This window comes from Vibrio sp. 1731 (genome assembly GCF_033339955.1).
Classification (GTDB): domain Bacteria; phylum Pseudomonadota; class Gammaproteobacteria; order Enterobacterales; family Vibrionaceae; genus Vibrio; species Vibrio alginolyticus.
Genome location: NZ_JAWOVO010000002.1, coordinates 229,584 through 287,254, shown reverse-complemented (window position 1 = coordinate 287,254; position 57,671 = coordinate 229,584). Strand labels below are relative to the sequence as shown.

Genomic DNA, 57,671 nt, shown 5'->3' with positions numbered 1-57,671 from the left:
ACCGCAGGGTTTGATGCGACGCCGCCTGAATACAGTAAGTGGAGTCAGCAACAACGTGACGAGAAAGCGCGTCAGTTGTTAAAAGAAGCGGGTTACAGCCAAGACAAGCCGCTCGATTTTAAATTGCTGTACAACACCAGTGAGGCAAACAAATCGATCGCGGTTGCGATAGCGTCGATGCTACAAAAAAATCTCGGTGCAAACGTGGAGTTAGAAAACCAAGAGTGGAAGTCGTACTTAGTGGCGCGTAAACAAGGCAATTTCGATGTGATGCGCGCTTCCTGGTGTGGTGATTACAATGAAGCGTCTACTTTCCTGAGCTTACTTCGCTCAGGTTCCTCGGGTAACTTTGCACGTTACAGCAGTGAAGCGTACGACAACGCGATGAACAGTGCATTGGCTGCAACCAATGAGAAAGCACGCCAAGGTTTCTATGATCAAGCCGAGCAATTGTTGGCGGCGGATATGCCAATCGCACCGATTTACTACTACATGCAAGCGCGTTTGGTTCGTCCTACGGTTGGCGGTTTTGCCAAGAACAACGTAGAAGGTCGTATCTACTCGAAAGACCTCTACATCAAGAAGTAGCGCTCAAAACAAGCGATAAATATGAAGCCCCGAAGATGTATCTTACGGGGCTTCTTTTTATTGTTAGCGAGTGGAGAGCTTATTCACGAGCATAGCGACTCGTTTGCCAAGATACTCCGCCGTTGCAACATCAGAAGCATGCAACTGACCACCTTCACCACCTTGTGCAACAATACCACCTTGTACACCATAACGATTCAGGTTTTGCTCCCCAGAATTGCTGATCTTATCCAACCCGACCCACATCATGCCGTGTTGGTTAGCGAGCGTTTGTAGATATTGTAATGTGCAAGATTGGTCGCCATTCATTGCCCCACCACTGGTAAAGCCAGCCGCGATTTTGCTCGCCCATTTTTGGTAATACCAAGATTCACTGCTTGCATCTGCAAATGCTTTAAACTGCGCTGCTACACCGCCCATATAGGTCGGTGAGCCAAAGATAATCGCATCACACTCAGCAAGTTCATCCATTAGTTTAGGGTTCACAAAACGTCCCTCAATAATCTCACTGCCTTCAATTCGGTGAGAGAGGATTTCACATTCATCTTGCTGCTTAATGCCTTGTTGTTCAAGGCCTGCGGCAATCGCGCGAGCAAGCTGACCAGTAACGTCGGTTTTAGAGAAATAAATAATCGCAATTTTGGACACAATGGTTCCTTTTTTCATTGTTGATTTTTAATCGTGCGACTAAGGCTAAAACCTCAAGCTAAGTTGAGGTCAACACTAAAACTTAAAAAGAAGTGCATTAAAAAAGCCGATGTAGATACATCGGCTTTTTAGTGGGTTATTTCTTTCTGCGAGTATAAATCCGAGATTTTACTTTACTTGGCTCTGGCTTGTTTTTCGCCAGCTTTAGCACTGCTTTTTGCAAAATCTGGTTGTTTGGGTAAGTGATCAAGTTACCGTTGTCGTGCTTAATTAACACGTGAAACATGCTGATCTCTTGAATCTCACCGCAGATGTCTTCATCTTTGTCTACGACTTTAATTCGGTCACCCACTCGGTACGGGAAGACAAAAAAGATCAAAAAGCTGGCTGTGATGTTGCTCAGAATTGACCACTGCGCAATAAACGCCACACCTAATACGGCAAAAATGGACGATAGGAACAAAGACACATCGCCATAGCCAATACCTGTGATAATGGCAAAAATAGAGGCGGTCAAAAATAGCAGCGCGACATTGAAACAGCGCTGAATAAAACTCAAACGAGCCTTTTTTACACCTTTCGTTGTTGCCAAATTTAGGATGGCTCTATTTACAATCCTCTTCAGGATGCGATACGCGATCAGGACAAAAATGCCCATCAATAGTTTGTAACCGAGGGAGCCCGTAGTGAAATACTGGCTCACTTGCTCTAATTGGATCCAATCATTCATTTCTTCATCTCGACGATATCTAGAAAGCGGCTTTTATAGCTGATTTTTTGCTGTAAGTAATCACAATTTTTCTTTACACCATTTGTCTCTGTGTTGAGGTTCCACAGAGTACTATATAAGTTAATCAAAGACTTAGTGAGTATTACGAACTCTTTGGCTTCATTACTTATATTCAATCAAAGCTGACGTGATTTTGAAGAGAGCAATCTTTGAGCTGTATCCCATATCCGACATTCTATGACGCTAGTTCCCTATAAACGAGCTGAATATGACTTTTGTCCTGATAACCTAAGGTGTATTAATTGAAATAGCTTTTAGGGCGTTGAAAAATGGAAGAAGATGAAAAGGCGATTATGATTTTATTCGTGATTGTTGGCCTTGTACTCGTTTGGGTCGCGCTTGAAGAACTTAATTATCTCGGGCTCCCAATAAAATAAGCCCCGTTAAACACAAGTTAAACGGGGCCTTTGTCTTTTATCAATGTGAATTCAGGCTAGCTAACCGCACGCACTTTGCCTTGTTTCAAATCGTTCAGCACTTGCGCTTTAGGGCCATCTGCAATGATGCTGCCTTTCTCCATCACAATTACGCGATCAACGATGTCGAGCATAGACGTTTTGTGCGTAATCAGAATCAGCGTTTCACTAGGTTTCAACTGTGCTAATTGATGTTTAATGTGCATCTCTGAGCGATTATCCATCGCACTGGTTGGCTCATCCATGAGTAGAACAGGAGGACGACCCAAAAATGCACGAGCGATCGTGACTGCTTGACGTTGACCACCCGAAAGCATTGCACCACCTTCACCAACTTGGCGTTCTAAGCCCGCTGGGTCAGATTGCGTAAACGCAGTAACACCGGCACGATTCGCTGCGTCTAGTACGTCACGGTCATCGGTTAATGGGCGACCTAGCGTAATGTTGTCGCGGATAGACCCAAAGAACAGATTGGAATCTTGCGGCACACAACCAATATTACGGCGAATGTCGACATGATGCAGCTGTGCGATGTCGGTATCATCAATGCGAACATGACCTTCCGTCGGCTGATACAAGCCCATGATTAGACGCTCTAACGTGGTTTTACCCGAACCGATACGGCCTATGATCGCTACTTTTTCGCCTGGGTTAATAGTCAAGCTCAAATCTCGAATCGACGCCACCGGTGAATCTGGGTAGTGGAAGGTCACGCGTTCAAGTTCAATTTTGCCTTGTACTATTGGGCGGTGAATGTAACGTTTACCTTCTTCTTGTTCATCCGGCATTTCCATGACTTGATTGATAATTGTCATAGAAGACTTCGCTTGGTTGTAGCGCGTAGAGAGTAAGGATAACTGAACCAAAGGACCAATCGCGCGGCCGCTAAGCATGGTTGCGGCAATCAAACCGCCCATGGTTAAGTCGCCTTCTGCAATTAAGTAAACGCCTAGGATGATCATCCCTACGTTACTACTTTGCTGCACAAAACCTGCCGCGTTTTGAATGCTATCCGTAATTCGGCGGCTTTTTATATTCCAGTTCGCCATGTGCGCAACTGCCTCTTCCCAGCGGTATTGGAATTGGCTTTGCGCACTGAGCATTTTTACGGTTTCTAACCCAGCCAAGCTCTCTATCAAATTGGCATATTTTTGCGATGCTAGGCGTGAACCCTCCTCAATGGAGCGGCGCAGCGGCCCTTGTATCAGTAGCGAGTGAATAATCAAAATGACCACGCCCACCATCGGTACATACACAAGATCGCCAGCCATTAGCCATATAATCACTAAGAATAAAATGGCAAAAGGCAAATCAATGAGAGCACTGACGGTCGCTGAAGTAAAAAACTCTCGAATAGATTCGAATTCTTGTAAATGGCGAGCGAAGGCACCGACCGAAGGCGGCTTCGATTCCATTCTAATCCCCATCACTTTGCTGAACAGTTTGGATGAAATCAGAATGTCAGACTTCTTGCCCGCCACATCAATGAAGTAATTTCTCAGCGACTTGAGAATGAAGTCGAACAGGAACACGACAAAGATGCCACTTGCTAGTACCCATAGGGTTTCAAACGCAAGATTCGGAACCACTTTGTCGTACACCAAGCGAGTGAATAGCGGAGCGGCAACCGCAAAGAGGTTGATGAGAAGTGATGCGATTAAAACATCGCGGTAGATGCGTTTTGACTGCCACAAGGTTGACCAGAACCAGTGGCCTTCGTTGGTTTTGAGCACTTCGGGAGAGCGCTCATCGAAACGGAATTGCTTTTTAACTAAAAAGTACCGACCAGTGTATTGCTCAAGTAGGTCTTCTAATGGAATAGAGATCGGCACCATTCCACTTTCTAGGGTGGTGACTTCGGCCTCGCGTTTCTCCATATTGATGCTGTTGAGAACGCAAGAGTCACCGCCTTTAAGAACTAAGATTGCCGGCAGAATTAGGCTGGAGATGCTCTCCAGCTCTGCGCGGTTTTCCTTGGCAACCAATCCGGCCCTTTCCGCTGCTCTTGGTAGCAAAAATGGGGTCAGTTTACCGTCAGATAGCGGTAGTCCGTTGACTAGCGCTTCTGGCGAGTTAGCTAACCCATAGTAACGGCTAACGTAGATGAGCGAATTCAGTAAAGGGTCTTTCATCGTTGATAAACCTTTTTATTCCTTGTCGACGATGAATCCTTGGAATACCTCAACAAAATGTTCAGTGAGGAAATCCAACTGGATTTGAGTTTCGATACGCGATGCGATAGTCGTAATACCAAGGTTGTGGGCAGTACGAGAGATCGACGTTAGCGTGAATTTCTGTTTTTCGTCGTGCAAGTTGTGTGTGAATAGGTAATCGAGCTTCACATAGTTCGGACGGAACTCTTGGATGTATTCCAAAGATTGGAAGTTACGTCCGTAGTTATCTACGCCGAACTCAGCACCTGATTGGCGAATGGCATTACATAACAGTGCTGTGTGGTGAGGCTGATCGATAAAGCATTCCTCTGGAATTTCAAAGTGTAGCTTAGAGGCCACTTTGGCATGTTTTTCCAGCATGCTAGTTGTCCAGCGAATAAACGATGGTTGAGACAAGCTGCTTTGCGCGATGTTAATCGCGACTGGGTCATTAAGTTCACCACTTTCTAGCATCTTAATCATTGATTCAATGACATACTGGTCAAAGATGTTGGTGGCGTCTAACTGTTCTAGTGCGAATAGGTATTGATTCGCACGATACGTTTCACCATCTTTTTCGATGCTTGAAAATACTTCGTTGTGGAATACTTTACCCCATGTGTTTTTCGCAGCTTGGAAACGGAATTTAACCCAATCACTATGAATGGCTTCTTCAACCAACGCTTTCCATTGCTGTTTACCCATCAAACTAGAAGGTGTATCACTGCCAATGAAGCCGTATGGCTTGTCTGGTTGCGCTTTGGCTTTCGATAGTGCGTTGTCCACCATCGAGAGGATTTCAGAACGCGTTTTCTGATCTTTGCTGTGTGCAACCCCTAGTGACGCTTTAGGTTTTGCTAAGCCTGTTGGGTCAGTATTTAGGCCGTTCACACAATTGACGATGCTGTCCGATAAAATGCGTAACTCGCTCTCATCCATATGAGGGAAAAGCAAGCCGAACTCATCACTAGACAAGCGAGCAATAGTGGCACCCGGTACATCAATGGTGTTTTTCAAACGTTGAGACAGTTCTTTAACGTGGGCATCTGCGCGTTGGTAATCTTTGGTCTCGTAAATGTCGCCAATGTATTCAGCATGGAGTAGCGCGATACCCCCTTGCGTTTGCTCTGCAAGCCATTGGTCGATTTGGTTGATGTAGAATGAGCGGTTACCCAATTTAGATATAGGATCGAGGTAAGCCTGAGCACGCAGACGTTGAGCCTCTTTGGCTTGCTCTTTGAATGATAGCTCGATTTGAGCAGACATCATATTAATGCCATCTACCACCGCGATAAGATCTTTGGTTCTTGGACGAGCAAGCGGTTCACCAAATTGGTTATTCGCGATTTCATGCATTTTATTCACGATGGCCGTTAACGGCTTTAGCGAGCGACGTAGGATGTATGAAATTGCCACTAAACCAGCCAGAAAAATGACACTGAATACAGACAGCAACCCAATAAAACCTTGCCAGAGCTGCTCGTAAGCTGCGCCTGGGTGGCTAATGATTTCTACTTCGGCGAGCTGCATCCAACCACTGGTCACAACACGCTTATCGTGAATCGCTTTAAATAGATTCATGTCGATAAACCATTGTGGCACCGTACTTGGTTTAACTGGGTAGGTACGCACGATCTGGTAGTCAGAATCTAATGCTGTAAGACGAACAACGGAGTAGGTGCTGCCGTCAAACAGAGCATTAATCACGGACTCAACCGCTACTTTATCTTTGTCCTTTAGGTAAGGAGCCAGTGCCAAACCTACGGTGTTAATAGTGTTGTTGACCTCTGAACGTTGCTGTTGCTCCAAGCTGTCTCGAGTCGTGTTGAATTGGATTACGAATACTGATGCCAACAAGAGTATAAAGACCGTAACCATCCCCACCACAAGCTTCTTATATAGGGTCATGTTTCTCACTCGTCATAGTTAATTTTAGGTTTATTTAACTGCAACTTACGTTCGCGCGAGCGTAAGTCATTCCAAAGGCTCAACCGTGATGCTTTCCCTGCCAGCTCTCCAGTGCTAGCAGATGACTTCATCAACCACAGGTTTGTACCATTAAAACTGTATATCGGTAGCAAGTCGCTACGCTTAGAGGCTCGGACAATGTCAGGATTGATATTATCGAGAATGAGCGGCTCAGAACTTGGGGTAGGGTAGTAAGCTAATACCATGTGAAACTGATTCAGTTCGATGGCTTTTACGTATATTAACCGCATCTTTGAATCTGGTATTCCTAGCTCGAGTAAAGAGAAGTACTTAGCAATAGTGAAATCTTCACAGTCTCCTGCGTTACTCCCTAAAAATTCGAGTGGCGTAGCCCAATAATCTGTCTTTCCCCACAGTTTTATGTCGTCAACGAAATACAGCTGATTAAAAAAGTCGTTAACGCCAGCGAGCTGTTCATGAGTCTCTAATTGTTTAAATAAGTCGAGGTTCTTTCGCCATGTATTTACGCGCAATCCCGCACGTTCGCCGTACACCGCTGTGACCGTATTGACCCATCGTTGTTCTTTACTGTTCAGCGCACCAAGTTGGAACGACAAACAACTTAAGCTGATTAATAATGTAACTTTACGCTGCAAATTGGATCGCATATTCGACTCGTATCACAAGTATACTCTTCTAGAGAGTTCGTCAGTGAGAAATAAGTGCTTTTTATTTAATTACTTATCGCTCAATACTCCCTATCGCGAGTATCTTAATGTGGTTTACTCCTTCAAGGCGTTCGTTTTGGCACTTAAAATCGGTTTAAGTAGATATTCCAAAACGGTTCGCTTCCCTGTGATGATATCGACCGATGCTGTCATTCCTGGAATGATTGGTAAATCTGCATCTTGACCAAAGTTTGTTTTTTCGGTGCGTACACGAACAATGTAGAAGCTGTTGCCTTCTTCATCTTGAGTGGTATCCGCGCTGATATGTTCCAACTCTCCCTCTAAACCGCCGTACTTTGTGAAGTCGTAAGCTGTAAATTTCACGATAGCATGAAGATCTGGGCGTAAAAATGCGATGTCTTTTGGCGCAATTTTCGCCTCTACCAATAGTGTGTCTTCTGTTGGTACGATCTCGACGATATCCATACCAGGTTGGATAACACCACCGACAGTATTGATGTTCAGTGTTTTGATTTTGCCTGTTACTGGCGAATTCACAACCGTTCGGTTTACTCTATCTTCCAAGCCCACCGCTGATTCAACCAAGGCAGATAACTGGTCTTGGGCGCTGTTGAGTTTCTCTTGCTGTTCAGAGCGGAATTTGAGTGCAACATCAATACGGTTGAGCATGGATTCTCGAATCGCTGATTGCAATACGGGAATCTTGAGCTCACTGGACGTCATTTCACGACGGGTATCGTTGACTTGGCGCTGTAATTTGAGCAGTTCAATACGAGGAACAACGCCCTCGTCTGCCAAAGGTTTGGTGATATCGAGTTCTTTTTTCGCGTATTGGTAGCTTTGACGCAAGTTCCTTACTCGTGCTTGGATCTCTACCAAGTCCTGCTGCTTTTGCTGCACTTGTTGGTCAATAACAGAAAGTTGGTTGCGTAAATTATCTAGATCTTCGCGATATTCTGCTTTTTGACGCTGTGTGAGTTGAGGTCGAGTCTCTTCCAAGGTTGGTGGGAAGGTCAGTTTACCGTAATCAAGTAGTACACTTTGACGCCAGTTTTCCGTTTCAAAATCACGATTAACGGCAACACTGTTAATAGAAGCGGATAGTTGCAGCACAGATGCGGTAAGGTTGGCAACTTGTTGCTCACGTTCACGAAAATCTGAGCGAAAGCGGGTGTCGTCGATAAGCAGTAACTGTTGGCCTTTTTCAACCAACTGACCTTCTTTGACCAAGATTTCTTTGACTAAGCCACCTTCTAAGTTTTGGACTACTTGTATCTGTGAGGAGGGAATCACTTTACCTTGACCAACCGTGACTTTGTCGATTTCAGCCCAAGATGCCCAACCTATTGCTGCAATGAAAAATAGCACCATAACCCAGAGCATAAAACGCGCGCTGTTGGGGGTATTGAGGAGCAATGCTGCAGTTTTGTCATCAACAAAATCCAACTCTTCATCGTTGAGTTTGTTGTAGTTATCTCGGCTCATCACAGTCCCTGCTTATATAATTACGGATTATCTTTTTGATCTTATTATTATTAACCGATCATGTCAGCATGCTCGGCTAATAAAATATGAGAAGAGGGTTATTCTCTCTTCAAATGAGCTTTCTTACACTTTCTAAATCAAACAAAAGCATAATTAGCGCCGGAGTATAGCTATTACGCCTTGAACTTGGCTTTATCCAACTGATGTTTTTTTAGTTTGTCGTACAAGGTTTTGCGTGATACCTGTAATTCTAGTTGAACCTCTTTGAGTCTGCCGCGATGTCTTTGCAATGCATCGAATAACAAGCAATATTCAAAGTATTCTGTGCGCTGAGTCATACTCTGAATTTCAAGACTTTTCTCACTGTTCCAATCTTCCATTCTAAAAGTATCTGGCTTGAGGGCACGAAGTTCAGCAAATTGGCGTAGCTGCTTAACGTTTTCTGGCCATTCGAGACTGGTGAGGTGTTTGACCTCTTCTAGGCTGATATGTGGCGGCTGTAACTGATATCGACTCGCTGTGTGGCGCACAAAATGCTTGTATAAAGGCCCTATATCTTCCTTTCTTTCATCGAGCGTCGGTAAGTGAATTAGAGTCGCCAGGGATTTTAGAGGTGGCTCGGCTTGGGTGGTCGCGCCAAAAACACGTTCAAGTTTTGGGTGCTTGAACAAGTATTCCCATTGCTCAAATGATACATGCTCTGCGCTATGTAAGTACAAACAGCAGTGGCGTTTTCCTTCACTTAAGCGGTGTATGGCTTTGTCGAGCGCTTCTAATGAAAGCTCATAGAGGTCTTCACCAGAAGCGGCGATTAGCTCACTATCCGGTGTTGCATGTATGTCGTGGGCAAATTGTGCGGCGAGCCGGCGACCTGTACCATCTTGACCTACAAAAATGAGCGGCTGGCTTGTAGGCGCACTGATCAAGGCGCGACGAATACTAACCATGGCCTTACTGTGACCAATCATTTTCGGACCAACATGAGTTTGCATGTCGAGCTCTTTCTTAAGCCAGATGTTTTCTTGCAACAAGTTCAGTTTATCGCTGGCATTGTTGAGCGATTTCATGAGCTGTTCCGTTGAAAACGGTTTTTCTAGAAAGTCGTACGCGCCGCTTTTCATCGCATCTACTGCGGTTTTCACATCTCCATGTCCAGTAAGTACGATGAATTGAAAGTGATCGTTTTTGCTTCGCAAAGTTCGCATAAACTCCAAGCCATCCATCACGGGCATATGGATATCGGTAATGATAATCGCAGGCGTATTTGAGTCGATTACGCGTAAGGCTTCTACTGCGTTTGGTAAGCAGGTGACGTCTATCCCTTCAATCAGCAGGGCTTGAGACACGGCATCACGAATGTGTGGTTCGTCATCAACAAAGAAAACTGGGTTATTCATGGTCGTTTTCCACTTCTGGGGTACGTTTATTCTGATTGACTATTGGTAGCGTCACGATAAAGGTCATCCCTCCTGCTTGTTGTTCTGTGTTCTGATGTTTATAGGCACAGAGGGAGCCGTGATAGCTCTCTATAATCCGCTTGGAGATTGTTAAACCTAATCCAAGACCCTCCGGCTTAGTCGTAAAAAATGGGTCGAACACTTTTGCTAGGGCTTCGTCTGACATCCCTGGTCCGTTATCGGAAACAAGAATGTCGCAACTGTCATCATGACACTGAACAGCAATGGATATTTGCGGATCGATACAGTGGTTTTCCATCGCTTGTGCGGCGTTGTGGAAGAGGTTTATCAGCACTTGTTCTAATTCAACGCTGTGAATGGCCAGCTTCACATCATAGTCGATGGCCGGAACTTTTAGTGTTACTCCTTGCTTAATAAGCTTGTTGCTCAAAATGCTGGTGGCAGTATGTACCGCGTCGTGCAGTACTGAGATTTCATTGTGTGAATCGTGCGTGGCTTTCCGAGTAAAGACTTTTAAGCGGGCAATGACTTCCGAAATGGTGTCATTGAGTGTCAGCATTTTGCCCAAATTGTCAGCGACCATTGGGTATTTTTCCATTGCCAACAAACGCTGCGAGTTTTCGGTATAGGTTCTTAGTGCGGAAAGTGGCTGATTTATCTCATGATTAATACTGGCTGATAGCTCGCCCAACAGTGCCAATTTCGCGGCTTGCGTCAGTTCTTGTTGTGTTTGTTTAAGCTCTTGTTGGCTTTGCTCATATTGGCGGATGGTCTGTTGTAGTTTTTGGTTGGCTTCACTCAGAACTAGTGTCCGTTGCACTACTTTTTCTTCTAGGCTCACATTGAGATGGGCAAGGCGTGCTTTGTTAACTAGGGTTTGGAACCACGCTAACGCAATTAGAGCAATGAGCGCATATAAGATCAGGAAGACGATATCGGCCTGTAAAACGGCGGCAAGAACGCTGTTGTGGTTAATTAAGGCAACGACGCGAAACCCTTTATCCAATAAGTGTGTTGCGTATGCGAGGTAATTCGGTGATAGAAGCAATTGATTGTCATCAAACTCCGTGACACCACTGTGTGCCGTTAACTCACCAAAATATTCGGGTAAGGTATCGCCATATTGACGCGTTTCGGTAAGTTCATTTATTGCACTCGATGACAGTGGGAAAAGTGCACGATAGCGCCAGTCTGGTAAATTGCTCATAAACACGACATTGTGTTTATCTGTAATGAGTACGTCAGTCGTGGTTTGCGAAAGGCGCTGTTCTAATTGCTCCAAATTCACTTTTACTGTGATCACGCCAACGACTTCCTCATTTACCCACAGCGGAGATGAGAAGAAGTACCCACGTTTATTCGAGCGTACGCCTAATCCAACGTATTGAGCGGGCTCACCGCGTCGCGCATTTTTAAAATAGGGGCGATAGCTAAAGCTAGAGCCAACAAACGTATCTTCTTGCTGAAAGTTACTTGAGGCTATGACTAACCCGGTACGGTCATGAACGTAAATCGTATCGGCCAAACTTTGCTTCAACCAATCTGATAACAGTAGGTTGAGCTCTTGAGAGGGCGTTCCGCGCTCGACTGCTTTGAGTAGTCTTGGGTCGTGACTTAATAGGTTTGGTATCTGTTCAAACTTTGCCAGTTCGTAGTCCACTTCTTGTGATACTTGCGCGGCTTGTCTCTCTAGCTTTTGTTGCCATTGATCATGTTGGTATTGAGTTGCGTAATGATGAGTAAGCGCAAGCCCTGAAATGCCAACGGCACACAGTAGCAGTAAAAAATGACGTAGGGCTTTGGGGTTGAGTAAGTTCACGATCGGCTCACTGGTTTTTTGTGTCATGGTATCAAATGACGCACTGTGATGCTGTGAGCGGCAACGATAACAAGCACAATGATGTCCTTGTATTTCCTCAGTATCGGGAGCACAATCGACAAAAACGAGTGAAGGAGTAAAGATGGAACTTGCTGATATTCGTCGTGAGTACACCAAAGGTGGGCTGCGTCGTAAAGATTTGAAAGCTGATCCTATTGATCAATTTAATCTGTGGCTAGAGCAAGCAGTTGAAGCGGGTTTAACGGACCCGACTGCGATGACAGTTGCAACGGTTGATGAAAATGGCATGCCGTTTCAACGCATTGTTCTATTGAAAAACGTCGACAAAGATGGTTTTGTGTTTTACACCAACCTAGGCAGTCGCAAGGCCCAGCAGCTAGAGCATAACAGCAATATTAGTTTGCACTTCCCTTGGCATCCGTTAGAGCGCCAAGTTCATATTACTGGTGTGGCTGAAAAGCTTACCGCCGTAGAGAATATGAAATACTTTACTTCTCGTCCTAAAGAGAGCCAGTTGGCCGCAATCGCGAGCAAACAAAGTAGCCGTATTTCTGCCAGAGGTGTGTTGGAAGGTAAGTTTTTAGAGCTAAAACAGAAGTTTGCTAAGGGTGAAATACCAGTACCAACCTTTTGGGGTGGCTTTCGCGTAAAACCAAAGAGCATCGAATTTTGGCAAGGTGGCGAACATCGCCTTCACGATCGTTTTCTTTTCTCCCAGCATGATGGAAGTTGGGACATTGATCGTTTAGCGCCATAGGCTTATGGTCCCTCATGAATAAACAAACACCGCCGAATTGGGGCGGTGTTTTTGTAGGTAGAAGCGATGCGAATTATCGCTCTCCATTCAACACAACCGATAATTGATGCTTAAGCAGCGTTTTGGGTACAACAGAGCCGTAGCCTGCTTCCATTGCTTTATCTATTAGCTCGTTCTTGCTGTTCGCTGCAAACTTATTACGTAAGCGTGCGACGTGACCTTCAACGGTTTTTGTTGATATGCCCATGACCTGAGAGATAAATTGAGGCTTTTTGCCATAGAGCAAGAGGAAAAGCGTTTCTTGCTCGCGGCATGTGAGCTTCTCTGGTTTTGGTTGTAAGTCAGAAAAACGAAAGATGGATTGTTGATTTGGGTTGGTACTGATTGCACGACAAACCCAATACCCGACTTCAATCACGGCGGTGTCGGTGAGTTCCCTTCCGTAGAAAATGGTGCCTACGATGTCGCCTTTGTCATCTCGCCACGGTGTTTTAGTAAATATATGTGCTCGCCAGCGGCCATCTGGATAAGGGTGGATATCCAGAATTTTGAGTGACTCGCCAGTTTCGAGAACGTGTTTATCTTGGCGTTGAAATTCTTGCGCGCATTCAGTGGTTGGGCTGGCCATATCAAAATCAGTTTTACCCAAGCACTCCTCGGGCGATGTGTGCCCTAACAGTTCTGCGTATTCCTGGTTTACGTATAGGAATACCGAATCTTTATCTTTGCATCCCCAACAACCTGGTAGCTGTTTAAGGAGGGATTGTTCTATGGTATCGACTGAAATATTCACAAAAGGACTCACTACATACTGCTTATACCAATACAGAGACGTCCGTGTTATATGGCTCGTATTGATGTTGCCAAGTAGGCAGTTACGTTGCTAGAACACGTTCGTTGATTGGCGCTCAATCCAATTAAATTCATGGTGTTCGATGTTTTCGTCAGGTAGTCATAGACAACGACGGAATGGAACGAAGAGTTTAATTGGGAAAATGGTCTGTTTCATTACAGATATGTGCGCTCACGGATGTCCGCCTAATGTTCGGCTTACAACTCGTATCGTCCTTGATCATGCTTCCTACAACTCAGTTGTAATGTGGTTGACGTTCATATCACTTGTGAGTGAAAGAGCAGCACCTAAGCATATGAGAGGGACAGTGAGACAAAAGCTATGATATCAGCTTATGCCATTGTTTTCATTGTTGAGAAGCGAAAAAAAAGCCAGCCTGAAGACGGGCTGGCAACACAAGATATAATCTTGTCGACGTGTAGAAGAGGTTCTAAATTACCTAGCGAGGGTCTGCTAAGTAAGTTAGAGGTATCAATGAGATACCGAGAGCTTTAGATCGTATGCATCTTAAAGCTCGATAACTAATGTATTGAATCAGAAGCATATTAGTAAGGGGGGAAATCCCTCTATGTTGAGTTTAAGCGTGGGTTTCGATCCGTTTCAGGGACGACCTATCTAATATGGAGCACGATGTTTTACAAAATAACGGATTGTTCGGTAATAAGGATCTTTACATTGATTGATTATGCATACGTAAGGTGTTGCCTATCTATCCGTTTTTGTTAATAAAATTGGTTGCTCACTGACCGTAAATTAACCTCGCATGATCATCGTTCCGGAACTATGATCATGTAAATGAACTTGATCATGCTGATTTGATCTTGTCGATTGAGTTGGGTAAAAGTTGCAACCCAACAAAGAAGGTATATGATGCGAAGACGTAAGCTGACGGTGTAAAGACGACTGTTTAAAATGAGTGACTCCGATAACCAAAAAATCCTTTCATATCAAGAGATTATGCTGCCAAAGCCGGCGGAGCTGATCACACTTCCGTCTTATATGGATTGCCACGATCATTCTTATACGCAGATCGTGATTGGTTTAAAAGGGCAAGCCGAATTTGAAGTGCGCGGGCGAGGTAATCTTGTCGGCCCTGGTCAAGGTTGTGTGGTCACCGCATGCTCTGATCATGCTTTCGGTGGCGTCATCAATCAATCGGATATTTTGGTGCTGAATATGCCCAAACCGACAAATGATGATCCTGAAATGCTTCAAAAAATCAATAACCTGGAGAGAGACCATGTCTACTTCCAGTTAGATAGTCAAATTCAGAAGCTGATACAGATGTTGGTTCAGGAAATGCGAAACCATCCGGATGACCTGCTGTTAAGTCGTGCGTGTAACGACACTGTGATTGCGTTAATGCAGCGCCATATCTCGGCATTTGAGACCAGTCGAAAAGAGTCGCGCTTTGATTTGGAGGCGATTGATCGTTACATTGAGCAGCACCTGAATCATAAGATTAGTGTGGCTCAGTTAGCGGGGCGAGTGTTTCTTGGGGAAAGTCAGTTCCATTGCTTGTTTAAAGAGCAGATGGGGATTACACCTCATCAATATGTTCTCGGAAAGCGAATCGACATGGCTCGTGAATTAATCGAGCAAGGTCACCTTTCTTTAGGGCAAATTGCCGAGTTTACTGGCTTCTCAAGCCAGAGTACTTTTACTCATACTTTTACTCGCTTACAGGGAATATCACCTTCCCGTTATAAAAAACAAGTTGGATAACAACGCGTTTTTTAGGTCAAATAATCATCAAATTAGAATAAAGCCATGCACTATGCATGGTTTTTTATGTTTTATTCACGTGATCTATCTCTCGTTTTTTTAAATTCTCTGTTCTTTACAGTAGCTGATATGCCACTTGATCCTACATTTTCTCTTAGAACGAGCTCTTCACAAAAATCTTATTGATATTCTTGATATTTTGTTGTGAATGCAATGAAAAAATTAAAATTTACAACACAAAATATTACCTATTTGAATGTGACTATGTGGATGTTTTGTTATAAAAGCGAGTTTTTGGCAAAAATGTCGTAGTTTTTGACAAGTATTCTTATCGGCCTCAAAATACACTGCCAGCCATTGATAATCCTCGAAGCGGTTTTCGAGGAGTGAGATTGAGGAACACACATGTTTACAGCTACGAACGTGTTGACACCGGAATTTATCGGGCAGCCGCTTGATAAGTTGTGGTCACTGATCTCGCCATTATATATGGTGGACGAGTCTCAATGGCTAGAGCAACTATTGCCACTAGCGACGCCGACAGAGGATGAAAAATCGGCGATCACTACCCAAACGACCCACCTTATCGAAGCCATTCGTGCCGATAAGAAGTCAATCCAGATGATTGATGCTTTATTGCTGGAATACAGCTTAGATACTCAAGAAGGTATCTTGCTGATGTGTCTTGCAGAAGCATTAATGCGCATCCCAGATGCCGCGACAGCAGATTCTTTGATTAAAGATAAGTTGAGTGTCGCAGACTGGAAATCTCACCTGAAAAACTCTGACTCTGTGTTTGTTAACGCATCAACATGGGGCCTTATGCTAACAGGTAAAGTGGTTGGTCTTGGTGAGCAAGGCACCCAGAGCCCAGGTCAGGCTGTAAACCGTCTGGTAAATAAATTCTCTGAGCCCGTGATTCGTAAAGCCATGTATCAGGCAATGAAGATCATGGGTCACCAGTTTGTTCGTGGTCGTACGATCGAAGAAGCGCAGAAGAACGGTCGCCCAATGCGCGACAAAGGTTTCACCTACTCGTTTGATATGTTGGGTGAGGCGGCGTTAACTACAGCGGACGCGAACAAGTACTTCAAAGATTACCTAATGGCGATCGAAGCGGTGGGTCGCGAGACTTACGGTAACGACACCAGTCCAGCGCCTTCGATTTCCATCAAGCTTTCTGCATTACACCCGCGCTACGAAGTCGCAAATGAAGAGCGTGTAATGACAGAGTTGTATGACTCACTAATGCAACTACTAAAACGTGCTATTGAAGTCGACGTTGCAATCACAATCGATGCAGAAGAAGCGGATCGCCTTGAGCTTTCTCTGAAGCTATTTGAGAAAGTGTACCGTAGCGATCTTGTGAAAGGTTGGGGCAAGTTTGGTTTGGTTATTCAAGCCTACTCAAAACGTGCGTTACCAGTCTTGGTGTGGCTAAATGCACTCGCAAAAGAGCAAGGTGACGTTATTCCTCTGCGTTTGGTTAAAGGCGCGTACTGGGACAGCGAAATCAAGTGGTCTCAACAAGCGGGTTATGCAAATTACCCAGTATACACTCGCAAAGAAGCGACGGACGTTGCATACCTAGCTTGTGCTCGTTTCCTACTTAGCGAAGGTGTTCGCGGTAATATCTACCCACAATTTGCAAGCCACAATGCTCACACAGTTACGGCAATTGCTGTCATGGCGGAGCACAAAGAATACGAGTTCCAGCGCCTACATGGTATGGGTGATTCACTGTATAACCATGTTATGAAAATGTACGGTCAGCCAGTACGTATTTATGCTCCTGTCGGTAGCCATGCTGATCTTCTTCCGTACTTGGTTCGTCGTCTGCTTGAAAATGGTGCGAACAGCTCGTTTGTACACCGTCTAGTTGATGCGCGTTGTCCGATTTATGAGTTGACCCACCACCCTGTGGATGTGTTGACGGGTTTTGACACGCTACACAACGACAAAATTCCATTGCCTGCCGATATTTTCCCTGAGCGTAAGAACTCATATGGCGTCAACATTGACATCGACAGTGAAGCGAAGCCATTTGAAGCTCAGGTCGAAAGCTTCATGGACAACCAGTGGGTTGCAGGCCCGGTGATCAATGGTGAGCGCTTTGCCGAAAGCATGATCAAGGAAAATGCGGCTGAGATCATCACCGCACCATACGATCGCCGAATTGAAGTCGGCAAAGTGGCATTTGCAACTCTTGATCACGTTTCCGCTGCAATTGATGCGGCGCAAAGTGCTTTCTCTGATTGGAAAGCCGTTCCTGTTGAGCAAAAAGCGGCTTGTTTAGAAAAGCTTGCTGACTTAATGGAAGAAAATCTGGCTGAGCTGGTGGCGATTTGTCACAAAGAAGCGGGCAAGACGATTCACGATAGTATTGATGAAGTTCGTGAAGCGGTGGATTTCTGTCGTTATTACGCGAAACAAGCGCAAAACCTACAGCCATTTGAGCTAGAAGGTTTTGACGGTGTGAAACGCATTTCTAGCCGTGAAGGTCTTGGTGTGTTTGTGTGTATCAGCCCTTGGAACTTCCCGTTGGCTATCTTCCTTGGTCAGGTAACGGCAGCACTGATTGCAGGTAACACTGTGGTTGCAAAACCTGCTGAGCAAACAAGCTTAATTGCCGCTCGCGCTATTGAACTAATGCTTGATGCTGGCTTCCCTGCTGGTGTGATTCAGTTACTTACTGGTCGCGGCGCTGAGATCGGTCATGCACTGACTTCTCATGATGCCATTGCTGGTGTGGCATTCACTGGTTCAACGGCAACGGCGCAACGCATTAACGTCACGCTTGCGGAGCGCAGCGCGAAACCGGTTCCGTTTATTGCGGAAACAGGTGGTCAAAACGCAATGATCGTGGACAGTACTGCATTGCCAGAGCAGGTGGTGCGTGATGTGATTCGTTCGGCGTTTGCATCTGCAGGTCAGCGTTGTTCTGCCCTTCGTGTTCTATTTGTACAAGAAGATGTAGCAGACCGTATGATCAACCTGATTCAAGGTGCGATGAATGAGCTGCATGTTGGTTTACCTTACCTACACAAAACGGATGTTGGTCCGGTTATCGACAGCAATGCAAAACAAAAACTCCTCGCTCACCTTGAGCAAATGAGCAAAACACAGACTAAAGTCGCTCAGCTCCAGCTGGATGAATCGTGCCAGCATGGTGACTTTGTCTCACCAAGTGCGTTTGAAATCTCGGGCATCGATGTGCTGAAAGAAGAACAATTTGGTCCAATCTTGCACATTGTTCGCTTTAAAGCGTCTGAATTACCGAACGTGGTTGCGCAGATCAACAAAACGGGTTTTGGCTTGACGATGGGTATCCATAGCCGTAACGAAACCACGTATCGTTGGATTGAGAAACATGCTCGAGTAGGTAACTGCTACATCAACCGAGACCAAGTTGGCGCTGTGGTTGGTGTACAGCCGTTTGGTGGTCAAGGCTTGTCGGGTACTGGCCCGAAAGCTGGTGGTCCACACTACCTATTCCGCTTTACTCAACATCTTCTTGCTCAAGCAGAAAACGCATAAGGAGTCGCATTATGGTTCATCAGATCACCTATTTTAAAGATGCATTCTCTGCGTGGGAGCAGTGGAATCTGACTGATTTTGATTACAAATGCGAGCATGTTCTGGCATTTAAATCTGCACTAGAAGGGCAGCAGTCTACCGTTGCCAAAGTGGTTTCTTACCACTTGCAACAAGCATCAACTCTTCTTGCAGAAACTCACCAGTTAGTTGGCCCTACAGGGGAAACTAACGAACTGTATGCCGCAGGACGCGGTGTGGCTTTGGTGATTTGTGAAAACAACATCGAGCCTGCTGATAATGCGTTATACAGTGCTTTTGCGATGATCACCTGTGCCTTAATTGCAGGCAACAGTGTGGTCGTTTGCAGTGACAATGCAGAGCTAAACCAACTGGTTAAGCAAGCTGTAGCGTTGGCAAACTTCCCATCTAACTTAGTCCAGGTTGTTGCGTACGATGCGTCTGCCCCGTTGCTTGAGAGCGATGTACGTAGTGTGGGTTATGTTGGGCGTTCACAGGTTGAGCATGCGCTCAATCTTCAACTAGCTAAGCGTGACGGTGCAATCGTCGGCTTAGTTTCTGAAACGGATTTAGAGTCACCGAAATTGGCTCATGATCCTCATCTCTCGTTGCGCTTCATTACTGAGCGCACTCGAACGATAAATATTACCGCGGTGGGTGGTAACGCAACTCTACTCGAGTTGGGGAACGAAACTCACTAACCTGACTTGTAATGCCAATCTGGAGTAACTGGACTGAGAGCCGGTCCAGATTGGTTTTTTATACTCTGATGTATTGCTGAGACGGTAAAATATCAGGGCAGGCAAGGAAGGAAATAATTATAACGAGGACTATCTAATGATAGAAAATAGCTTTGCTATCACGTCCACTTTTGTGGCGTATTTACTGATTATGGTTGCTATTGGCGTTTACGCGTATAAGAGGACTTCCAATTCATCTGACTACTTCCTAGGTGGCCGTAGCCTAGGTCCGTGGCCTGCTGCATTATCTGCAGGTGCTTCAGACATGAGTGGTTGGTTGCTGCTAGGCTTGCCTGGCTATGCGTACGCTGCGGGTATCGAGGCCTTCTGGTTAGCCGGCGGTCTACTTCTTGGAACATGGGCAAACTGGCTCATCAGTGCAAAACGCCTCCGTACCTACAGTATCCAAACTGACGCGCTAACGTTGCCAGAGTTCCTGTCACGTCGCTTCAACGATAAGTCGAAACTGATTCAGACAATCTCTGCGTTTTTCATTCTTCTATTTTTCCTTTTCTACACCAGCTCAGGTTTGGTCGCAGGGGGCAAACTGTTTGAGACGGTATTCGGTCTAGATTATACCTACGCTGTTATCATCGGTACGGTGTGTGTCGTTTCTTACACACTATTCGGTGGTTTCCTAGCGGTATCTTGGACTGACTTAGTGCAAGGTCTGCTAATGGCGGCTGCGCTAATGATTGTTCCTATAGCGGTAATGGACGGTGGTTTAGGTCAGCTAAGTTCTGATCTACATGACATCAACCCAGAACTTGCAACGCTATGGAATGACGCGAAAGGCGAACCATTGTCTGCGATTGCCATTATCTCTCTAGCGGCGTGGGGCCTTGGTTACTTTGGTCAGCCACACATCCTAGCGCGTTTTAAAGCGTCTCGTTCAAACAAAGATCTAACGACTGCACGTCGTATCGCAGTGATTTGGACGGCACTATCTATGGTTGGTGCAATGCTTGTTGGTCTTGTTGGTCTGGTTTGGGTTACGGGTCATCCGGGTACTCAACTAGAGGACGGTGAGAAGATCTTCATGCTATTGGTTAACGCAGTATTCCACCCTGTCGTTGCGGGTATGTTGTTAGCAGCAATCCTAGCGGCGGTAATGAGTACCGCTGACTCACAGCTCCTTGTTTCATCTTCAGCGCTTGCAGAAGATTTCTACAAGCAAGTATTCAAGCCAGAAGCGTCTTCTGAAGAAATCGTAATGATTGGTCGTATCGGTGTTATCGTTATTTCGCTTGTTGCGCTATTCCTAGCGATGACGCCTGATAGCTCAGTACTCGGTCTTGTATCTTACGCTTGGGCTGGTTTTGGTGCGGCATTTGGTCCTGCGGTTGTACTTAGCCTTTACTGGAGCGGTATGAACCGTAACGGCGCGTTAGCAGGTATTCTTGTTGGTGGTATCACTATCGTAGTTTGGAAGCAGCTAACTGGCGGTTGGTTTGATGTGTACGAAATCGTACCGGGCATCATCTTCTCTACGCTTGCCATCATTGTGGTAAGTAAAGCAACGGGTGGTGCTGCGCAAGACGTGTTAGACCAACACCAGTCGTTCGAGAAAAAACTGGTTGAACTAGACTAGTAACTTCCCGTATATGAACACAAAGCCCGCTATTTTAGCGGGCTTTGTTTTATCTGAAACTTAATTAACGTTAATGGTGGTAGCTTGAGATCAGAGCTTAGCATTGCTCGGTTAGATTGGAGTGTTAGTCGCGACGAATTTTGGCGTAAATAACGGTGTTACTCAGCTCTCCCGATGTGGTAAGACGTTCGTTTCTGAGCTCTCCTTCGAACTCATAACCACAGCGCTCGGCTACAGCCCGGCTCTTTTGGTTGGTGCTATCAGCATGAATTGCGATTCTCTTGGCGCCCAAGTCATCAAACGCATAGCGCTCAACTTCGAGCACAGCCTCGGCAACATAACCATTGCCAACGGCAGCATTATCTAACCAATAACCTATCTCAAAGGATGGTACGTCGGGATCTCGAATCATCAAGCCGACCGCACCCAGTAAGCGATCGCTTTCCTTTTCAATGATGTAGTAACGCAGCTCTTCTTCGAAGTTTTCAAAGTTTGCGATGGCTTTCTCTGTCCCTTCTATCATCGCTTCTAATGTCAGCACATGAGGCACCCACGGCAGATAGACTTCGAGAGTCTTTTGGCTGCGAACGACAGCTTGATGCGCCTCTTCGGCTCGTTCTAAACAAGCAGGGATGAGTTTGAGACGTTTCGTTTCCATGCCGACTCTCCTATGGGTGAAAAATGAACGGAAAATCATTTAAACAGATGTACTTAGAATGATCTAGTCAACGCCGTCATATTATTCACTTGGTTTGCCAGAGAGAAACTGAGAGAATCGAACCGTTATCAAACCAACTAGGTTCATTATGAAACTTTTAGTAAGAAACTTGGCTCGTCACATGACCGAGCAAGATATCCGCAAATTATTCTCAGCGTACGGCAAAGTAGAACTGTGTTCGCTAGTGCTTGATCAAGACACGGGTTTGTCGAAAGGCTTCGGTTTTGTCATCATGCCGGACGAAGCAGAAGCCATTTCTGCTCTTGAAGCACTGAATTTGACGAACGTAGAAAAAAGCAAAATTCGCGTGAAAGTCGCACAAGACTAATACAGAGAAAAGCCAGCGTTATTGCTGGCTTTTTTGTCTTTCTATTTAGAGACCAAATTGGCAACATTCTAGAATGTCTTCTCTTTTCGTTTTAGCGAGATTGATCATCAATTCTCTCTTCAAGTTGTTTCATTAAATCCTTTAACTGTAGAGAATCGAAATTGTTTGAATTCGGCACTTGGTAAGCGTCGTTGACTGTGTAGAGCATCAAGCTTTTGCTAGAGAAGAACTCTTTCTGTATTTGGACTTTGACAATGTCATCAAGAGGTAGACGGAAGTAAACCGTTGAGCCCTGGCGGTACTTCAAGGTGTTGGTGCTTGCATCGATATCTAGCGTTTTAGGATTGAACGCGCGGCGCGTGAAGTACGTTGAGAGCAGTTTCAATCCTATTATTGTGAGTGCTACGAGTCCAAACTCGACGATCTTGTCTGCTAGGTAGGAAAAATAGAACAGCGACAACAATACAGTTCCTAGCAAGAAAGGGTTGTTCTTGGGCAGATTTTGTGAAGTTTCATGGATGATCATCCGACATATCCCTCGACTTTATTCAGAAGCGACGAACGTGAGTTGGTAGACACAAACCTTTCGTTCTTTGCCTTGCATGCGCAATGTTTTGTCACCGATGTAAGGGATATTTAGTTTTTGGATCACCGATTTAGAACGCTGATTGTCCACCAAATGCATCACGGTTATTCCGTTTAACTCAAAGTGCATTCGAGCAAATTCGAGTAAGGCTTTGGAGGCCTCGAATGCATAGCCTTTCCCCCAATGTGGCACGCCAACCCAGTAGCCTAATGTACCGTAGCCCTCTTCGATACGCGGTAAACTCACTGCACCAAGTAACTCCCCAGTGTTTCGCAAGGTAATAGCGTACGCCACGCCTTGATGCTGCTGATACATCGGATCGTGCCTATCTATCCATGCTTGCGCCATCGGTCGCTCATAAGGATGAGGGATGTTTGCTGTCATGTCGGCAATTCGCTTATCTCCAGCGAGTAAAGCCACTTGTTGGCAGTCATCGATATTGAATGGCCGGAGGACGAGTCTTTCGGTAGTGAGAATCGGTTGTATCGTCATGCATTTCTTCCTTGATGAGACGGCTATAGCTGCTAGCAACTGGTTTGCGGGGTAAATCGAGATAACAAGGCGTCTCGAAAGCTCGATCTAGCCAGGCGTGTAGTTGTCATGCGCCTTACTAAATAATAAGCCCGAACAATTGCTTATGTGTAATGTGTCGTATTATTACACACATAAGCACGTTTGCTCATATTGATGGTACAAAAGTTGAGGTCTGACCAATGTCTCAGTTTTTTGATACTTTCGTTCAATTTTTTGAAGATAGGGCACAAAAAATTAAAGGAGCTTTTTAATTGTGGAATTATTTTGAACAAAATATGTCAATTGTCAGTAGGACGAAAAAGTAGGGAGAAGAGAAATGCCGGATATATATTGCGCAGCTTGTAGAAAATCAACGCAACATAAAGTGATTATGAAGCGTTGCGAGCCTCAGTCTGTTGACTCGTTAACAGGCAAAATGGTGAGTTTTACACAGCTGATGGCGAAATTTGTATCAGGTGAACATTATTACGAGATGGAGCCTCAATACTACTGCCGTTGTTGTAATCATCGTGCAATTGGAGAGGTTGTTCCACATCCTACACGGCATACATCGGCCGCACTCTAATTCTGAGTGATAGCCATGATTAATGGCTAAATAGGGCAGTGTTGCCCGAACGACATATCTATACAGGCGTGTCATGCGCTTTCAAATTTGCGACTCCGCGGGAGCCGCTAGGTTGCTTTTTCTCTTCATATCACGGTTACTAAGTGAGCGGCAATAATCATAGCTCTTTCCCTCCTTCGTTGTTTTCTGGTTATTCTCTGCTGAATTTCACATGCTGTGCATTTGATGGTTTGCAATTGTTTGAGCAACGATTAATGTGATGCTTTCTAAGTGGTTACAAGGAAGCGGGTTAATGAGTTATCAATTGGACCGGATTGATTTACATATTTTGAGAGTGCTTCATTCGAGAGGCAGAATTCCGGTTGTAGAACTAGCAAAGCTGATTAACTTAACGACTTCTCCATGTTCTGACCGTGTAAAGCGGCTAGAAAAAGAAGGGTATATCAATGGTTACCATGCAGAGTTGAATGCGGAAAAGTTGGGGCTGGATGTGCAAGTATTCATCCATATTCGTTTAGACCAAACCAGTTTTTCTATTTTTGAAAAGTTTGCGAAAGCGGTGGAATTGATGCCTGAAATTGAAGAGTGCTACTCGCTCTCTGGAGATTTCGATACCATGATAAAAGTTCGTGTTAAGAGCATGAAAGCGTATCAGGAGTTTATGTCGAGTAAGTTAGGCACGCTTCCGGGCGTGATTCAAACTCGTAGTGAAGTGGTCATAGAAGAACATAAAACGGGATTTGGTGTTAATCCCGAGCTCCTTGGTTAGGCGAGGCATGTGTTGAGCCTCCTTATTTAGCGTGGCTTGGTATATTACTTTTTCTCGATTAAAAAAGGAGCCGAAGCTCCTTTTTTAATAAATCGGTGAGCGATTATGCCCCGATAAAGGTACTGATAACGCCAATTAAACCACCAAAAACACCGCCCCAAACGACTAGCCAGCCAAGGTGTTCTTTGATCATCTTTTGCACCATTTCTTTAACTAATGCCGGTGTTAATTCGCTTAAACGTTGATCGATGATACCTTCAATGTTCTGCTTTATCTCATCCATCATTGCAGGAGATTCGAATTGCTCTTTCAGTGCTTCTTTGATGTTATCGCTCTTGCTCAACTCAATGATGGATTCTTGCATCTTTTCGACGAAAGGTTGGCGCATGGGTTGTAGCGCTTCCGAGCCGCCAAACATCGCTAGCATGCCACCAAACTGAGAGCCTTCAATTACTTCCACTAGGGAATCAAATGCTGGATTTAAATCTACTTTCTCAATTACTGGTTGAAGATCGATGTTCACACCGCCCGCCATTTCTTTATTCAAGAATCGGTCAATGTTCGCTTCAGTAAAAAACTGTTCCATCATCAGGTTTTTGATAGCCAGTTTAAACTCTTCAAATCGCGCGGGGATCACGCCAGAACCGTATAATCCAGGCACTTTCTCAAACAGCATATGGATGGCAAGCCAGTTGGTGATGGCGCCTGAGAACGCAAACAGCCCTGCATACCAAAGATAGTCGTTTTGTAATTGATGACCTCCAGCCATCAAAGCGATAGCGAGGACATTCGTTAGCAAACTTTTGTTCATAGTGACCAGTTATATATGAATATCGGAAAGAATAAGTGGGCCTGATTCTATACCTAAGTCACATTAAGATGCTAGGTTTTGCCGTGATGAGTAGTCTTGTAGCAAAGGGAAAAAAATGAATGCTCGGAAAAACAAAACCCGACAATCATTGTCGGGCCACTGCTTTTTCTTAGAAAAACTAAGATTCTATTTTTAATTTTAGATGCGGTAGATCTTACAACAAAGTTGGCATTTCCATCTTTCTGAGTAGCCAAATAGCTTGTCAGCCCAACTTGGTTTGAGTTGTACGATCTGCATTGAACCACATTTACACATAAGCTAATTACCTTATTGTTAATATAATAACTAAGCCATCTATTGAGTATAGCTGTTTCTCAAAAAGTGAAATGACAAATGAAGACGGCTCAATACTCTGTATTGTGTTCATTGCAATGGATACGCAACGAGGCGGTATATTAGCAGAAAAAGTGTGAGCTTTATCATGGAGAGTGTTTCATATATGAGAAACCACAATGGCTATATGAGCATCTAGCCATGGATTTAAATAAAAAACGGCGCTTAAAGCGCCGTTTTTATTGAGCTTATCACTCGTTAAGAAGCGTGTTGATTGTCTAGTTCTTCAGCGATAAATCCGCCAGTTTGATGCGCCCAAAGCTGGGCGTAAATGCCGTTATTCGCAATGAGTTCTTGATGAGAACCTTGTTCAACGATGCTGCCTTTATCTAGCACGATGAGGCGATCCATTTGTGCGATGGTCGATAATCGGTGAGCGATAGCAATAACCGTTTTCCCTTGCATTAATTCATTCAAGCTTTCCTGAATCGCTGCTTCGACTTCTGAATCCAGAGCCGATGTGGCTTCATCCAGTACCAGCAATGGTGCGTCTTTGAGTAGCACACGAGATATTGCGATACGCTGACGTTGGCCGCCAGACAGTTTTACACCACGTTCACCAACTTGCGCATCGTATCCGGCATTACCAAATGGGTCGGTCAGAGTTTCGATAAACTCATGGGCATGCGCTTGCTTAGTGGCTTTCAGCAAATCTTCTTCTGTCGCATCTGGATTGCCATACAAAATATTGTCTCGAATTGAACGGTGTAGCAGAGAAGTATCTTGGGTCACCATACCGATCTTTGAACGCAAAGAGTCTTGTGTGACTTCTGAGATGTTCTGTCCATCGATCTTAATGCTGCCGTCTTCGACATTGTGGAAACGAAGTAACAAGTTCACCAAAGTCGATTTTCCGGCGCCGGAGCGCCCAACCAAGCCTACTTTCTCTCCTGGTTTGATGTTGAGATCGAGATGGCTAATTACGCCTTTGTTCTCACCGTAATGGAAGCTGACGTTATCAAAGTGAATGCCACCTTCAGTGACTACTAAGTCTTTTGCACCTGGTTTATCTTTAATATCAATAGGCTTAGAGAGCGTTTTCATTCCATCGACAACGGTTCCCATGTTTTCAAAGAGGGCGCCAACTTCCCACATTATCCACATCGACATACCGTTTACGCGCAATGCAAGACTAACAGCAATCGCAATCGCGCCAACGCTAATGGCACTATCCAACCACAGGTAAATCGATAAAGCAGCAACGGAAAACACCAAAATATAGTTTGAGATCTCTACAGCGACGTCGAAGCCGGTCACTAGGCGCATTTGACGATAGACCGTATTCAAAAATCCTTTCATGCCTTGCTCGGCATATTGGGTTTCGCGCTGGCTATGAGAAAACAGTTTGACGGTTTGAATATTGGTATAACTGTCGACGATGCGCCCTGTCATTGTCGAACGTGCATCGGCCTGCGCTGAAGCGACGTCTTTGAGCTTAGGGACAAAATAGATTTGGATAGCGATGTAAGCGAGTAACCAGACGATCATTGGGATCATCAAACGCCAGTCTGCCGTCGCTAACATAATGATCATGCTGGTGAAGTAAACCGTAACGTAAACAAATACATCCATAGCTTTCATTACGGTTTCGCGCACAGCTAATGAGGTTTGCATGACTTTCGTTGCGACTCGACCTGCAAAATCATCTTGATAGAAGTTCAAGCTTTGATTGAGCAAATACCGGTGTGCAAGCCAGCGGATAGACATTGGGTAGTTGCCCAATAACGTTTGATGAACGAGCAACGAGTACAAGATCACCAATATAGGCATGACAACCAGCAATAAGGCTCCGTAGAAAATCAAATCCGATTTGTTGTCTTGTAAGAACGTTTCTGGATTGCTGGTAGACAACCAATCAACCAATTGTCCCATCGCGCCAAACAACATTACCTCAACAACAGCCACAATTGTGGCCATCAAAGACATGATGACCAAAGGCTTTTCATAACCACGAGTGTAATAACGCAGAAAAGCGAACATCCCTGAAGGAGGCTGATCCGGTGTAGATTTGGGGAACGGCTCTGTAAAGCCTTCAAATCGTTTAAACATAACTCATCCTAAAGTTAAAACAGTGCCATTTGGGGTGGCTAAATCCATCGATTCACGCTGCTTTGGACGAAACCGCGTGTATGAGAGTTTTTTGCCTGCTCCTCGATAAAGCAGACCGATTGACGAGAGGGGCGAAAAAATAGTCTAACCGATTGTGTCTTAAATGTAACTAGTTGGTTATGAGTGTGATTGTCTATGGTTCTGATTCTTATGATGAATTCTTATCATGTTCATCGTGGTGCCATAAAAGCTTAAACCTGCAAAGTGACAATAAAATTTAAGGAAAAATGAACTTAATGCAGCAAAAATTACTTTTGTGCAATTAAATTAATTGTCAAAACAGCAAAACTGAAGTTAACAATAAATTTACAATCTCCTCATTCTAGTGATAAGGAATGTATTGGATGCTATTACACGAATCAGTGACCCAATTTGCTAATGGGAAAGAAGAAAGCACGCAAAGTGCTCAGCGCCAAACCGCAAACTGCGTAGTGATGGTGCCACCGAAAGAGTTTCGTTTTAATGAAGAAACCGCACAAGATAATGAGTTCCAACATAAAGTGTCACTCAGCCAAGAAGAAGTCTCACGTCGAGTAATGGCCGAGTTCGCGAGTATGGTTGCAACGCTGCGTCAAGAGGGCGTTCAAGTTGTTGAGTTTGATTATCCAACTTCAGATGTTGCGACGCCAGACGCGGTATTTCCAAACAATTGGTTTAGCACTACGCCAGATGGCACGTTGTACACCTTTCCAATGGCCTGTGAAAACCGTCAAAAAGAAGTACGTCCCGATGCGCTTGTGGCAGCACTAGCGCAAGCTGGGCGAGAAGTTCATCGACGCAGCAGTCTAACTGAATATCTTGATGAGCAAGCGTATTTAGAAAGCACGGGTGTGATGGTGTTTGACCACCTAAATAAAACGGTCTACGCCGCACTCTCACAACGTTGTGATCGTCTGGTTTTAGAAGATTACGCCGATCGTATTGGCTATGAACGAGTGATTTCTTTCCAAACTCGTTTGCCATCTGGTGCGCCGATTTATCACACCAATGTGATGATGGCGGTTGGCGAACAGTTTTGCGTGATTTGTGACGAAGTGATCCCAGAATTTGAGCGTCGTTTTGTAATGAAGTCACTCGCCAAAGACAAGCAAGTCATCTCAATTTCGCTTGAGCAGATGAACCAGTTCTGCGGTAACATTCTGCAACTGGAAACGATCAACGGCGATAAGGTGATTGCGATGTCGCAATCGGCGTACGATGCATTTTCACCAGCACAAAGAAACCAATTGGCAACGCACGGTAAATTGCTGCCATTCGACGTTTCTACCATAGAATCTATTGGTGGTGGTTCGGTTCGTTGCATGTTGGGTGAAGTGTTCTTACCGAATCGTAAAGCTGTGCTTTAATAAACTGCACATTTCTTTTCAGCCGCAGTGAAAGGCTGATGAAGCGTTCTCTTCAAGGGTTTTTAGCCGTTAGCTCTGTGGCAGTACAGACTAACGGCTTTTTTGCGCTTTTTAGTTTTCTGACGATTTGCGTAGGCGACGCTTGGTTTAAGCGCCTAAAATAGGATGGTTCACCTAGCAGATTGTGATAAAGTCCGCGCCTGCGTTTTACCGCATCTTCATTGTTTTTATTGCTTCTTCAACCAAAAGTACAAGGTTTCGCTAATGCCATTTTCTACTCTCTCATTGAGTTCTGAGCTGATTCACGCACTGCCAAAAGACTTCAAGAAACCGACCGATATTCAAGCGTTGGCCATTCCTGAGCTGTTGGCTGGTCAAGATCTATTGGCTTTGGCAAATACAGGCAGCGGCAAAACCCTTGCTTATGGTTTGCCTTTGTTGGAAAAGCTGGGTGTCAATCCAGAGCAAAAGGCGCTGATTCTTGTGCCAACGCGTGAGCTGGCAATGCAAGTGAGTGAAGCAGTTAACCAAGTTGGTCAAGTTATTGGCATTAAAACAGTGTGCTTGTGTGGCGGCGTTGATAAAGAGCAACAACAGCAGGCGCTAGCGACAAATCCTCATATCCTTGTCGCGACGACAGGTCGTTTGGTTGACCTAGCAAACAATGGCCTGGATTTGAGCAATGTTCATTATCTAGTATTGGATGAAGCGGATCGTTTGTTGGATATGGGCTTTTGGCCTGACGTACAAAAGATTTCGATGCAAACCTTCAATCAGCGTCAAACCGCGATGTTCTCGGCAACGTTTTCAGATGAGTTGAAGGGTAAAGCGAAGCTGCTTATGCAGGCACCAAAGCAAGTTGCAGCGCATCAAGAAAACAGCACCAACCAAGATATTGCTGAAACGCTGTACCTCGTCAACAAAGGCAGTAAAACCAAGGCATTGATTGAACTGATTCAAAAAAACGCGTGGGCTCAGGCATTAGTCTTTATTGGTGCGAAAGAGAACGCCGATGGCTTAGCGAAGAAGCTGAATAAAGCGGGCATCTCAACCAATGCGCTGCATGGCAATAAGAGTCAAGATGAGCGAGAAGAAGCACTGGCGCAGTTTAAATCTGGGCAAATTCAGGTGTTGATTGCCACCGAACTACTAGCGCGTGGCATTCACATTGAGCAATTACCTGTAGTGATCAACTTTGAACTGCCAATGCATGCAGAAACTTACGTTCACCGAGTAGGACGTACCGCTCGCGCAGGCCAACAAGGTGTGGCGGTGTCATTGGTTTGTCATGGTGAAATGGACGCACTAAACGCGATTCGTCACCTGACTCAACGTGCATTGCTAGTGCAAGATCTGGTTGGTTTTCCAGTAACGGATAAGCCATCAACTGGCGAGAGCAAACGCGCGCCACGCGATAAAAAAGCCAACCGCCGAACTCATGCTAAGAAGAGCATTAAGCAGTTCCAAGGTAAGTCGAAACGCCCAGCCCCGAGTGCGAAGTAAACCAAAAAAACACGCTCTGGCGGCATAGTTGGTTCAGAGCGTGGCTTAAAATTTTACTTTGGGGTGTTAACTCACAGTTGGGCCAACCAAGCGCATTTCCCAATCTTCAACTTCGCCGGTTTCTAGGCGGCGCTCGACCAGCTTGCCCCAAGACTCGACTAACGGCAGCTCAGACAGCTGAGTGAGTTCTTTTCTATCTAAACAGCCAGTGAAAACCGCGCCCATGATGCGAGCCAGTGGCCATTCTGGATAAGGTCTTTCGCACAGAATAATCTCGTCGCCTGCACCGATATCGCCTTCTTCCAACACTCGGAAATACCAGCCTGTTCGAAGCGTATCTTGCAGTCTTTTCGCCATATCGTGTTGGTCAAAGCGTACGTTAAGTTTCCAACAAGGCATGCGACCTTGCGACACTTCCAGTAGTGTTGAGCCGATGCGAATTTTATCTTTCAAGCAAATCGTGGATTCGGTTACGCCTTCGGAGCTGATGTTTTCGCCAAAGCCGCCGGCGGATTGGAAAATGGTTCTCTCGCCTAATTCTTGTTGCCAGATTGGGTAGTGCTCGCTTGGGTAAATATGAAGCGCTTTTTGAATGCCACCATGAAAGCGCGGATCACCTTGCTCATCACTGATAAAACCGAGCTCTGTTGCATGCTGGCGCTCAGGCAGCACTTGTTTGTTGATTGCGCTTTGCGCACCATGAGCATAAGGGACGGTTTTCCCTGCTAGCACAGCTTTTACGACGCCGATTTTCTTCATGTAACCTCCTTATTATTTGAATGAGAGATAAAGTGTTTACCTTCATTCGCGATGCGGAGCATGATAGCCTAGTAAACTTGTGTCGGTGTAGGGGTGAAAAGACAACTAACAATGCTAACTCGCCAAATTGATTCGAAGTCAGGCGTCGTCACCTCCAATGAGATGATGGCCGCGAATTCCCATTCTCCTGTTTTAGTGAAAACCATCGACATGCCAAAAGGTTACATTGATGCGCTGCATCAACACACTTGGCATCAAATCATCTTTCCTATCAAAGGGTTATTGCAAACACAAACGGAGCATTATCAGCATTTGGTTCCGCACACCTCTGCGTTATTTGTTCCTGCGGGTGTTCAACACGAGTCGATTGCTCTAAGCAATACGATATTTGTTGGTATTTACCTCAACCCTGAGTTTGGTGCGACGTACGAGCCACAAGTGAGAACCATTGCTTTAACGTCGTTTTTAAATGAGCTTTTACAAGAGATCCGCAGACAGTGTGAAGGTGAGACAAGCCACGAAGAAGTGTTGCATTTACTGGCGGTGCTGCATGATCAAATTTTGAAACGCAACGTGCAGACATTTCAGTTATTGCTGCCACAAGACAGACGACTAAAACTGATTTTCGAGCGACTGACTGACGAGCCAGCGTTGAGCTGTTCGCTAAAAGAGTGGGGGGAGAAAATTGGGGCGTCTGAGCGTACTTTATCACGGCTGTTCGCCAAGGAATTCAACACTTCATTTCTACTTTGGCGGCAACAAATTCGGCTAATTTACTCGCTTTCTTTGTTAGATGAATCGTTGCCAATCCAAGCCATTGCAGACCTAGTGGGTTATCAAAACGACTCATCCTACATCAAAGCATTTAAAGCCTATTTTGATATGACGCCACAACAGTTTAGAGTGAACGGCGCATCGCGCAGGTAGAAATACAGAGCTTCGACTTCACTTAATGCTTTTGAGTAGAAGTCGCGAAACTTCCTTTTTGAATTTCAATTACATGGTATGAATAACAATGGCACCAACGATAAATACTCGAGTGAATCAATTCTGTTTTGGTCAACCCAAAACGTCGCTGTCGTTGGAAAAAGAGCCCCTCAAACCGCTTGCTCAGGGCAAGGTTCGGGTGCGACTGGAAGCCACCAATATTAACCCAAGTGACTTGCTTTCCATTCATGGTGTTGGGCAATACCGCCGCGTTCACGTACCACCTCGCGTGCCGGGATTTGAAGCGGTTGGGCGTGTGGTGGAAGTCAGTGCAGTTGGTCAAACTGACCTTCAAGTTGGGCAAAAGGTGTTGGTGGCGATGAGTGGTACTTGGCAATACTACATAGATGCCTCGCCTGAGAATCTTTTTCCGCTACCTGAGAGTTTGGAGAACGGCTATGCCTGTCAGTTGTACATCAACGCGTTAACCGCGTGGGTGATCACCACTAAAGTAGCTAAGTTGAACAAAGACGATGTGGTGATCATCAATGCAGCAGGGTCAGCGATCGGTAAGATATTTGCCCAGCTCGCCCATTCACTGGGTTTTGCACTGATTGCTGTGACCTCAAAGCGAGACGAGTATCCGTGCGATACCATTCCAGTGTTGGACGCGAAGAAAGACTTACAAGCGCAGCTGCAAACGCGCCAACTGCCACAACCAACGGTCGCTCTGGACGCGATAGGTGGTGAGGCTGGCACGGATCTCATTCGTACCTTGAAAGAAAACGGCCAATACATCAACTACGGAACATTGTCGTTAACGCCTTATACGCCTGAGTTTTTTGAATCGATGAAGGCCAACAACATCGACTTTAGTACATTCTTTTTGCGGTATTGGGAAGAATCGGTAGGTAAAGGCGGGAGAAAGACGGTGTTCGCTGAAATGTTAGAACACTTTATTAGCAGCGACATAAAGTTAAACGTTGCATATGATCTGTCGTTAGAGGACTTTCAAACAGCGATTGAAATGGTTGAGCGACGCTCGTCAGCAGTGTCAGGAAAAATCATTTTGACGCTGTGAATTACAGTGGGCCTGTTGAGAAAAGGGAGGATAAAATCCTCCCTTTTTTATGGGTTTATTTGTAATGATAGGGCTATTTTAGATGGAAGATTTGCTCTGTTTCGAGCGATGTCATCGCACGTACTTGACGCCAAATGTAATAAAAAATACCGAACATCATCAACATACTTGGGATGGCAATCATTGGGTAACTGTACAGCGTCATTTTTCCTAACTCTTCGTTAAAGGCAGCAGTACCAGAAGGGCTAGTCACAATCCAAGTCGCAAGGAAGTAGTTCATTGCAGATGAGAACGCAAAAGTACTGGCAAACAGGTAGTTAGAAGACATAAGGCAACGTTCGAACGCATCGGTTTTACCATTTTCTTTTAAACGTTGGTTAATCAACGCGAGGTTCAACACAGTGTCATTCAGTACTAACTTCTGCATCAGCGGGTAGCGGGTAAACGTTGAACCCAAAACCGCTAAACCGATCAGGCCAGGAATCAGGGCTTCTTTTAGTGCTAACCAGCGTGTATCAAGCTCTAACAAGCCGATGCCACCAGTTAGTAGAACACTGATAAAGCCCAGAGCAGAAATAAAGTTAAATTTCTTGTTACGGACAAGGTCCATACCGCCATAAATGATAGGAAATAGCAAAGCGACAACCAGCGCCATTGCTGTCCCTAGATGCTCATCGCCACTAAACTTCATCAAAATGAAGGAAGGGATAAATACGTTGAAAAGGATTTCAAATAAGGGATTCGGCTTTTTCGCCGTCGTGTTACTCATAATGTTTTACTGACTCTACTCTATGTCGGCTGTTATTGTACTTTGACAAGAAGTGTTCATCTAGTCGCGCTTGATGTAAAGCGTTAAAGCGTCGAGTTGTGTAACGACTTATGAAATAGACCGGAGCATAGCCAGTTAGTTTACATGATTGACTACTTTTTGTGTTTTAATGACTCTCCTTCTGTGCGATGATCTGATTACGCGCTCTGAATAATCGAGTCGCCACTGTGTTGTGGTTGAGCCTCAAGGCTTGGGCAATTTCATCATGATTCAACCCAGCCACTAAGCTCAAGAGCAACGGCTCTCGGTATTTGGGTTCGAGAATCATCATTTGTTTTTGAAGCCAATCTTGGGCCATGTCGTAGTCACTGCCAGGGTAGGTTTTTGTCTGTATTGCACACTCATCAATGTCGACAAAATCGTACTGTTTTCTATCAAAGCGCCGAGCATTCTCACGACGCAAAATAGTAATGAGCCAAGACTTCGCGGCGTTGGGGTCATTTAATTTATCAAAGAATCGCCACGCTTTCAGAAAGGTTTCTTGCGCTAAATCTTGAGCAAGGTGGTGATCTTTGCATAACCAATACGCGAGACGGTAGATCTCTTGGTATCGATCTTTCGTCAGTGCTTCGTAACGTTTATGTTTTTCCATAGCATTAAGATAAAAAGTTTGGAGAGCACGTTGTGTCTGCCAGATGAACGACAACCCTTTTTATCGCTTTTACAGTGATAAAAAGGGTTGTTCGATTAGGAAGACAAATTCGAAGAGTTAACCTTCCAAATATCGAAGGGTGACTCTGATTTCTTTCTTACACGCTTAAAATGGTTGGTTGGAAAAGCGTGAGTACTGGATGGCATCTGCGACTTCCTGAGCTTTAGACTCTGAAGTCATAAGGTGAAGTAGCTTAAGAGCAGCTTGATAGCTAACTAGGCTACCGTTCGAAGTGATAACGCCATCATCAATGACAAAATTCTGGTCGACTTGTACTTTGACTGCTGGGTAATCTCTTTGAAAGCCGTTTTCACCTCCGGCCCAAGTTGTTGCTTTTTTGCCGTTTAAAAGGCCAGCTTCGGCTAACAAATACGCGCCAGAGCAATTACTTGCCATCCAATCTGCCGCCTTTGAGGCAGTTTTAATAAAGTGAATGAGATCTTTATTTTCGATTAGTGCATCCATGTCATAGCTGGATGTTAAAACCAATACGTCGAGTTCCGGCAGATCACCAATCCAAGCATCCACACCAATTTTTAATCCTTCTTCAGTGGTGATGGTTTTCTGATCTGAGACGGAAATGGTGAGCACGTCATAATCACTAAACCAAGTGAGACGACTTGCGACGCCAAAAACCTCTAAAGGCGCAGTAACATCAGAGGTCAGTACGCCATCGTAAACCAGAATACCAATTCGTTTATCTGCCGCATGTGCTGTTTGAAGCATCCCAAAGAATAGGACTAGTGTCGCTATCAATAGTTGTAGTGCATTCTTCAATCCGTTTTTACCCATGGTTTTTTCCTCGTTAACAGAGCATCAAGTTGTTGAGGTTCATTATATTTAGGCTAATTAGTGATTGAAGAGCCACTTGGTCTTTACTAAAGTGAATAAAATTCATGAATAGAGTTCATTGGTTATATGGATAAGATACGGTCCCTACGATTTTTTATTGCCACTTTAGATGGCGGTAGTTTTGCTGCGGCTGCCAAAGTGTATGGCACTGACCCTTCGACCGTGAGTAAAGCCATACATCGTCTTGAAAGCGATTTGGGTATACAGCTTTTTCAACGTTCTACGCGACAGAGCCGCCTGACAGAAGCTGGTCGTAGGTACGCAAATACTGCTAGGTTTGTACTGGAGGAGCTGGCGGCATGTGAGGATTCATTAAAAAGTCACAATGATGCGCTTTCAGGGCAGCTTAAGATTAATGTGCCAGTCTCGTACGGTCGCCTCTATATTCGTCCTTTATTAAAAGAGTTTTGTCGCCGCTACCCTAACATCACTATCGATATTCATTACGATGACGCCTACGTTGATATTATTGAGCAAGGTATTGATGTGTCGATTCGCTCTGGCGTCGTTCACGATAGTCAATTGATTGTGCGTCAGCTGAGCCCTATCGAGTTTATCATTTGTGCCAGTCAGGATTACTTAGCGCGCCATGGTGTTCCGAGTGGCCCGGATGTATTCAATGACCATTCTTGGGTTCGTTTTCGTTTTAAACAAACGGGGAAACTGTTGCCGATTCGGATGCCAGAACCAGACGGTGCGAGTGAATATGACCCCGAAAGAAACTATATTGTAAATGACGGTGAATCCATGGCAGAGCTTTGCGCAGAAGGCTTAGGATTAACTCAGATCCCTCATTTTATCGCGAGAGACTGGCTTAAATCGGGGCGTTTAGTGCCGATATTTCCGAGCATGCGCCAAGCAGGAAATGGCGTGTATCTTCTCTATGCCAACCGGGAATATGTGCCTGCACGAGTTAGGGTGTTCATCGATTTTATCACTCAAGCAATACAGGATATGGATGAAACGCCATTCCATACTTGGGCTGAAACGTTGCCGATTTATCGACCGAACCAAGGCGATTGAAAACTTCATGTGAGTCTTTGGTTAAAACCCCCTAAGCTATGTGGCGCTTTTATTGGTTTTTGTTAGTTTATTGGGCGTTATTATCGAAAAGCGCAGTTTGCTCTTCGTCACTCATAAAGGAAAGACAATGCCAACTAAGATCTTAGTGCCTGCTTTGGCCCTACTTCTCAGCGCATGTGGCGGCGATGGGGAGTCGTCAGCCCCAGCAGAAAGCGGCTCACAAAACACAGGTTCCACATCGTCACAAGGCACATTTGTCGAGCAGATGCTTGCAGCGGTCAACAGCGCCCGCTCTACTACACAACAGTGTGGCGCAACCACCATGCCACCTGTTGGGGCCCTGACTTGGAGCTACGATTTGGAAAGCGCCGCTTATCGACATTCAAGCGATATGGCGAACAGCGATTTCATGAGCCACACAGGCTCTGATGGCAGCAAGATGTCAGATCGAGTTAACGCAACGGGCTATGCTTGGAGCGCCATTGGTGAGAATGTCGCCGTAGGGCAAAGCAGCATTAACGCCGTCGTGAATGCTTGGTTATCGAGTGAAGGTCACTGCCTTAATATCATGAGTGCGGATTTTGATCAGATGGGCGCGTCGCTTGTCGAAAATCACTCTACACGCTACGGATATTACTGGACTCAGGTTTTTGCCAAACAGCGCTAATGCGATAAAGAAGCCTGATAGATAAAATAAAACGCCAGCAGTCACTATCTGCTGGCGTTTTATTATTTACATCTCTTTTAGCTTGTCAGGTTACGAAGTTTTGGGTCATCCGCCAGGTATTCAACAAATTCAATCTCAAAACCGGCAGGGTCAACAAAATACACATTTTTGCGGTATGGTTCATCAGCACCAGGTTGGGCAATCGGATAACCTGCATCGGTCAGTCTTTTGATGATTGCATCGACGTTGTTGGTCACATAAGCAAAATGCGCTAGCCCAACTTGGTGCCCGCTCAACTCGCGGTTTTCTCCTTCGCCATGGTCACTCATGGCTATGTATTGATACTCGTCGCCAAAATGTAGCCAGTTTCTTGGTTTGCCACTCCATTCGCCTTTACCTTCATCACGCACGTACCAATGTGGAAATGCAGTTTGGTAAAACTTCAGCATTTCAGGGATATCTTTCACGACTAAGTTAATATGTTCTAGTTGGATCATGATGTGCTCCTTTTTGTCATTTTCTAGCCAACGATGAATATGCTAAAACCTCAAGTTAAGTTTAGGTAAAGGGCTTTTTTAAAATTTTTTAGGGTTGATATCTTTGGGTCTGGATACATTGAGAGATTCGGTGGGTTTGGTGCTTTGAATCTGAGAGCTGGGTTCGGGGCTTGCAACCTTGTTTCACATTTTATTTATTCGTGCTACTCATTTTCGATCGAGTTTACGGTGAGTAGATTCCGAGTCTCACCTAGGTTCGCGGGAATGACGGGAAGAGAACGCTAAACGGACAGCGTCATTCTGAAGGAGCCTAAGCGAGTATTCAGAATCTACTTTCAGTGTGTTGTTATGTTGCGTTGTGAATTGAATTATCCGCGAGCACAGAACCAGTTCCTCCCTTTTGAGCTCTGAGTGTTGAGAGCTTCGGAGTTTGATACAAGGGGAGGTTAGGTGGGGTTGCTAGTTTGAGGTTGAATGTTGGGTAAGGGGCTTGCAACCTTGTTTCACCCTTTGTTTATTCGTGCTAATCATTTTCGATCGAGTTTACGGTGAGTAGATTCCCAGTCTCACCTAGGTTCGCGGGAATGACGGAAAGAGAGTGCTAAACGAAGAGCGTCATTCTGAAAGAGCCTAAGCGAGTATTCAGAATCTATTCGCAGCGCGTTGTGATGCCAGTGGAGTGAATTGAATTATCTGTGACTGTAAAACTTGCCACCTGCACTCGGAATGCTGAGATCTTAAGAGTTTGATATAAGCGAAGGTTAGGTGGGATTGGTGGTTGAATGTTGGGTTAGGTGCTTGCAACCTTGTTTCACCTTTTGTTTGTTCGTGCTACTCATTTTCGATCGAGTTTACGGTGAGTAGATTCCCAGTCTCACCTAGGTTCGCGGGAATGACGGGGAGAGAACGCTAAACGAACAGCGTCATTCTGAAGGAGCCTAAGCGAGTATTCAGAATCTATTCGCAGCGCGTTGTGATGCTGGTGGAGTGAACTGAATTATCCGTGATTGTAGAGCCATTCCCTCCAGTTTGAACTCGGAGCGCTGAGGGATTTGCTTACACCTCTCCCCAAACCAAAAAAGCCAGCAGTTAATATCTGCTGGCAAAGTCTTTGGGCTTCTAGGTTTTTTGATTGTATTTCTTGTTACTCATCGCTGTCACGGTGCCCCGATTGGTTTTCCGGGGAAGAAAACACAGCACCGTGCGCTTTGTGCTCAAGAAATTGGAGATTAACCTTGCTTACGGATTAGGTAGTCAAATGCGCCTAAGCTTGCTTTTGCACCTTCACCCATCGCAATGATGATCTGTTTGTAAGGAACGGTTGTTGCGTCACCCGCTGCGAACACACCTTCTAGGCTAGTATCGCCACGGCTACCGACTTCAATCTCACCGCGCTCAGATAGGGCTACTTCTGAATCTTTTAGCCATTCTGTGTTTGGTACTAGACCGATTTGAACAAAGATACCTGACAGTTCAATCTCTTTGATTTCGTCTGTGTTGCGGTCTTTGTACTTCAAGCTTGTTACGCGAGTACCGTCACCCACCACTTCTGTTGTTTGCGCCATCGTGATGATGTCTACGTTTGGTAGTGAGTTCGCTTTGTCGATAAGCACTTGGTCTGCGCGAAGTACGTCTGCGAATTCAAGAACCGTTACGTGTTCTACGATACCAGCAAGGTCGATAGCTGCTTCGATGCCTGAGTTACCACCGCCGATAACCGCAGTTTTCTTGCCTTTGAACAGTGGACCGTCACAATGTGGGCAGTACGCGACACCTTTGTTGCGGTACTCTTGCTCTCCCGGAACGTTCATTTCACGCCAGCGTGCACCTGGGCTTAAGATGACACTCTTACTCTTCAGCGTTGCGCCGCTTTCAAGTTGGATGTGAATCAAACCATCTTCTGTGTGTGCTGCACCCATTAGCTTCTCAGCTTGTTGCTCAGTCACGACGTCTACATCGTATTCTTTTAGGTGTTCTGCTAGGTCAGTTGCCAGTTTTGGACCTTCAGTACGTTTTACCGAAATGAAGTTCTCAATTGCCATGGTGTCCATAACCTGACCACCAAAGCGTTTAGCAACAACACCAGTGCGAATACCTTTACGAGCAGCATAAAGAGCAGCTGCGCTACCACCAGGGCCACCGCCGACAACAAGTACGTCGTATGGGTCTTTTTCGCTTAGTGCTTTCGCCGCTTTCTCGCTCGCGCCGTCATCCACTTTGTTTAGGATTTCAGTCAGAGACATACGGCCTTGACCGAATAGCTCACCGTTCACGAATACACTTGGTACTGCCATGATGTCGCGTTGTTTCACTTCATCTTGGAACAAACCACCGTCGATCATGGTTGCTTTTACTTTCGGGTTGATCGCCGCCATCATGTTGAACGCTTGAACCACGTCCGGACAGTTTTGACACGACAGTGAAATGAAGATTTCTACGTCTAGATCTTTGTCTAGTGCTGCGATTTGCTCAATCACTTCTGGTTCTAGTTTGATTGGGTGACCGCCAGAGTGAAGCAGTGCCAATACTAGAGAGGTAAATTCGTGACCCATTGGCAAGCCTGCAAAGCGTAGTGCTGTGCCTTTAGCTGGGTTAGTTACCGCCATCACTGGTTTACGTGCGCTTGCGTTGTCGTCACGTTCAACGGTGATTAGGTCGCTCATCTCTGCGATTTGGTTCGCTAGAGACAAAATGTCATTCGATGCTTTGCTTTCATCTAGACTAACCACTAAACGAACTTCTTCTTTTACATTAGCCAGATATTGTTTGAGTTGTTGTTGGATCGCTTGGTCTAACATAGTTGTTACTACCTTAATTAAATAGTTACCAATCAAAACAAGTATTTGTTCATTCTTGCTAGCTAAAATCGTTGATAACTGCGTTATAGATTTTGTAGTTAGAGTAACTAGCTATCGAAAATCTATGCCTGGTTCTAAACGATTTTTTCTACGCAATTACTGCACACCTACTTATTCAGATAGGTAATAAAAAGTGGTTACTGTAGATAAAACCTGAGGGGGAGAGAGCAAATCAGGCAGAAGGTCGTCAAGGTATCTAACCTGAAGTGCTCTCTAATTCAGTTCTAATCAGAAAAAGGAAATCGGAACTGATTAGAACTTAAATTTCAGTGGCTTAGATTTTACCAACTAGGTCTAGTGATGGAGCTAGTGTCTCTTCACCTTCTTTCCATTTAGCTGGGCAAACTTCGCCTGGGTGTGCTGCTACGTATTGAGCTGCTTTCACTTTGCGTAGTAGGTCTTCTGCGTCACGACCGATACCTTCAGCAGTGATTTCCATTGCTTGGATAGTACCTTCTGGGTCGATTAGGAACGTAGCGCGGTCTGCAAGACCTTGACCTTCACGCATCACACCGAAGTTGTTTGTGATGTTGCCTGTTTGGTCGCCAAGCATGTAGTACTGAATCTTACCGATTGTGTCTGAGCTGTCGTGCCATGCTTTGTGAGTGAAGTGTGTATCAGTTGATACTGAGTAAACTTCTACGCCACGTTTTTGTAGCTCTTCGTAGTGGTCTGCTAGGTCGCCCAGTTCTGTTGGACATACAAACGTAAAGTCTGCTGGGTAGAAGAAGAATACTGCCCATTTACCTAGAACGTCTTGTTCTGTTACTTCAACGAATTCGCCGTTTTTGTACGCTGTAGCTGCAAATGGTTTGATTTGAGTATTAATCATAATTTACTTTCCTTTGAATGTTTTAAGCTGAGCTGTTGTTGCTTTCGGAAAGTATATTCTCATCGGAGTGTGTTTAAGGAAAATCGCTTGTAACTATCCTATTGATAGCCATTTCCTATTTCACTTGATAGGGAAATCCGATGTAAGTGAGTTTGCTTTGATAGGTTTTATTGAAGATGAACGCAGATTAGCAATAGAGAATACCGATGATGACTTTGAGTAGATCTTCTAGCTAAGATCGAAAGAGCCTGCATCTCGGCAGGCTCTTTCTAATAGGAAGTGGTGAAGCGGATACTTCTATCTTGTTAGCTCAGATTGTCGAGCACTTTGCCACACAACTTCTTCAGCATGATCATTTCATCCAGCTCTAATGTGATTTTGCACATCATGGCGTTTGGCACCGACTTGGCTTGTTCTCTGAGATCACGACCTTGCTCGGTGAGGTTGAGTACGCGAACGCGCTCATCGGTTTCACTTCGGCCGCGCTCTACATAGCCTTTTGCTTCTAAGCGTTTAAGCAGCGGCGTGAGTGTGCCTGAATCCAAATGCAGTTGTGACCCCAACTCTTTCACACTGGCACCATCTTTCTCCCACAGCACCATCATCACTAAGTACTGCGAATAAGTCAGATCAAGCTCGTCCAGCAACGGGCGGTAAGCTCGGATCACTGCGTTTGCTGCGCTGTAGAGCGGGAAGCAAACTTGGTTTTCGAGTAAGAGTTTATCGTCGTCGGTCATGGTGTTGTCGGTGTAACACTGGCTCATTGGCGTTGCCTACCTGCTCGTAGAGAAAGAGAGTTATAAAATAAATTGTGCACAATATAGTTGCAAACTATCTTCACTTCGATATAAGATTGTAAGCAATTAAATTTTGCGCAACTTAAATTAAGAAGGACACTCGTATGACTACTCTATACAAAACTCAAGCTACCGCTTTGGCTGGTCGTAATGGTCAAGTAAAAACTGATGACGGTCTTCTCGATCTAGAGCTGTCATACCCGAAAGAAATGGGCGGCACAGGCGCAGCAACTAACCCAGAACAGCTTTTCGCAGCGGGTTATTCAGCGTGTTTTTCTAACGCGATTTTGCACGTAGCGCGTGAAGGTAAAGTAAACCTGAAAAGCGCTCCTGTAACGGCAGAAGTGGGCATCGGTCCGAACGACAACGGCGGCTTTGCACTAACAGTGAGCCTAGCGGTAGAGCTAGACATGCCGCAAGAACAAGCGCTAGAGCTAACGCGCATTGCACACCAAGTTTGCCCATATTCAAACGCAGTTCGTGGCAACATTGATGTGGCAGTAACGGTAAACGGCGAAGCAATTTAAGCGGTTTCAACCACTGCACAAAGACAAGAAAGCCTGCAAGTACGCAGGCTTTTGGTTTATTTGATGGCAGTGCAGAAGCTAACGTCTGCATGGTGCGTTTGTGGGTCAAAGCTGTGGTAAAGCTCAAAGCAAGGACGGTCGTCGTTCTCAATACCGGATTCAATTACCTTGCTCATGACATCATCCCATGCTTTTGAGTATTGGCTCGGGTCAGTAATGTGCTGGCGCATCACCGCATATTGACCACCGGGGAAGTCTTGCAGCTCAATGCCTTTTGGAACTTCCGTATCTTCTGGCACCATCAAGCAGATATCAGTGCGACACTTCTCGTCTGGCGTGATTTCTGGATTGTCATGGTAGATGAAGATGCAGGTATTGTCTGCCAAACCTTTCATTCCTGCCCATTGATACAAGCGACCTGATGGCTCCTCATAGCCTTGGCCGTAAGGGCCGTTTACGCGAATGTAAGCCAGTTTTGCTTTTTCAAAGTTTTGCGTTTCCATTGTCATGCTCCATTTGGTGAGTTCAGAGCCAGTATATGAATCGCTTGGTGTTACTTCGTTTCCATTCTTGCGCAACGTGTGTCCAATCTTGCTGTTTCGTGCTAATTCAGAAAACTGCTGGTAGTTTTCGCAGTCGCGAAAGGCCGTAGGTGTAACGCCATAATGTTGTTTGAAGGCTTTGGCTAAGCTCTGTGAGCTAGAAAATCCGTACTCTAGGGCAATGTTTAATACCGGTTGCTTGGATTTGAATAAGTCATCGGCGGCGGCTTCTAGACGCAAACGTCGAATGAAATCAGCTAATGTCTCGCCTTGCACGGCTTTGAAGGTGCGATGAAAGTGATAAGGAGAAAGGTTCGCCAGCGCGGCCACTTCTGGCAGATTGAGTGGTTCATTAAAGTGTTGTTCTAAATAACGAATCACAGGAACCAGTCGTTTGTGGTAGTCGACGCGCATCGGGGGATTTCCTTGTTCTGTTCAGCTTGTTTTCTCTGCTCAAAGCCTACCGCAATCCAACAAGCTTGCAAGGGAGCCGCGTGAGAAATGCGTGGCGAGATGAGCATCAATCAGTCACACTCAACGAGCAGATGTTGAAGCAAAAACGTTGCGCTCATTATCTTTACTAACCACTAGGACAATCATGATAGCTTGGAAACAGTCTCTGCCAGAGTACGAATGGCTTATTCATCAAATTTGGTACTTGGAAGTGCCAGAGGGTGAAGTCATTGACCCCAAGCCGCACCTTATTCCAAACCCGCGCGCTCATTTACTCTTTACGCCACCAGTGCAAGGCTACCGCTACGACACGGGAGACACAAAGCTTGCTGGCAAAGGCTGCCATTTATTAACGGCTAACGAGCATTTGCTGTTGTTGGAAGATACGGCTCCCATCAAGCGTATTGGTATCACCTTTCGTCCAGAGGGTCTGTATGCCATTGAATCACGGTTTAGTGATGCATCCCAAGTTGCAGCAATTAACCAATGCGAATGGTTTGATTGGCTCAACACGGCGTTTGATGTGTGCTTTCAACAAGGGTTATGGCAGCTAGAGTTGCAAGATTCACCGCAATGTTTGCTGAACTACATCAAACGACATCTAGATGCGTTAGATATCGAACCTTGTTGCACCAAACCGTTTTTGGCATCGCAAAAAGCGGCATCCGTGATGGACGCTCAAGCGCTACGCTCACCTGAGCTAGCGATGGATATTGATGAGATAGCCAAACAATGCGCCTGTTCTCGAAGAACGCTTGAGCGCAGTTTCAAGCAAGTAGTGGGGCTGAGCGTTAAGCAGTATCAACAAATGGCACGTCTGGAGCAGATGATTTTGACCCTCTACAAACAAGAAGCAATTGATTGGGCGAGTTTCTCACAACAATTTGGTTTCAGTGACCAATCGCATTTGATTCGTACCCTCAAACAGCAGCTAAGAAAAACGCCAAGCAAATACTTGAAAAAGCGCGACTTAACCATCGATATCTATGGCGATTTTGAGTCGTAATACATCGCTAATCAGCCCGAAAGTTGTCGCAAAAATCCAATTTTTCTCTTATTCGCTGGGCTACTATTCTCAGCAGATAACGAGGTAACACATGTCATATCAAAAACTAAAACAAGGCGAAGCCATCCCATTTAACGAATCGTTGACTATCCAACTGATTCAAGGCTCTGATCTACAAGATATTATCGAGATGTTGAACGACGATAAGGTCAATCAGTATCTGTTCTTCGCTCCTGCTGACAACAGCCTGTATGAGGGTTTCTTTGGCCCTATTATTGAAAATACGGCACAAGCGATCAAAGAGGGTGTTTGGCCAGATAGCCCAACGTTCGTGATTCGTGACCAACAAGGTCAGTACATGGGAATGTGTGCGGTGACCGCAGTGATGTTCTTAGCTGGCAACTACGAAGTGGGTTATCAGTTACCTACTTGCGCATGGGGCAAAGGCGTTGCGACTCGCGCTTGTCAAATGATGACCGAGATTGGATTTACTGAGCTAAACGCCCATAAAGTCAGTGCGGATTGCTACGCTTCTAATGCTGGTTCTTACAAAACGTTAGAGAAAAATGGTTTTACTCAAGAAGGCCGTCAGAAAGACTACTACAAACGAGAGCAAGGCTTTGACGACAAGCTGTACTATGGCATGACAGCAGAGCAATTCGCGTCTTTAAATCGCTAATAATTAGCCGACAAAAAAGTAGCTAACAACAAAGTAGCCAACAAAAAAGGCCGTTAACCCACATGCTCGGGTTAACGGCCTTTTCTATATTCAGCGCTAAATGGCTAACACTTAGTTGCCTTGGTTTTGGCTTTGAAGCTTCTCTTTTGCTTCTTCAACCTTTGAGAAATCCAATCCCAACTCGTCTACGGCTTCTTTAATTAGCGCAGGGTTTTGCATCACTTGCGCCATCAGCATTTGTAGCTTGTCTTGTGGCAAACCTAGTTGGCTGATTGTTGCCATTGCCGCTAGAGGGTTTTGCGTCAGAGTCTGAAAAATCTCGTTGATTTGTTCGTCGCTGATGTTGTTCTCTTTTAGCAAGGCGATAATTGGGTTCATCATATTTCCTTTCAATTATTCATTGGATGACACTGAGGTGCAGTGTATCACTCGGTTACCTGTGTTTGTACTAGCTGAATAATTAGGGTAATCACTCAACTTTTCAATACCCCGTTAGTTCCATATAACCTGTCCCAGAATGAGAGCCCTCAATACGCACTGGGCCTTCCCAATAAGGCACAGAAAGGGGCATTTTCGCGTTCGGGTTGAGGGCAGAAACCGTAAGTTCGATTTGCTGGTTAGGAATCGATACTTGCCACTCGGTTGGATACTTTCGCCCTTGGATTTCTGTTTGCTTAGTTGCCTTTAACTGAATGTCTTTTTGAGAAATGGCGATGCCAGAGCCATCTTGCTGCATCAGTCTTGCGTTGGAGTAACTGGCTGCTCCGGTTTTGGAATCCCGCAATTGGAACACCACCAAGCTGGTTTCGTCACTCAATCTTAGAGCAAACCAGTCCCAGCCTTGTTGTGAGTCGAGTAAGAATTGCGAGCTCCACTCTCGATCTATCCAACCTTTGCCCGACACTTGATGGGTTTCACCGTCGATGGTGACTTCACCGGAGACATCAATAAACGGTTGGCTGTAGTAATACGACGCCACCTGACCATTGGCACTTTTGGTGCTGTAACCTTGCTCGCCTTGCTTTTGATAAGGCGCAGTGCTGGTAAGTGTCAGCGAATAGCCAAACTGTTCGGAGTTTGCATTCAATGTGGCAGGGAAGAGATCGGTGGTTGAAGAAGTCCACTGCCAATCATCGAGGTAAACCCGAAATGGTGAAGAATCAACGCCTGCGAGAGAGGCTTGATCGCGCGACCATTTTTCATCGGCGTAATGTTTGTCCGTTGTAGTGACCGCGCTGTGCGCCATGTAGATTTGTTGAGCTTGCCACTCGGTTTTCTTCACGTCATCTTCGTCCTTTGGCGGCGCAGCAGCAAAGCGAAATTGTGTCCACTGGACGCCAAGTGGGTTGCCGTCTGCATCGATTAAGTTGGCGGTTAAATACCACCATTCATGACGAAAATTCGGGTGCGCTTGATGATCGGTAGGAAAGGTGAGTTCAACCCCTTTTTCTACGGGTGTGAATAGGTTGCTCTCGCTTTGCGTGTCTCCACTGCCCAGCAACGTGCCCATATTTTTTTGTTGGGTATCTTCACAACCGAACAGGAATAAGCTGCTTATGAGTAGAGTAAGTTTGCTTGCTAATCGAACCATCACAACACCTCGCTTTGCAAACTGGACACGACAGGCTTACTGACCAATCGCCACAGCGGAATCAAGGTTGCAATCACTGCCACCAAGATGGTGATTGCCGCAATGCTCAGCGCATCACTCCAATTCCACAGATAATTTAAACTCCAACCAAAAGCGCGCAAGGTGACGATGTCTGTCAGTACATAACCCACCATGGCTCCGAGGGGCAGGGCGATAACCAGAGTAAAACTGACTAAAGCGACGATCTGTCCGACCACCATGGTCATTAATTTAAGACGACTAACACCAAGTGCGAACAGCCTTGCAATAGCGGCTTTGCGCGCGTCGAGTAACATGAAACAAGCACTGCACAAACCAATCACCGCGACCATCAACGTCACGCCATTGAGCGCACGCGTAATGGCGAAGGTTTGCGAGAAAATATCCAACGCGATGGATTTGATTTGCGCTTGATCGTAGAGCTGACTTGGATGCAGATTTAATTGCTCGCGCAGTTGCTCGTAGACGATTTGTGGGTCTCCTGATACTTTAATGCCAAGGCTTGTCGGTAGGTCGGTAAACCCGCTCTCTTTCCATAACTTTGGTGCCAATAACACTTCACCGTTGGGTGAGCCGTAATCATGGAATATCGCACCCACAAGCAGGTTCTTATTTGGAACAGCATCAAGCGTGAGCTCGCTACCCAGTGATATACCCAATTTGACCGCGGTTGGTTCACTGATCGCGACTGACTCACCTTGGTAAAAACGCTGCCAGAAGTTCTCCAAATGCGATTTGAACACCATGGTTTGCTCTAAGGTGTCTTTGTCTTTAGTGCCAAGCAAAATCGGTAAACCTTGCAGGTTATCATCGACGTAGTATTGCTTGTAGACGGTCTCAACCTTATCGAACTGCCCTAACTCGCGCTCCACATCAGCGATTTCCCCTTGGGCAGGGCTGACGTAAATATCAGCGTGTAACCTTTGTTCTAACCACTGCTTTAGGGTGGACTCAAAGCTGCCAACTAGCGTGTTCATGCCCATATTGGCAGTAACGGCGAGTAGCAGTGCCATCATGGCGAGAGAAAGCGGAGAAATCAGCTCGCGCAGCTCAGCAAACAGGTACTGCATCAAACTGGAAGTGGTGCGCTTTTCACACCAATTGGCTAAGACGCTGAGTGTTTTGGGTAGATACAAAGGAATCGACACCACAAGCACGCCGAGCCACGCCATGGTAAAGCGATGATGCTCACTCAGCCATAACCCTGCGAGTGCGAGAGCCGTCAACGCAGCACCTATCACGAACAATTGGTTTTCGTTAGAGGCTTCCGGCGCTTGATAAAATCCGCCATGAGAGGAAAGCGGCTGGCGCACTCGCTGTTTAAAGTGCTGCCAACATGCCACTAGGGTTGCGGTTAACGTGAGTAGCAGGGCTTGCGCCCACCATTGCCACTGCCAAGTGCCGGGCAGCAGTGTCGCGCCATAAAGTTGTTCTAGAGTCAGTGCCACGGTCGGATGTAACCAGTGGCTAAGCTGCATGCCCAATACAAAACCGAGGGAAGCGCCGATGGTAACGAGAATAGTGAGTTCAACTAACAGCGCAGAGAACACAATGCTCGGCGCAACACCCGCTTGTTGAATTTGCACTAACAGCCGATTGCGTTTAAGCAAGCTGTACTTTACGCCGTTGTAAGCGATGAACAGCCCGACTAAAAACGCGAGTAAGCTCATTGCCGTGAGGTTGAGGTGAAAGCTGTCGGTCAGCGAACCAAGGTCGGTACTTTGATTATTGGCAATCCATTGTCCTTGCTCACCAATAAGGTTCTGCCAATTTGCTTGCGTGTCTTTATTCCCTTTATCACCCGAATGGAAAACCGCAATGTAACTGAGCTGTCCTTGTTTATTGAGCAGTTGCTGGGCAAAGCCAATGTCCATCAACATTCGGCTACCTAACTGCCATTCGTCAGGTAGCACCACCACTTGGGTTGGAATGTCGTCCAGAGTTAGGGTTTCTACCTCTCCTAAGTTTTGATGTTGAGATTGGCTCATCATCACGATTGGCTTGCCGGCTAAAAGCTCAGGCAAAGGTAAAGCACTATCGAACAAAGACACGTTCTGTTCACTATCTGATGAATAGCGAGAACGTGAAGAGATAGCGGCAATCAACTCGCTACCTTGCACTGACCAGCGACGCCCTTGTTCGTCTCTCACTCGCCCTTCGATTATCGGCAGTGCTGCACTGAGTCCGTTTTGTCTAAGGGCGAAGTAGAGCGATTCAGGCAGATAGTTTTGACCTGCTGGTGGAATAATTACGTTCTGAGCTTGTGCGCTAAGCTGCTCGGTAGACTCTGCATAACTGCGCTTGGCATTGAGGTTGATGGCTTGCACCGCAACAAACAAGGTCACTGCCAGCACGATACCGATCAGAATTGCGGCGGCTTGCAGTGGCGCCTGCCGATAGTGCGCTGCAAATAGATTCAGGGCGAGTTGAGTATGAGTGAATCTGATGTTTGATGGCTTAGCTTGCTTCATGGCGAAGCTCATGTTTGTTTTGGTGATGACTGTTCTGTAGCTGACTATTATCTAATCGCAGCCGTGTTTTCATAAACTCAGCGCATTCAGGGCTGTGGGTGACTAACAGCACTGCCGTATTGCCTTGGGTGGTGATTTCACTGAGTAGCTTCATCACTTCTAACCCCGCTTTTTGGTCGAGGTTACCTGTGGGTTCATCAGCAAGTAGCAGTTTAGGTTTGTGTGCCAATGCGCGCGCAATAGCGACTCGTTGTTGTTGGCCACCGGAAAGGGCAGAAACATGTCTGTCGAGAAGTTGGCTGATGCCTAGAGTCTCGACCAAATAATCGCACCAGTCGTTCCATTTCTGCTGATTCAAATGCAGAGGGAAGGCGATGTTTTGCTGCACGTTGAGCGGCGTTAATAGATTGAATTGCTGAAAGATAACACCGAGTTTTTGGTGTCGAAATTGGCTCCATTGTGGGTCTTTCCAAGCCGCTGTGTTATCGCCATCTAACCACAACTCACCTTCGGAAAGTGGCTCAAAGCCAGCGATGACATTGAGTAAAGTACTTTTGCCGCTACCACTTGCGCCCGTTAGCGCAACACTCGCTCCTGTGTTCAACGTAAAGTCGACGCCTTCTAACACGCGATGTGTCTCTTTGCCATCAACAAAGCTTTTGCTGGCGTGTTTGAGTGTGACAAGTGGGCTTTCCATTTCCTCTCCCTGTATTCAAAAGGTGTCGTTTCTTTTGGCAATCACTATTGCAGTTGTGTCTCTAGAAACTTTAGACAACAATCAGATAAAAACAGCGATTTACATCGATTTTAGGGTCTGTTGACCTTTCGAGCTGATTTTTGCAGCGAATTGTTGGGTATTTGTGCAAGGCAGAAGCTTTGATGTGTAGTTAGCCTACATGAAAAAGCTGATAACGCAGGAGAAATGACCAACAAACGCTGCCCAAAGGGTTCGGCTAAAATCGTTCTATGCTTTGTTAAGGAGTATTTACTTAGAATGCTAGGCTACACAGTCCTTGCCTCGCCTAAAACGATTTTATCTCGAACAAAATTTAATCTCGAAAGATAAACAGACCCTACTTTGTACTGAAAAGAAGAGGGAAGAGATTAAATGAGGAAGGGATATGACAGGCATTAAAAAAGCCCGAGTCAGACTCGAGCTTTCAAAGATATTAAGCGTGGTCAGCTTACACGTAGTACGCTTCAACTTCGCCTTTAAGCTTGATTAGCATTGGGTTACCGAAACGGTCTTTTGCTTTAGGAGAAGCAATTTTTACCCAACCTTCGCTGATGCAGTATTCTTCTACGTCAGTACGCTCTTGACCGTTGATACGAATACCGATTTGGTGCTCGAAGCATTCTTTGATGAAGAATGGGCTACGTGGGTTACCCGCTAGGCGATCTGGTAGAGCTGGTTTAGCTGTATCTGTCATTTTGTTTGACCTTGAAGTCATTAAAAAAAGTGCGCTATTGTAGTCAGTGCACTGTGTGTGTTCAAGATATGTTGAGAGTGGATGCGTTGTTTAACTTTCAAGTACCGCCTACAACCCCTTCAAATACTGCGCGTTGGCTGTTGGTTAAATCATGGCATTCAGCGTTTGGACGGTTTGTTCGCTGTACTCTTCAAGTAGAGCTAAGAACGCGTCAATCAACTCAGGTTTGCTTGCTGAGACTTTCGTTTCGGTCTGGATATCACGCAGATCGATCAACACATCGGTAAACAATTGCGGCAGATCGTGCAGCACTTGCAGGTTTAAGACGTTGTGCTCGCTGTAGATTGAATTGTGGCTACCTTTTTGTTTTTGCACCACATACGGGTTGTCTTTTAGGTTGATGATCGATGTGCGCTTGTCACAACGCTTCAAACAGCCTTTGTTAACCTTAATTTTGCGGCAACCTTCGGTTTGTTGGAACAAACATTGGCGGCTAGTGAGTAGGGTATTTGGATGATAAATGCTGTAGAAGCTGCGCATGTTTTTCGGACGCTTTATGTGACGCATCTGCTTCATATTCAGCTCGTTAGAAACAAACGCGCCACTTGCCGCGAACTCGTCTTGAAGGCATTTAAACGCGTATGAGTTCACCGTGTTCATTTGTGGGCCAGCCACCCAGCCTAAGCCGAGCTCTTTTGCGATCATGCCGACGCCTGAGTTGTTGGTGATCAACAACTCAGGTTGGATGGTTTCCAAAAATACGCGCGCGGCGTGGTAGTCTTCGCCAATCAAAATGGCCGGGAGCCATGGTTTGAGCATTGGATTGGCTTGGAATAACTCAATCATCGCGCTCAGTTCGCCAGACAATCCCATTGGCAATTGATAGTAAACATCAACGTCGTGGTATTCGCACAGCATGGCTTCTTGTGCTGACGAGATCAGAACCGATAATTTTGGCGCACCTTGGCGAGGTTCTGGTTGAGGTAACGCTGGCAGAGTTGGCACATCAATCGACCCTTTCAAGCTGCTGCCGGATACTTGTGTTGAAGTGACATCGAACGACTTAGTTTGCTCTGCCACTTTCTCAATGATCGCGGTTTTGTCATCGTAGAGTTTCTTTTTCACCGCTTGTACATCATCAGCAGACTGGCATTGGTAAACCTTCGAAAAATGCTTTACAGCATGGTCGCGCGGGTTGTCGATGTACATCGCCTTGCCGAAATCACCTTGCAAAAATGCGTTGGAGAAATCACGGTTGAACACCGTGTATAACTCTGTGGTGTCTTCAGAGAGTTCCAAACCCTCGCACAAGCGATCAATCTGTTTACGCCAGTTATCGACCACGGTGTACACGTAGTGGGATTTCTTAATGCGGCCTTCCACTTTCAACGAATACACACCCGCATCAGCAAGCGCTTCTAAATCGCTAAATGCGGAGTTGTCTTTCATATTAAGTGGGTAGTTGTTGCCTGTTTTGGTCGTTTCGTACTGTTCGCGACAAGGTTGACTGCAACGTCCACGGTTACCTGATGCACCATTGCGAGCGGAACTGATATAGCAAATTCCGGAGAATCCGATGCAGTATGAGCCGTGGACAAACACTTCCATCATTACGTTGTGCTCGCGACCAAATTGCGCCAGATGTTTTATTTCATCGATGTTAAGTTCGCGAGATAAGTTTACTCGGCTTGCGGTGAGCTGGTTGAGAAAGAGGATCTGGCCTTCGTTATGCGTGTTCAGTTGTGTTGAAGCGTGCACATCCAAATCGGGAAAGTGATGTTTGAGAATGTAGGCCAGACCGAGATCTTGCACGATCACGCCATCGATTTTGGTGGTGTTCAGTTGGCTGAGTAAGCGAACAATCGCCGGAATTTCACTTTCTAAAATCAGCACATTCAACGTTAGGAAAATCTTACAGCTGTGCTGATGGGCTAACGTTAACACGCCATTTAAGTTATCTAAGGTGAGGTTGGTCGCTCGGTTACGAGCATTGAAGCGGTCGAGCCCACAGTAAATTGCATCGGCGCCAGCGGCAATGGCGGCTTTGATGGAATCTAAATCACCACCGGGTGCTAATAACTCAAATTGATCGCGTGTCACTACTTTTCTCTTTCTTACTAAAATAGGCTGCAAATGTTACGTATTTCACGCTTTTGATGCTCGGCTAGTTAATGCTTTATTAATCTGAATCAATTTATCCGTGTTACACGGTCGACTCTTGAGTGGGTAGAGTGCAATTCGCGATAGCGGAATCTGACTTCTATAGTTTTCCTACACTTGGTTTTTCTATATCTAGTTTTCGACTCAGAGAGAGGAAGGGACGACAAATGAAAAAAGTAATCATCGGGTTGGTCGTGGCGTTGACGTCATTGAGTGCGTTGGCTGGTGAGGGCGTGGTAACCGTTGCGAGCACACATTCAGCAAAAGATACGGCGGATAAATTTGTCGCTATCGCGCAAGAAAAAGGGTTGAACGTCTTTGCGCGCATTAACCATCAAGAGAATGCCACGAAAGTCGATATGACGTTGCGACCAACTGAAGTTATCGTGTTTGGAAACCCTAAAGTGGGCACACCACTGATGATCTGTGCGCAGGAGGTGGCGCTCGATTTACCCCAAAAAGTGTTGGTGTATGAAGATGCTGAAAGCAAAACGTGGTTAGCTTACAACGATCCGATGTATTTAAAGCAGCGCCATCATATTGAAGGCTGTGACGAGGTATTGAACAAAATCAGCGGCGTGCTGGGCAATTTAACCCACGCGGCGGCGAAGTAGGGCTGGTTATTGGCTTCGCTTTTTTTACTCCGAAAACGAAAAAGCCAACCTCACAAGGAGGTTGGCAAATCTTACCTAGATTGGGGGAGGTAAGATCAGGAGGTGGCGAGTACGCTGTGCACTTCTGACTTAATTGAGTCAGACTGCGTACCAAAAATCGCTTGTAAACTGTCGCCAATCACTAAAACATCTCGCGCGCCGAGTGCTTTTAGCTTAGCAACATCAACGTTGGCAATGTCTTTCACCGAGACACGCAGACGGGTGATACACGCATCGACTGACTTGATATTGGCTTTGCCGCCCAATGCAGCGACTACATCCACCGCAATTTCATCAGGTTGTCCGGCAATCTTCACTTCTGCAATGTCGGTTTCACGGCCCGGCGTTTTCAGATCCAACTTCACAATTAGGAAGCGGAACAAGCCGTAGTACAGCGTCGCCCAGATTGGACCGATGATGATGAACATCCACGCGTTGCTCGACATTGGGTAGTAAAGGAAGAACTGGATCGCGCCGTGCGCAAAGTCAGTACTGTGTTTGATTTCCAAAAATGCGGTGATCGCAAACGCAATACCAGTTAGGAAAATATGGATTACGTACAGCACTGGCGCGACGAATAGGAAGGTAAATTCGATTGGCTCTGTGATACCAGTTAACCAAGAGGTCAACGCCGCAGACATCATCAAACCGCCGACGATTTTCTTACGCTCAGGAGACGCGCAGTGGTAAATCGCCAGTGCCGCTGCTGGTAGCGCCCACATGGAGTACATAAAGCCACCAGACAGATAACCTGCGGTTTTATCGCCCGCGAAGAAGCGAGTGAGCTCACCAGTAAACTCTTTGCCGGTTTCTGGGTCTACATAGCTGCCGACTTCAAAGAAGAACGGCGCATTCCAGATGTGGTGCAAACCAACCGGGAGTAAAGAACGTTCGCCCGCGCCGTAAACCGCCCACGCGAGTACAGGGTTTTGGTACGCTGCCCAATGAGAGAATGCATCAAGAAGTTGTCCGACAGGTGGCCATGCAAACGCGAGAATCGCACCAACGACGATCGCCGATAAACCGGTGACAATGGGCACAAATCGCTTACCCGCGAAAAAGCCCAAGTACTCTGGCAGTTTGATGTTGTAGAAGCGGTTGTACATGATTGCCGCGACCGCACCAATAAAGATGCCGCCAAACACCCCAGTTTGCAGCGTCTCAACGCCCATGATGGTGGCGTCAGTTTCTAGGCCGCGTAGGCCAGTCACGATACCGAGCGATGCGTTCATAATAATTAGGCCAACTAAGCCTGCGAGCGCAGCGGCACCGTCATTGCCTTTTGATAACCCGAGCGCTACACCGACCGCAAACATCAACTGCATGTTGCCGAACACGCCCTCACCGGCGGCGAGCATCACTTTGTTGACCGCGTCTGGAATAAACGCAAACCCCGCGTTACCAATACCCAGCATCAAGCCAGCCACCGGTAACACCGCCACAGGCAGCATCAACGACCGCCCTATTTTTTGTAGTTGTCCAAATATACTTGCAAACATGGTTTCCTCCTGACGAATGTCAGTGTTGTAGGACCTGATTCCTTCAGGTCATGCTGTTTCACGTAAGGTCAGGATGATCATAGCGAGCAAGGCGGCGCCTAAGGTTACAAAAGGCAATCAGTTTGTAAGTGGCCGCTTACAAATCTCTTACACCGAGAAGTGAAAATTGTAATCGGCTCGATTGTGAATGTGCGTTTAAGAATGCATCATATTGGCCAGCGCCAAACTCAGGGGCAGGCACAGGGACGGACACAGGGAAAGTAGGATGGAAAACAAGCAGATACTGGTCGTCGATGACAACCTCGACCTTCGCGAAGCATTGTCAGATTACCTTGGTCGCGCAGGGTTTGAAGTGCTTTGCGCGGAAAACGGCGGCGTGATGTGGCAACTGCTCAACGATCACCATCCTGATTTAATCATCCTCGATATTATGATGCCCGGTGAAGACGGTTTTACCCTGTGCCAGAAACTGCGCAAAAATTCCGATATCCCGATCATCATGCTGACCGCCGTCACCGAAGAAGCCGACCGAGTCGCAGGGCTAGAAATGGGCGCTGACGACTACATCACCAAATCATTCAGTCCGCGTGAACTGCTCGCGCGCATCAAAACGATTCTGAGACGCAGCCAATCGACCGCCAATAGCAAACTGACGCGTAAAGTGCGTTTTGACGATTGGTTATTAGATACCGTAACCCGGCAACTGACCCACGTTGCTAGCCGCGAGGTTAAGCAACTGAGTGGCGCGGATTTGTCGCTGCTCGGTTTGTTCGTCAACCACGCGCAATCAATATTATCTCGCGATGACATTGCGCGCGAGATCTGGGGACGCGATGCCGACCCGTTTGAACGCGGCATTGACGTGCAGATCAGCCGCTTGCGTCATCACCTTGAAGATAAAGACCGTTCGCTGATCCTAACGGTGCGCAACAAAGGCTACATGCTGACCACGGACGTGCATTATGAGAATTAAACGCTGGACGGGATCACTGGTCGTTCGCACCAGTGTGTTCTTGTTGCTGGTGATCATTCTGGCTCAGGTATTATCCGGGATTATCTGGTATCAACACGCCAGCGAACGCGATAAAGAAGGCCTGACCACCACAGTCAAAAGCTTAGCACTGAGTGCTTCTTCTACCATCGCCTTCTTTCAAACCCTCCCTTCGGAATATCGCCACTTGGTGCTCAATCAACTACGCAACATGGGTGGTACGCGCTTTTTCGTCTCACTCAACAATCACCAGATTGACGTCGACCCACTGCCGGAGAGCGAGCGCAAAACGTTGGTCATCAACCAAGTTCGCGAGGTATTAGAAAGCGAGCTGAGCGGCATTCCTAATATCGAGGTGGAGTTCACCCAGCGCGACAAACTCAAAGTGTTCAACAACGAGCTACCTATCGATGAACTGCCACTATTGTGGGCGCATTATTCGCTTTCGTTTGGTGACCTCAATCCACCCATTCTGGTGATGCAGGTCGAAGTCGCGCAGAACGAATGGTTTTATCTCGCGGCGGTGCTACCCGCGCCTTACATCAACCTAGAGACTAACTATTTTGAGCTGCGCCAATGGCTGACGCTATTGGTGTCCGCGCTAATGCTGTTGCTGTGTACCTGGTTTATCGTTCGCAAAGAAATTCAACCAATTCGAGAGCTGGCAAAAGCCGCAACCCTGATGTCGAGCCGACTAGACGTGCCCGAAGTCTCTGAGCGAGGCAGTAACGAACTGAAAGCGGCGGTACGTGCGTTTAACAAGATGAATCGACGCATCGACAGCCATATTAAAGACCGTGAAATGTTGTTCAGCGCCATCTCCCACGATCTGAAAACGCCGATTGCCTGCCTAAAACTGCGAGCGGAAATGCTGGATGACGACGCCGACCGAGAACGCTTTATCCGCCTGAGTAACGACCTAGATTTGATGGTCAAAGGCGCATTGCAATGCATTAAAGAGACCGATATCCACGAGGAAATCGAGCCGATCAATTTCACCCAACTGATTCAGCACAT

51 protein-coding genes (2 of these 51 cut by a window edge) are annotated in these 57,671 nt (G+C 45.9%); 21 read left to right on the top strand and 30 right to left on the bottom strand.

The features are described from left to right. On the top strand, nucleotides 1-588 hold the 3' portion of the coding sequence (locus tag R7035_RS03985) for an ABC transporter substrate-binding protein (RefSeq protein ID WP_046875647.1). It extends 1,038 nt beyond the left edge of the window; only the last 588 of its 1,626 coding nucleotides appear in the window; its start codon lies off the left edge, out of view; the stop codon is at nucleotides 586-588. A 63-nt stretch (nucleotides 589-651) separates the two neighbouring features. Here the strand turns inward: R7035_RS03985 and R7035_RS03980 are convergent, their stop codons facing one another. The 8 genes from R7035_RS03980 to R7035_RS03945 form a co-directional block, all read right to left on the bottom strand. Next, complete coding sequence (locus R7035_RS03980; RefSeq protein WP_025521460.1) at nucleotides 652-1,236, bottom strand: flavodoxin family protein; 585 nt, start codon at nucleotides 1,234-1,236, stop codon at nucleotides 652-654. Nucleotides 1,237-1,372: 136 nt separating this feature from the next. Further along, nucleotides 1,373-1,966, bottom strand: a complete 594-nt coding sequence (locus tag R7035_RS03975) for a mechanosensitive ion channel family protein (RefSeq protein WP_042522270.1) — start codon at nucleotides 1,964-1,966, stop codon at nucleotides 1,373-1,375. 493 nt (nucleotides 1,967-2,459) lie between these two features. Further along, entirely contained in the window at nucleotides 2,460-4,574 is a 2,115-nt protein-coding gene (locus R7035_RS03970; protein WP_005374556.1) for a type I secretion system permease/ATPase, read from the bottom strand. A gap of 15 nt (nucleotides 4,575-4,589) precedes the next feature. Then, nucleotides 4,590-6,503 (bottom strand): EAL domain-containing protein, encoded by a 1,914-nt coding sequence (locus R7035_RS03965; protein WP_005383568.1) that lies wholly within the window; start codon nucleotides 6,501-6,503, stop codon nucleotides 4,590-4,592. Between the two features lie 5 nt (nucleotides 6,504-6,508). Next, on the bottom strand, nucleotides 6,509-7,192 hold the full coding sequence (locus tag R7035_RS03960) for a transglutaminase-like cysteine peptidase (RefSeq protein WP_005374561.1): 684 nt from the start codon (nucleotides 7,190-7,192) through the stop codon (nucleotides 6,509-6,511). A 114-nt stretch (nucleotides 7,193-7,306) separates the two neighbouring features. Beyond that, nucleotides 7,307-8,698 carry an HlyD family type I secretion periplasmic adaptor subunit gene (locus R7035_RS03955; RefSeq protein ID WP_005374562.1) on the bottom strand — a complete coding sequence of 464 codons (1,392 nt, stop codon included), beginning with the start codon at nucleotides 8,696-8,698 and terminating at the stop codon, nucleotides 7,307-7,309. A gap of 173 nt (nucleotides 8,699-8,871) precedes the next feature. Further along, nucleotides 8,872-10,095 carry a sigma-54-dependent transcriptional regulator gene (locus tag R7035_RS03950; RefSeq protein ID WP_046875649.1) on the bottom strand — a complete coding sequence of 408 codons (1,224 nt, stop codon included), beginning with the start codon at nucleotides 10,093-10,095 and terminating at the stop codon, nucleotides 8,872-8,874. Further along, nucleotides 10,088-11,962, bottom strand: coding sequence for an ATP-binding protein (locus tag R7035_RS03945; RefSeq protein WP_017634535.1), 1,875 nt, complete (start codon nucleotides 11,960-11,962; stop codon nucleotides 10,088-10,090). Before R7035_RS03945 ends, R7035_RS03950 begins: the two co-directional genes overlap by 8 nt. Before the next feature lie 115 nt (nucleotides 11,963-12,077). On the opposite strand from R7035_RS03945, the gene pdxH reads away from it, so the two are divergent. After that, nucleotides 12,078-12,713 (top strand): pyridoxamine 5'-phosphate oxidase, encoded by a 636-nt coding sequence (gene pdxH / locus R7035_RS03940; protein WP_005374570.1) that lies wholly within the window; start codon nucleotides 12,078-12,080, stop codon nucleotides 12,711-12,713. A 73-nt stretch (nucleotides 12,714-12,786) separates the two neighbouring features. Here pdxH and R7035_RS03935 read toward each other — a convergent pair whose 3' ends face one another. Continuing rightward, the gene (locus R7035_RS03935) at nucleotides 12,787-13,506 is read right to left on the bottom strand and encodes a PAS domain-containing protein (RefSeq protein WP_017820063.1); all 720 of its coding nucleotides are present in this window, start codon (nucleotides 13,504-13,506) and stop codon (nucleotides 12,787-12,789) included. A 972-nt stretch (nucleotides 13,507-14,478) separates the two neighbouring features. Between R7035_RS03935 and R7035_RS03930 the strand changes: the two genes are divergently transcribed. From R7035_RS03930 to putP, 4 genes are all read left to right on the top strand, one after another. Beyond that, nucleotides 14,479-15,291: an AraC family transcriptional regulator gene (locus R7035_RS03930; RefSeq protein WP_046875650.1), complete on the top strand. Its 813-nt coding sequence runs from the start codon at nucleotides 14,479-14,481 to the stop codon at nucleotides 15,289-15,291. 405 nt (nucleotides 15,292-15,696) lie between these two features. Beyond that, complete coding sequence (gene putA, locus R7035_RS03925; RefSeq protein ID WP_169628478.1) at nucleotides 15,697-18,828, top strand: bifunctional proline dehydrogenase/L-glutamate gamma-semialdehyde dehydrogenase PutA; 3,132 nt, start codon at nucleotides 15,697-15,699, stop codon at nucleotides 18,826-18,828. Between the two features lie 11 nt (nucleotides 18,829-18,839). Beyond that, complete coding sequence (locus R7035_RS03920; RefSeq protein WP_006740880.1) at nucleotides 18,840-19,547, top strand: 1-pyrroline-5-carboxylate dehydrogenase; 708 nt, start codon at nucleotides 18,840-18,842, stop codon at nucleotides 19,545-19,547. 136 nt (nucleotides 19,548-19,683) lie between these two features. After that, entirely contained in the window at nucleotides 19,684-21,177 is a 1,494-nt protein-coding gene (putP, locus tag R7035_RS03915; protein WP_005374582.1) for a sodium/proline symporter PutP, read from the top strand. A gap of 124 nt (nucleotides 21,178-21,301) precedes the next feature. On the opposite strand, the gene R7035_RS03910 is transcribed toward putP, so the two are convergent. Beyond that, the gene (locus R7035_RS03910; RefSeq protein ID WP_017820066.1) at nucleotides 21,302-21,835 is read right to left on the bottom strand and encodes a GNAT family N-acetyltransferase; all 534 of its coding nucleotides are present in this window, start codon (nucleotides 21,833-21,835) and stop codon (nucleotides 21,302-21,304) included. 148 nt (nucleotides 21,836-21,983) lie between these two features. On the opposite strand from R7035_RS03910, the gene R7035_RS03905 reads away from it, so the two are divergent. Continuing rightward, entirely contained in the window at nucleotides 21,984-22,223 is a 240-nt protein-coding gene (locus tag R7035_RS03905; RefSeq protein ID WP_005374587.1) for an RNA recognition motif domain-containing protein, read from the top strand. A gap of 91 nt (nucleotides 22,224-22,314) precedes the next feature. Here R7035_RS03905 and R7035_RS03900 read toward each other — a convergent pair whose 3' ends face one another. Together R7035_RS03900 and R7035_RS03895 are read right to left on the bottom strand one after the other, a co-directional pair. Next, entirely contained in the window at nucleotides 22,315-22,749 is a 435-nt protein-coding gene (locus R7035_RS03900) for a hypothetical protein (RefSeq protein ID WP_064355019.1), read from the bottom strand. 18 nt (nucleotides 22,750-22,767) lie between these two features. After that, a complete protein-coding gene (locus R7035_RS03895) occupies nucleotides 22,768-23,301 on the bottom strand; it encodes a GNAT family N-acetyltransferase (RefSeq protein ID WP_085569453.1) in 534 nt (177 codons plus the stop codon). A 358-nt stretch (nucleotides 23,302-23,659) separates the two neighbouring features. On the opposite strand from R7035_RS03895, the gene R7035_RS03890 reads away from it, so the two are divergent. Both R7035_RS03890 and R7035_RS03885 read left to right on the top strand, forming a co-directional pair. Further along, complete coding sequence (locus tag R7035_RS03890; protein WP_005374593.1) at nucleotides 23,660-23,908, top strand: hypothetical protein; 249 nt, start codon at nucleotides 23,660-23,662, stop codon at nucleotides 23,906-23,908. A gap of 292 nt (nucleotides 23,909-24,200) precedes the next feature. After that, nucleotides 24,201-24,677, top strand: coding sequence for an Lrp/AsnC family transcriptional regulator (locus R7035_RS03885; protein WP_005374595.1), 477 nt, complete (start codon nucleotides 24,201-24,203; stop codon nucleotides 24,675-24,677). A 103-nt stretch (nucleotides 24,678-24,780) separates the two neighbouring features. Here the strand turns inward: R7035_RS03885 and R7035_RS03880 are convergent, their stop codons facing one another. Together R7035_RS03880 and R7035_RS03875 are read right to left on the bottom strand one after the other, a co-directional pair. After that, nucleotides 24,781-25,488, bottom strand: coding sequence for a DUF445 domain-containing protein (locus R7035_RS03880; RefSeq protein ID WP_005374596.1), 708 nt, complete (start codon nucleotides 25,486-25,488; stop codon nucleotides 24,781-24,783). Nucleotides 25,489-26,079: 591 nt separating this feature from the next. Further along, nucleotides 26,080-27,930: an ABC transporter ATP-binding protein gene (locus R7035_RS03875; RefSeq protein WP_318145973.1), complete on the bottom strand. Its 1,851-nt coding sequence runs from the start codon at nucleotides 27,928-27,930 to the stop codon at nucleotides 26,080-26,082. Between the two features lie 404 nt (nucleotides 27,931-28,334). On the opposite strand from R7035_RS03875, the gene R7035_RS03870 reads away from it, so the two are divergent. Next, nucleotides 28,335-29,336 (top strand): arginine deiminase-related protein, encoded by a 1,002-nt coding sequence (locus R7035_RS03870; RefSeq protein WP_005383547.1) that lies wholly within the window; start codon nucleotides 28,335-28,337, stop codon nucleotides 29,334-29,336. 264 nt (nucleotides 29,337-29,600) lie between these two features. Continuing rightward, entirely contained in the window at nucleotides 29,601-30,839 is a 1,239-nt protein-coding gene (locus tag R7035_RS03865) for a DEAD/DEAH box helicase (RefSeq protein ID WP_132936212.1), read from the top strand. 66 nt (nucleotides 30,840-30,905) lie between these two features. On the opposite strand, the gene R7035_RS03860 is transcribed toward R7035_RS03865, so the two are convergent. Continuing rightward, on the bottom strand, nucleotides 30,906-31,598 hold the full coding sequence (locus tag R7035_RS03860; protein WP_318145972.1) for an MOSC domain-containing protein: 693 nt from the start codon (nucleotides 31,596-31,598) through the stop codon (nucleotides 30,906-30,908). A 111-nt stretch (nucleotides 31,599-31,709) separates the two neighbouring features. On the opposite strand from R7035_RS03860, the gene R7035_RS03855 reads away from it, so the two are divergent. Further along, the gene (locus tag R7035_RS03855; protein ID WP_258473907.1) at nucleotides 31,710-32,525 is read left to right on the top strand and encodes an AraC family transcriptional regulator; all 816 of its coding nucleotides are present in this window, start codon (nucleotides 31,710-31,712) and stop codon (nucleotides 32,523-32,525) included. An 88-nt stretch (nucleotides 32,526-32,613) separates the two neighbouring features. Then, nucleotides 32,614-33,606, top strand: coding sequence for a zinc-dependent alcohol dehydrogenase family protein (locus R7035_RS03850; protein ID WP_005383533.1), 993 nt, complete (start codon nucleotides 32,614-32,616; stop codon nucleotides 33,604-33,606). Nucleotides 33,607-33,679: 73 nt separating this feature from the next. Here R7035_RS03850 and R7035_RS03845 read toward each other — a convergent pair whose 3' ends face one another. From R7035_RS03845 to R7035_RS03835, 3 genes are all read right to left on the bottom strand, one after another. Beyond that, a complete protein-coding gene (locus tag R7035_RS03845; RefSeq protein WP_005383527.1) occupies nucleotides 33,680-34,375 on the bottom strand; it encodes a VC0807 family protein in 696 nt (231 codons plus the stop codon). A 166-nt stretch (nucleotides 34,376-34,541) separates the two neighbouring features. Next, nucleotides 34,542-35,072, bottom strand: a complete 531-nt coding sequence (locus R7035_RS03840; RefSeq protein WP_255209459.1) for a sigma-70 family RNA polymerase sigma factor — start codon at nucleotides 35,070-35,072, stop codon at nucleotides 34,542-34,544. A gap of 120 nt (nucleotides 35,073-35,192) precedes the next feature. Beyond that, nucleotides 35,193-35,879 (bottom strand): DJ-1/PfpI family protein, encoded by a 687-nt coding sequence (locus R7035_RS03835; RefSeq protein WP_318145971.1) that lies wholly within the window; start codon nucleotides 35,877-35,879, stop codon nucleotides 35,193-35,195. Between the two features lie 126 nt (nucleotides 35,880-36,005). Here R7035_RS03835 and R7035_RS03830 point away from each other — a divergent pair, with 126 nt between their 5' ends. Continuing rightward, complete coding sequence (locus R7035_RS03830; RefSeq protein ID WP_005383524.1) at nucleotides 36,006-36,962, top strand: LysR family transcriptional regulator; 957 nt, start codon at nucleotides 36,006-36,008, stop codon at nucleotides 36,960-36,962. A gap of 127 nt (nucleotides 36,963-37,089) precedes the next feature. Next, nucleotides 37,090-37,629, top strand: a complete 540-nt coding sequence (locus tag R7035_RS03825; RefSeq protein WP_005383522.1) for a CAP domain-containing protein — start codon at nucleotides 37,090-37,092, stop codon at nucleotides 37,627-37,629. A 77-nt stretch (nucleotides 37,630-37,706) separates the two neighbouring features. Here R7035_RS03825 and R7035_RS03820 read toward each other — a convergent pair whose 3' ends face one another. The 4 genes from R7035_RS03820 to R7035_RS03805 form a co-directional block, all read right to left on the bottom strand. Continuing rightward, the gene (locus R7035_RS03820) at nucleotides 37,707-38,126 is read right to left on the bottom strand and encodes a VOC family protein (protein WP_005374615.1); all 420 of its coding nucleotides are present in this window, start codon (nucleotides 38,124-38,126) and stop codon (nucleotides 37,707-37,709) included. Between the two features lie 1,229 nt (nucleotides 38,127-39,355). After that, the gene (ahpF, locus tag R7035_RS03815) at nucleotides 39,356-40,924 is read right to left on the bottom strand and encodes an alkyl hydroperoxide reductase subunit F (RefSeq protein WP_005374617.1); all 1,569 of its coding nucleotides are present in this window, start codon (nucleotides 40,922-40,924) and stop codon (nucleotides 39,356-39,358) included. A gap of 334 nt (nucleotides 40,925-41,258) precedes the next feature. Beyond that, on the bottom strand, nucleotides 41,259-41,816 hold the full coding sequence (gene ahpC / locus R7035_RS03810) for an alkyl hydroperoxide reductase subunit C (protein WP_005374632.1): 558 nt from the start codon (nucleotides 41,814-41,816) through the stop codon (nucleotides 41,259-41,261). A 305-nt stretch (nucleotides 41,817-42,121) separates the two neighbouring features. Continuing rightward, the gene (locus R7035_RS03805) at nucleotides 42,122-42,580 is read right to left on the bottom strand and encodes a MarR family winged helix-turn-helix transcriptional regulator (protein ID WP_038871408.1); all 459 of its coding nucleotides are present in this window, start codon (nucleotides 42,578-42,580) and stop codon (nucleotides 42,122-42,124) included. A gap of 137 nt (nucleotides 42,581-42,717) precedes the next feature. Between R7035_RS03805 and R7035_RS03800 the strand changes: the two genes are divergently transcribed. After that, entirely contained in the window at nucleotides 42,718-43,140 is a 423-nt protein-coding gene (locus tag R7035_RS03800) for an organic hydroperoxide resistance protein (protein WP_005374640.1), read from the top strand. A 56-nt stretch (nucleotides 43,141-43,196) separates the two neighbouring features. Here R7035_RS03800 and R7035_RS03795 read toward each other — a convergent pair whose 3' ends face one another. Further along, entirely contained in the window at nucleotides 43,197-44,096 is a 900-nt protein-coding gene (locus R7035_RS03795; RefSeq protein ID WP_054578596.1) for a GyrI-like domain-containing protein, read from the bottom strand. Between the two features lie 184 nt (nucleotides 44,097-44,280). On the opposite strand from R7035_RS03795, the gene R7035_RS03790 reads away from it, so the two are divergent. Together R7035_RS03790 and R7035_RS03785 are read left to right on the top strand one after the other, a co-directional pair. Further along, nucleotides 44,281-45,141 carry a helix-turn-helix transcriptional regulator gene (locus R7035_RS03790; RefSeq protein WP_318145970.1) on the top strand — a complete coding sequence of 287 codons (861 nt, stop codon included), beginning with the start codon at nucleotides 44,281-44,283 and terminating at the stop codon, nucleotides 45,139-45,141. A 91-nt stretch (nucleotides 45,142-45,232) separates the two neighbouring features. Next, nucleotides 45,233-45,820 (top strand): GNAT family N-acetyltransferase, encoded by a 588-nt coding sequence (locus R7035_RS03785; RefSeq protein ID WP_054729911.1) that lies wholly within the window; start codon nucleotides 45,233-45,235, stop codon nucleotides 45,818-45,820. A 111-nt stretch (nucleotides 45,821-45,931) separates the two neighbouring features. On the opposite strand, the gene R7035_RS03780 is transcribed toward R7035_RS03785, so the two are convergent. The 6 genes from R7035_RS03780 to R7035_RS03755 form a co-directional block, all read right to left on the bottom strand. Further along, complete coding sequence (locus R7035_RS03780) at nucleotides 45,932-46,198, bottom strand: DUF2999 family protein (protein ID WP_004746427.1); 267 nt, start codon at nucleotides 46,196-46,198, stop codon at nucleotides 45,932-45,934. A gap of 103 nt (nucleotides 46,199-46,301) precedes the next feature. Further along, complete coding sequence (locus R7035_RS03775) at nucleotides 46,302-47,411, bottom strand: lipocalin-like domain-containing protein (RefSeq protein WP_262681079.1); 1,110 nt, start codon at nucleotides 47,409-47,411, stop codon at nucleotides 46,302-46,304. Then, a complete protein-coding gene (locus R7035_RS03770; RefSeq protein WP_318145969.1) occupies nucleotides 47,411-49,921 on the bottom strand; it encodes an ABC transporter permease in 2,511 nt (836 codons plus the stop codon). Before R7035_RS03770 ends, R7035_RS03775 begins: the two co-directional genes overlap by 1 nt. Continuing rightward, the gene (locus R7035_RS03765; protein ID WP_318145968.1) at nucleotides 49,908-50,618 is read right to left on the bottom strand and encodes an ABC transporter ATP-binding protein; all 711 of its coding nucleotides are present in this window, start codon (nucleotides 50,616-50,618) and stop codon (nucleotides 49,908-49,910) included. Before R7035_RS03765 ends, R7035_RS03770 begins: the two co-directional genes overlap by 14 nt. 487 nt (nucleotides 50,619-51,105) lie before the next feature. After that, nucleotides 51,106-51,351 (bottom strand): DUF3297 family protein, encoded by a 246-nt coding sequence (locus R7035_RS03760; protein WP_005374689.1) that lies wholly within the window; start codon nucleotides 51,349-51,351, stop codon nucleotides 51,106-51,108. A gap of 144 nt (nucleotides 51,352-51,495) precedes the next feature. Continuing rightward, nucleotides 51,496-53,451 carry a U32 family peptidase gene (locus tag R7035_RS03755; RefSeq protein ID WP_262651613.1) on the bottom strand — a complete coding sequence of 652 codons (1,956 nt, stop codon included), beginning with the start codon at nucleotides 53,449-53,451 and terminating at the stop codon, nucleotides 51,496-51,498. Between the two features lie 227 nt (nucleotides 53,452-53,678). On the opposite strand from R7035_RS03755, the gene R7035_RS03750 reads away from it, so the two are divergent. Next, a complete protein-coding gene (locus tag R7035_RS03750; RefSeq protein WP_318145967.1) occupies nucleotides 53,679-54,125 on the top strand; it encodes a DUF302 domain-containing protein in 447 nt (148 codons plus the stop codon). A gap of 95 nt (nucleotides 54,126-54,220) precedes the next feature. On the opposite strand, the gene ptsG is transcribed toward R7035_RS03750, so the two are convergent. After that, a complete protein-coding gene (ptsG, locus tag R7035_RS03745) occupies nucleotides 54,221-55,663 on the bottom strand; it encodes a glucose-specific PTS transporter subunit IIBC (protein ID WP_017447155.1) in 1,443 nt (480 codons plus the stop codon). A gap of 265 nt (nucleotides 55,664-55,928) precedes the next feature. Here ptsG and R7035_RS03740 point away from each other — a divergent pair, with 265 nt between their 5' ends. Both R7035_RS03740 and R7035_RS03735 read left to right on the top strand, forming a co-directional pair. Beyond that, the gene (locus tag R7035_RS03740) at nucleotides 55,929-56,636 is read left to right on the top strand and encodes a response regulator (protein ID WP_005383484.1); all 708 of its coding nucleotides are present in this window, start codon (nucleotides 55,929-55,931) and stop codon (nucleotides 56,634-56,636) included. Next, nucleotides 56,626-57,671: the 5' portion of an ATP-binding protein gene (locus tag R7035_RS03735; RefSeq protein WP_005500050.1), read on the top strand. The gene runs 385 nt beyond the window's last position; the window shows 1,046 of its 1,431 coding nt (coding positions 1-1,046); it begins with the start codon at nucleotides 56,626-56,628; its stop codon lies beyond the right edge, outside the window. The genes R7035_RS03740 and R7035_RS03735 overlap by 11 nt, the downstream gene beginning before the upstream one ends.

Coding starts and splice junctions, on each gene's coding strand:
- R7035_RS03945 (WP_017634535.1), bottom strand. CDS start 11,962: ATGACACAAAAAACCAGTGAGCCGATCGTGAACTTACTCAACCCCAAA.
- R7035_RS03880 (WP_005374596.1), bottom strand. CDS start 25,488: ATGAACAAAAGTTTGCTAACGAATGTCCTCGCTATCGCTTTGATGGCT.
- R7035_RS03890 (WP_005374593.1), top strand. CDS start 23,660: ATGCCGGATATATATTGCGCAGCTTGTAGAAAATCAACGCAACATAAA.
- R7035_RS03920 (WP_006740880.1), top strand. CDS start 18,840: ATGGTTCATCAGATCACCTATTTTAAAGATGCATTCTCTGCGTGGGAG.
- R7035_RS03740 (WP_005383484.1), top strand. CDS start 55,929: ATGGAAAACAAGCAGATACTGGTCGTCGATGACAACCTCGACCTTCGC.
- R7035_RS03825 (WP_005383522.1), top strand. CDS start 37,090: ATGCCAACTAAGATCTTAGTGCCTGCTTTGGCCCTACTTCTCAGCGCA.
- ahpC (WP_005374632.1), bottom strand. CDS start 41,816: ATGATTAATACTCAAATCAAACCATTTGCAGCTACAGCGTACAAAAAC.
- R7035_RS03775 (WP_262681079.1), bottom strand. CDS start 47,411: ATGGTTCGATTAGCAAGCAAACTTACTCTACTCATAAGCAGCTTATTC.
- R7035_RS03750 (WP_318145967.1), top strand. CDS start 53,679: ATGAAAAAAGTAATCATCGGGTTGGTCGTGGCGTTGACGTCATTGAGT.
- R7035_RS03795 (WP_054578596.1), bottom strand. CDS start 44,096: ATGCGCGTCGACTACCACAAACGACTGGTTCCTGTGATTCGTTATTTA.
- R7035_RS03860 (WP_318145972.1), bottom strand. CDS start 31,598: ATGAAGAAAATCGGCGTCGTAAAAGCTGTGCTAGCAGGGAAAACCGTC.
- R7035_RS03830 (WP_005383524.1), top strand. CDS start 36,006: ATGGATAAGATACGGTCCCTACGATTTTTTATTGCCACTTTAGATGGC.
- R7035_RS03885 (WP_005374595.1), top strand. CDS start 24,201: ATGAGTTATCAATTGGACCGGATTGATTTACATATTTTGAGAGTGCTT.
- putA (WP_169628478.1), top strand. CDS start 15,697: ATGTTTACAGCTACGAACGTGTTGACACCGGAATTTATCGGGCAGCCG.
- R7035_RS03975 (WP_042522270.1), bottom strand. CDS start 1,966: ATGAATGATTGGATCCAATTAGAGCAAGTGAGCCAGTATTTCACTACG.
- R7035_RS03790 (WP_318145970.1), top strand. CDS start 44,281: ATGATAGCTTGGAAACAGTCTCTGCCAGAGTACGAATGGCTTATTCAT.
- R7035_RS03760 (WP_005374689.1), bottom strand. CDS start 51,351: ATGACAGATACAGCTAAACCAGCTCTACCAGATCGCCTAGCGGGTAAC.
- R7035_RS03905 (WP_005374587.1), top strand. CDS start 21,984: ATGAAACTTTTAGTAAGAAACTTGGCTCGTCACATGACCGAGCAAGAT.
- R7035_RS03865 (WP_132936212.1), top strand. CDS start 29,601: ATGCCATTTTCTACTCTCTCATTGAGTTCTGAGCTGATTCACGCACTG.
- R7035_RS03770 (WP_318145969.1), bottom strand. CDS start 49,921: ATGAAGCAAGCTAAGCCATCAAACATCAGATTCACTCATACTCAACTC.
- putP (WP_005374582.1), top strand. CDS start 19,684: ATGATAGAAAATAGCTTTGCTATCACGTCCACTTTTGTGGCGTATTTA.
- R7035_RS03785 (WP_054729911.1), top strand. CDS start 45,233: ATGTCATATCAAAAACTAAAACAAGGCGAAGCCATCCCATTTAACGAA.
- R7035_RS03870 (WP_005383547.1), top strand. CDS start 28,335: ATGCTATTACACGAATCAGTGACCCAATTTGCTAATGGGAAAGAAGAA.
- R7035_RS03965 (WP_005383568.1), bottom strand. CDS start 6,503: ATGACCCTATATAAGAAGCTTGTGGTGGGGATGGTTACGGTCTTTATA.
- R7035_RS03805 (WP_038871408.1), bottom strand. CDS start 42,580: ATGAGCCAGTGTTACACCGACAACACCATGACCGACGACGATAAACTC.
- R7035_RS03875 (WP_318145973.1), bottom strand. CDS start 27,930: ATGTTTAAACGATTTGAAGGCTTTACAGAGCCGTTCCCCAAATCTACA.
- R7035_RS03855 (WP_258473907.1), top strand. CDS start 31,710: ATGCTAACTCGCCAAATTGATTCGAAGTCAGGCGTCGTCACCTCCAAT.
- R7035_RS03970 (WP_005374556.1), bottom strand. CDS start 4,574: ATGAAAGACCCTTTACTGAATTCGCTCATCTACGTTAGCCGTTACTAT.
- R7035_RS03910 (WP_017820066.1), bottom strand. CDS start 21,835: ATGGAAACGAAACGTCTCAAACTCATCCCTGCTTGTTTAGAACGAGCC.
- R7035_RS03955 (WP_005374562.1), bottom strand. CDS start 8,698: ATGAGCCGAGATAACTACAACAAACTCAACGATGAAGAGTTGGATTTT.
- R7035_RS03930 (WP_046875650.1), top strand. CDS start 14,479: ATGAGTGACTCCGATAACCAAAAAATCCTTTCATATCAAGAGATTATG.
- R7035_RS03845 (WP_005383527.1), bottom strand. CDS start 34,375: ATGAGTAACACGACGGCGAAAAAGCCGAATCCCTTATTTGAAATCCTT.
- R7035_RS03835 (WP_318145971.1), bottom strand. CDS start 35,879: ATGGGTAAAAACGGATTGAAGAATGCACTACAACTATTGATAGCGACA.
- R7035_RS03765 (WP_318145968.1), bottom strand. CDS start 50,618: ATGGAAAGCCCACTTGTCACACTCAAACACGCCAGCAAAAGCTTTGTT.
- R7035_RS03950 (WP_046875649.1), bottom strand. CDS start 10,095: ATGAATAACCCAGTTTTCTTTGTTGATGACGAACCACACATTCGTGAT.
- pdxH (WP_005374570.1), top strand. CDS start 12,078: ATGGAACTTGCTGATATTCGTCGTGAGTACACCAAAGGTGGGCTGCGT.
- R7035_RS03900 (WP_064355019.1), bottom strand. CDS start 22,749: ATGATCATCCATGAAACTTCACAAAATCTGCCCAAGAACAACCCTTTC.
- R7035_RS03780 (WP_004746427.1), bottom strand. CDS start 46,198: ATGAACCCAATTATCGCCTTGCTAAAAGAGAACAACATCAGCGACGAA.
- R7035_RS03800 (WP_005374640.1), top strand. CDS start 42,718: ATGACTACTCTATACAAAACTCAAGCTACCGCTTTGGCTGGTCGTAAT.
- ptsG (WP_017447155.1), bottom strand. CDS start 55,663: ATGTTTGCAAGTATATTTGGACAACTACAAAAAATAGGGCGGTCGTTG.
- R7035_RS03895 (WP_085569453.1), bottom strand. CDS start 23,301: ATGACGATACAACCGATTCTCACTACCGAAAGACTCGTCCTCCGGCCA.
- R7035_RS03850 (WP_005383533.1), top strand. CDS start 32,614: ATGGCACCAACGATAAATACTCGAGTGAATCAATTCTGTTTTGGTCAA.
- R7035_RS03960 (WP_005374561.1), bottom strand. CDS start 7,192: ATGCGATCCAATTTGCAGCGTAAAGTTACATTATTAATCAGCTTAAGT.
- ahpF (WP_005374617.1), bottom strand. CDS start 40,924: ATGTTAGACCAAGCGATCCAACAACAACTCAAACAATATCTGGCTAAT.
- R7035_RS03820 (WP_005374615.1), bottom strand. CDS start 38,126: ATGATCCAACTAGAACATATTAACTTAGTCGTGAAAGATATCCCTGAA.